Raw genomic sequence first — 56,127 nt, 5'->3', positions numbered from 1 at the left:
TCCAAAAACATCGCAAAAAGCGCCAAAAAGCGGTTAAACATTGACTGCGCGTCGTTAAGCGAGGCTTGAAGCGACGCGAATCACAGCTTGCTGATCGACACCCCGCCATCAACCATCAACGCCGCGCCGGTGACGAAGCTGGACGCGTCCGACGCCAGAAACAAGGCCGCGCGCGCAATCTCCTCCGGCGCCGCCATGCGCTTGAGCGCGTGCAGGCCGGCCACCATCTCGCGCTGTTCCGCCGTCGCCGCCGCGGCGCGGCCCATCTCGGTGTCGGTGCCGCCCGGCAGCAAAGCGTTGACGCGCAATCCTCTGGCGCCGTATTCCGCCGCCAGCGTGCGCGCCAGGCCCACCAGCCCCGCTTTGCTGGCCGCGTATGCGGCCATCCCGGGAAAGCCGATGGCGTGGCCGACGAAGGACGAGGTGAAAATCATCGAGCCGCCGCCTTGCAGCAAGGCCGGCAACTGGTGCTTGGCGCACAAAAAAGCGCTGCTGAGATTGCCGTCCAGCGTCGCGCGCCAGTCGTCCAGGGAAATCTGATCCAGGCTGCCCAAGGCGCCCAGGCTGCCGGCGTTGTTGAAAGCGATGTCCAAGCCGCCGAATCTATCCAGCGCCAGCTCCACCGCCGCACGCGCGCAATCCTCCGAGGTGAGATCCCCGGCCAAGGCCGCCGCCTGACCGCCGTCGGCGACGATTTCCGACACCAGCCTATCCAGCTTGGCCGCGCGCCGCGCCACCAACACCACGCGCGCGCCTTCTCGCGCGAACAGCTTGGCCGCCTCCATGCCGATGCCGGAACTGGCGCCGGTGACAATAGCGGTTTTATTAATCAATGCGCTCATGGGGTTTCCTCCTGAAAAGTGAATGAAGTCCGCGCCAATCTTCGGTGCGGTTACAACTTCAGTTTCAGGCCGATCAACCCGTTTGGCATTCCGATTCTTGCTGACTTGATGCGCGGTTTCTGAGAAAGCGGAATGTGCGAGTGGTACATGAGCATTTTGAAGCAGTACTCACCGTGCCACGTCTCACGACGCGCAGCTGATCGTGAACAGGCTCTAAGCCACCTGCAACAACACCGCCAGCTCATCCACCTCCTCGCTCCAGTCCGCGTCCTCGGCCAGGGCCTGGCGCAGGAAATCCGCCTGCGCCGGCGTCCAGAACGGCGCGTCGGCCAGCACGGCGTTGCGCGGCAAGGGATGGCTGGCGATGAAGGCGCGAATGGCGGTGGGATCGTCGGCCAGGCCCAACTGGCGGAACAGGCCGGACAAAGAGTGCTCGCTGGTGTCCATGACGCTTCTCCTGTGAAGGGATGTCTGATGATAGACCCGAATCGACGACGCCGCCGCCGACCCTTGCGCCATGAAAAACGGCGGCCGCGGCCGCCGTTTGCTCGTAAGCTCAAACTCACACCTTGTCGTAGAGCTTGGAACCGCCCTTCAGAAACTCCACCGACTTGGTCTGCATGCCCCGCGTCAACGCGTCCTGATCGCTGATGCCCTGCTTGGCCGCGTATTCGCGCACGTCCTGAGTGATCTTCATGCTGCAGAAGTGCGGACCGCACATGCTGCAGAAATGCGCGACCTTGGCGCTGTCCTTGGGCAGGGTTTCATCGTGGAAGGCCCGCGCCTTGTCCGGATCCAAGCCCAGATTGAACTGGTCTTCCCAACGGAACTCGAAACGCGCCTTGGACAAGGCGTTGTCGCGAATCTGCGCGCCGGGATGCCCCTTGGCCAAGTCCGCCGCGTGCGCGGCCAGCTTGTAAGTGATGATGCCTTCCTTGACGTCGTTCTTGTCCGGCAGACCCAAGTGCTCTTTCTGGGTGACGTAACACAGCATGGCGGTGCCGTACCAGCCTATCTGCGCCGCGCCTATCGCCGAGGTGATGTGGTCGTAGCCGGGCGCGATGTCGGTGGTCAGCGGCCCCAGGGTGTAGAACGGCGCCTCGCGGCACCACTCCAGCTCCTTGTCCATGTTTTCCTTGATCAACTGCATCGGCACATGGCCGGGGCCTTCTATCATCACCTGCACATCGTGTCGCCAGGCGATCTCGGTCAGTTCGCCCAGGGTCTTCAACTCCGACAACTGCGCCTCGTCGTTGGCGTCCCAGACGCTGCCCGGCCGCAGGCCGTCGCCCAGACTGAAAGCCACGTCGTAAGCCTTCATGATCTCGCAGATGTCCTCAAAATGCGTGTAGAGGAAATTTTCGCGATGGTGGGCCAAACACCATTTGGCCATGATGGAGCCGCCGCGCGACACGATGCCGGTCATGCGGCCGGCGGTCATCGGCACATAGCGCAGCAATACGCCGGCGTGGATGGTGAAGTAATCGACGCCCTGTTCCGCCTGTTCTATCAGGGTGTCTCTGAAGATTTCCCAGTTCAGGTCTTCAGCCTTGCCGCCCACTTTCTCCAGCGCCTGATAGATGGGCACCGTGCCGATGGGCACTGGGGAATTGCGGATGATCCATTCGCGTGTTTCATGGATGTTCTTGCCGGTGGACAGGTCCATGATGGTATCCGCGCCCCAGCGGATGCCCCAGGTCATCTTATCCACTTCTTCGCTGATCGAAGACGTTACCGCGCTATTGCCGATATTGCCGTTGATTTTCACCAGGAAATTGCGCCCTATGATCATGGGCTCGGATTCGGGGTGATTGATGTTGGCCGGCAGAATGGCGCGGCCGGCGGCGATCTCCGCGCGCACGAATTCCGGCGTGATCTCCTCCGGCAGCGCCGCGCCGTAAGCCTGGCCCGGATGCTGACGCGTCATCAGTTCCGCCAACCGGCTATTCTTGCCGCCGGCTTCGCGCAACGAGTCCAGATATTCCCGACGCCGCAGGTTCTCCCGGATGGCGACAAACTCCATTTCCGGCGTGACGACGCCGCGGCGCGCGTAATGCATCTGACTGACATTACGGCCCGGCAACGCCCGGCGCGGCTTACGCGTCAGGTTGAAGCGCAGTTCGGCGAGTTTGGGGTCGGCCTCTCGGACGCGCCCGTATTCGCTGGACAAGCCGGCAAGCTGCTCGCAATCGCCGCGCTCGGCGATCCAGCCGGCGCGCAGCGGCGCCAGCCCGCTCTGGATATCGATGCGCGCGTCCGGGTCGGTATACGGGCCGCTGGTGTCGTAGACGGTGATGGGCGGATTGGCCTCGCCGCCAAACTGGGTGGGCGTGTCGCTCTGGCTGATCTCGCGCATCGGCACGCGAATGTCTGGCCGGCTGCCGGCGACGTGGATCTTGCGGGAATTGGGCAAGGGCTGAATGGCGGCGGTATCCACCACCATGGAAGGCTTCTGTGTTGCGGGCGCGTTCATCGGGCGGTTCTCCTGGTCGATGAATGGCGCAAGGAGCGGGCCGCCACTTGGGCGGGCTGCGAGCCAGTCCGACAAGGCCGGGCCGAAAGCAGCTTACGCTTCCCTACGCCGGTATTATCCGGGTCAGGTTCCAAGGGTGTTTCTCACCCGCGCAACAATCTTTAACGATTATCCTATCCTTTCAAGGATATGGATCATCTTGCCGACCGTCGCGCAGGACCCCTAGCGATGCTGTGAAGGTACGGCAAATGTGGGATAATCGCAAGTTATCGTCATGACACGCCGCCGCGTTTTTCTTGCGGCGACAAGCCCCTCCGGAGTGAGCTGATGGATTTTGAGAATGCCCGTTTCAACATGGTCGAGCAGCAGATTCGTCCGTGGGACGTACTTGACACTAACGTGCTGGACCTGCTGTTTCACGTGAAACGCGAACAGTTCGTCGCCGCGGACAAACGCAGCCTGGCCTTTGTCGATACCGAGTTGCCGCTGCCCAACGGCAGCTTCATGCTGCAGCCGAAAATGGAAGCGCGCCTGGTTCAAGACGCCGCCATCCAAGCCAAGGACAAGATACTGGAAATCGGCACCGGCAGCGGCTATCTGACCGCCTTGCTGGCCAAGCTGGGCCAACACGTATACAGCGTGGAAATCGACTCCGCCCAACGTGAAACCGCAGCGGCCAACCTGAAGCAAGCCGGCATCTCCAATGTGACTCTGGTGGAAGGCGACGGCGTGCTGGGCCTGCCGCAACAAGCGCCGTTCGACGTGATCGTCGTTGGCGGTTCGCTGCCGGTGGTGCCGCAGGAACTGAAAGACCAGCTGGCCGTGGGCGGCCGCCTGATCATGGTCGCGGGTGATCTGCCCGTGATGACCTGCAAGCTGATCAAGCGCGAAACCGAAGCCAGCTTCAGCGAAACCGGCCTGTTCGAAACCTGTATCGCCCGCCTGGCCAAGGCGGAAGCGGTGGAACCGGAACGCTTCGCGTTTTGATGGTCCAGGAAATCCGCGCCCGCGATCTGGCGGCTGCGCTGGCCGACACCGCCGCGGAGCCCCCGGTGCTGCTGGATGTGCGCGAAGCGTGGGAAGTGCAGCTGTGCATGATTCCCGGCTCGCTGCACATTCCGATGAACCTGATCCCGCTGCGCATGAGCGAACTGCCGGACGCGCCCATTGTGGTGATCTGCCACCATGGCGTGCGCAGCGCGCACGTGGCGCGCTTTCTGCTGGACGCCGGTTTCGAACAAGTGCTGAGCCTGGCCGGCGGCGTGGAGGCCTGGGCAGCGGAAGTGGACCCGCAAATGGCGCGCTACTGACGCACCCGCCATCAGCCCACATCGCCAGCCGTTCCCGAGGGAACGGCTTTTTCATGGAACGAAACCGGTTTGCCGGATTCCAATTCCCCTCACGATAGCAAGAGCCGTAATTTTCTATGCAAGCATTGTCTTACCTGTCTCCCGCCCTGGCCCGCGTTCATCCGGCTTGGGAACAAGTGCTGTCAACACCGGACATTCAACAGCAACTGGCCGGCATCGACAGGGAACTACAAGCTCAGCAAGCGCAGGGCAAAGTCCTCTTCCCGCCTGCGCCGTTGACCTTCAACGCGCTGACCTTCACCGCGCCGGCCGATGTCCGCGTGGTGATACTGGGGCAAGATCCCTACCATGGCGACGGCGAGGCGATGGGCTTGTCGTTTTCCGTGCCGCCAGGCGTGCGGGTGCCGCCCAGCTTGCGCAATCTGTACAAGGAACTGGCGGCGGATCTAGGCTGCGGCGTGCCCAATAGCGGCGACCTGACCCACTGGGCGCAGCAAGGCGTGCTGCTACTCAACAGCGTGTTCACCGTAGAGCGGGACAAGGCCGGCAGCCACGCCAAACTGGGCTGGCAAATGGTCAGCGACGCGCTGATAGACGCCGTCAACGCGCAAAGCGCCGGCTGCGTGTTCCTGCTGTGGGGCAATTGGGCTAAAACAAAGGCCGAGCGCATCGACGCCAGCCGCCACCTGGTGCTGGACGCCGCTCATCCATCACCGCTGTCCGCCAGCCGCGGCTTCCACGGTTGCCGCCATTTTTCGCAAGTCAACGCCTGGTTGCTGTCCCGCGGCCGAGGCGCCATCGAATGGGGCGTCCCGACACCGCAGAACAACTTGTTCTGACCCAGGACACGGGCAGACACATCCCCATTCCTGCCCGTTTGACTCTTTTCCGCCGCGCCGCCATGCCCTAAGCTAGGGCTCCCGCCTCTATCCCGTGTTCGCGCCGTGGAAATTCTCATCCTGCTGTGCCTGATTCTGCTCAATGGCCTGTTCGCCATGGCGGAAATCGCCATCGTCTCCTCCCGCAAGGTCCGCCTGCTGCAACGCGCGGATGATGGCCAACGCGGCGCGCAAGCCGCGCTGAAACTGGCCAACGACCCCAGCCGCTTCCTGTCCACGGTGCAGATAGGCATCACTTCGATCAGCATTCTGTCCGGGGTCTACGGCGAGGCGGCGCTGTCCGAACAGCTGCGCCGGACGATGCAGGACTATCCCCTGCTGGAACCCTACAGCAAGCCGTTGTCGGTGGCGCTGATGGTTTTCATCATCACCCTGCTGTCGCTGATCTTCGGCGAACTGGTGCCCAAGCGGCTGGCTTTGCTAAACCCCGAGGCGGTGGCCACCACCCTGGCAAGGCCCATGCTGCTACTGTCGCGGCTCAGCGCGCCGCTGGTCCAGGCCCTGAGCCGCTGCACAGACGGTCTGCTGCGCCTGATGGGCGCCAAAAAGAGCAGTGACCCGTCCATCACCGAGGAAGAAATCCGGGTACTGATGGAACAAGGCGCGGACGAAGGAGTGTTCGACCGCGCCGAACAGGAGCTGGTGACCAATATCTTCCGTCTGGACAACCGCAAGGTGGCGGCGGTCATGACGCCGCGCAAAGACATCGTGGCGCTGGATCTGGACGATGCGCCCGAACTGAACCACCGCCTGCTGCAAAACCACCACTTCAACCATTTCCCGGTGTGTCGCGGCAGCGTAGAGCAAATCGTCGGCGTGCTGCACGCCAAACGCGTGCTGGACCGCATGTTGACCGGGCAGCAGCCCGATGTTGCCGCCGAACTGTCCCAGCCGCTGTACGTGCCGGCCAAGATCACCTTGATGCAGCTGCTGGAGCAGTTCAAGCAAACCCGTCATCACATGGCGCTGGTGGTGGACGAATACGGCGAGCTGGAAGGCCTGGTGACAATGAACGACGTGCTTGAAGCCATCGTCGGCGACATGCCGGCGATCAACGCGGAAAACGACGACATCGCCCAACGCGAGGACGGCAGCTGGCTGATAGACGGCATGCTGTCGCTGGACCGCTTCAAGGAGTTTTTCGACATCGACGAAGCGCTGCCGGGCGAAGCCGGCGGCAATATCCACACCCTGGGCGGCATGATGATGTTCCAGTTGGGCCGGGTGCCCAGCGTCACCGACCGTTTAGACTGGAACGGCTTCGGCTTCGAAGTGGTGGATATGGACAAGACCCGGGTCGACAAAATCCTGGTGACCCGTCTGCCAGCGCCGCCGACGGCGCTGCCGGCCGACGACGGCATTTAGAGCCGCTAAGAGCCTGTTCAAAGTCTCGCGAGCAAGGACGAGACAAGGCGAAAACCAGCGAAAAAGCGGAATGGTCGAGCGGCACATGAGCATTTTGAGCTTGTACTCACCGTGCAACGCTTCACAAAGCGCAGCAGACTTTGAACAGCTTCTTAGCGGGTCGTAAGCGCTCGTCCACACACCGTGCTGCGACGGCTGCCGCCGGCGCGGCGTTCCCAATCGTCGAAACTGGCTAGCTCGGCGAAACCCGCCTTGCGCATCATGCCGCCGGACGCGGCGTTTTCCTCATGCCTGTCCGCCGCCACCCAGCGCGCGCCTCTCTCGGCCAAATCGTCGCAAGCCTGTTGCAGCAACAGGCTGCCCAGACCCTGTCCGGCCTGATCTCGCCGCACCACCGCCTCCATGATGTAGCCGGCGGCTTCCGCCGCGATCCCGTCCGGACGATATTGCGGAAAACGGTCCTGCATCCGATACAAAATGGCCGCGCCCAGCAGGCCGTCGCGCTCGAACAGCGCCGCCCAGGCTTCGCCGGCCGCCACCTGGCGCAAACTTTCCTCCACGCCGTCCGCCGGCAGCCAGTTCCACGGATTGGGCCCATGCTCCATGATCAGTTGCCGCAGCGCGTCCACATCCCCCGCGGCGGCCAAGCGATATTGCCAACTCATGCGCATCCTTTCTCAAAACGCAGCGTGGCCTGGCCCGCGTCTACTTCCAGTTCGGCCCAGGCGCCGTTCATCAACGTCCATTGCGGCGGCACGTGGCCGATATCGGCATCCACGATCACCGGGTATGGCAGTCCATCCAAAGCGGCCTCCAGAGCCCCGCTATAGCTCAAGGCCTTGGCGTCGGCGGCGTCCGGTCCGCTGCTGCGGCCCAACACCAGCCCGCTCAAGCCATCCAGCGCGCCGGACAGCCTCAGGCCCAGCAAGGCGCGCATCAACTCGCAAGGCCTCAACTCGCAGTTTTCCAGGTAAAGCAGCGCGGGTTCCCGTTTAAACGCGCGCAAATCAAAGTAAGGGCTGCCCTGCAGCCGGCTCAGCGTATCCAGACAGCCGCCGATCAGTCTGCCGGCGATGCGGGCCTTTTGCGCGCCCAACACGCGCAGCGTGGACGGATAACGCTCTCCGGGAGCGTCCCAACGCCAAAACGCCTTGTAATGGCCTTGCTGCGGCGGCAAACCGTAGTGCAAGGCATGCAAGAGCGCCGAATTCTCCTCCGCCCGCTGCGGATTGCCTAGATCGAACAGATTCGGCCCATGCAACGTCGCCCACCCGGCCAGCAGGGTCAGCGGCGTCAGCAAGGTGGAAATATCGGAAAACCCGGCCACCCATTTGGGCGGCAGCCGCGCCAAGGCGGCAAAATCGATGCCGGGCAGCAGTTCCGTCGCCCGTTCGCCGCCCCAGGGCGGCAGGATGGCGCGAATGTCCGGATCAAAAAGAAAGCGTTTCAGCTCAGCCAGCCGTTCAACAGCGGGCGCGCTGGCGTCTTGGGACTCGCCGCGCAGGCAAGCGCCCTCCTCCACCTGCCAGCCCTGATCTCGCAGGCACTGCAAAGCTCGATCCAACTGTCCGTGCAAGACAGGGGGCACGCCGGAGGAAAAGGCGGTGACGGCGATGCGATCCCCCGGCTGCAACGGCGCGGGAAAAACCATCATGTAAAGCGTCTCCGGTGGATAAGCATCATGGGCAGTCAATCATTGTCCATCCCTCAGATCCAGGGCGAAGCTGTGGCTGGTTTTCTGTTGCTGATAGCCGAGATGGCGATAGAAGGCGTGGGCTTCAACTCGCTTGATGTTGGAACGCAAGCGGATGACCTGATAGCCGCGCTGTAGCGCCCAGGCTTCACAAGCGCTAAGCAAACTCTGTCCCAGCCCTTGCCTCTGACAAGCCGGACTCACCACGATGCCGACGATCTCGATCGCTGGCGGCGCTTGTAATGAATGCACGCTGCGACAGTGAGCCCAGCCGAACACGGCACCGTCGCGTTCGGCCACCCAAATCTGGTTGTCCGGCAGCGCTGCCAGCCGTACAAAGCGCTCGCTGATCTCTGTCTCCGTCGCCTCATAGCCCAGATCCAGGCATAGCCGCGCCACCGCGAGCGCATCCTCTGCCCGCATTGTTCTGATCTCCGCCATCTATCTTCGTCCAGTTGCTCAAGGAAATGACATTGTCAGCACAAGGCGAGACTGCCGGCAAGCCGGCTATTTGCTTTTCAACCGTCGTAGTTCGATCAATTTGGCGTATTTGATGTAGCTGTTGAAGCAGCCGATGCTGATGTGGACCAAACCGGGCACGCCATCGAGAAAACCACGGCGGAAAAAGTAGAACTTGATGAAGCGCAGCAAGGGGCTGAGGATAAGTTTCGCGATACCCACACGTTTTCCCCGTTGAAAAAGCCGTTCAGCCTGCAAACTGGTGTAGCGGTTCTGCTTGTTCAGATATAGCGCGATGTCTTCGCCGGACTCGTGCATCAGTTCGTGCCGCAGCTTATGCACAGGGCCGTTGGAGATCACGTACTCATGCACCAGATCATCCGACCAGCGCGCATGTCCGCGATGGAACAAGCGTAAAGACCAGTCCGGATAACCTTCGCCGTGTTTCAGAAAACGGCCCATGAAACGGTTGCAACGCGGAAACTGAAAGGCCTTGGCCTGTGGATTGTCCAGCATGGCTTTGATTTCATTGATCAAATCAGGGGAAAGCCACTCGTCCGCATCCAGACACAACACCCAGTCGTGGCTGGCGGCTTCTACCGCCAATTGCTTCTGAGGACCGAATCCCAGCCAGTCTTGGTGGATAACTTTTGCCTTATAGGCGGAAGCTATCGCCAATGTCCTGTCCGTGCTGCCTGAATCCACAAGCACGATTTCATCGGCGAAGCCCACGCTGTCCAAACATTTTTCCAACGAAGTTTCCGCATTCTTGGTGATTAGCACCACGCTTATTCGCGCACGCATCTTGTTATATGTTTTCCCATATGTAATTTGAAGAAACTGGTAGAAGTCGTCTCTTTGCTGTGGATAACTATGTTTTTCACATTGTTTTCATGGTGTTGGATTAGCTGGAATCTTGTTGTTCATCCATCTTTTTGCAGACTGAAGACTTGTGGATAAATCTGACTGTTCCTTGAAGTCACCACTTGTCCACAGGCCCGATCCCATTTGTTCCCACTTGCTTGTGCATGGCGTAAATTTGCCTGCGAACCTTCTTACGCCACCGATAACTCTTTAACGCAATTTTATATTGATGAAACTGATATAGTTGGCCATTGCTGTGGATAAGCGACAAAAACTTCAAAGGGTTCAGTTACTTGTCCTGTTGATGGGCTTTGGATAGTTTGGGTGCGCTGCGGCATCGCAAATTGTGGATAAATCCGAACCTAGTTGTCCACAGCGGTTTATCCACAATTGAACTGCAGGGATTTTACTTGGTTAACCACAGGCATGCTCGGGTACAATGCGCGCCATGATGAATGTGCTGATTGTGCGCACCTCGTCGATGGGCGACCTTATCCACACTTGGCCCGCCATTTCCGAGCTGAAAGCGCATTACCCCAATTTCCGCATCAGTTGGCTGGCCGAAGAGGCTTTCGCCGACATTGCCCGTTTGCATCCGGCGGTGGACAGGGTGATTGCCTTGAATTGGCGGCGCTGGAGCAAGCGCTGGTGGCTGCCGTCCACCTGGCGAGAGATCCGGGCCTTGCGGCGGCAACTGCGCGACACGCCTTGGGAATTGGTGGTGGACAGCCAGGGCTTGTTGAAAAGCGCCTTGCCGGCCAGCTGGGCCAAGGCGCCGCTGACCGGCTACGGATGGGGCAGCGCGAGGGAATCGTTGGCCAGCTGTTTTTACGATAAGCGTCACAAGGTGGACTGGAGCTTGTCGGCGATAGAACGCAACCGTCTGTTGTTCGCGCGGGTGTTTGGTTATCAGCCGCAGGGCGCCCCCCGTTTTGGCGTGCCGGCCGGCGAGCGGCCCAGCTGGGTGCTGTCCGGCCGTTACGCGGTATTGCTGCACGCCACCAGCAAAACGTCCAAAGAGTGGCCGGAAGGCCATTGGGTGGAACTGGGCAAACGCTTGTCCATGCAGCATGATCTGGTGATGGTGCTGCCTTGGGGTAATGATCGCGAGCGCCAGCGCGCCGAAAGGCTGGCCGCGCAGATGCCGGCCGCGGTGGTGGCGCCTAAGATGAATCTGATCGAGGCCGCCGGCCTGCTGGGCCACGCCAACGCGGTGGTGGGCGTGGACACAGGGCTGACTCACCTGGCCAATGCGTTGAACGTGCCCTTGGCGGCGATTTACACTGATACGGACCCGGCCGCCACGGGCGTGGTGGAAACGCCGTGGGCCACCAATTTGGGCGGAATCGGGCTGTGCCCGTCTGTGGACGAGGCGCTGCAAGCCTTGTTCACGCGCAAGGACTGGACATGAATTGGCAACGCAGACTGTATTCCTGGGCCTGGCTGCTGGCCACCCCGCTGGTGCGGCACTACCTGAAAAAGCGGGCGCGCAAGGCGCCGGCCTATCTGGAGCATTGGGACGAGCGTTTCGGCAGTCAATTGCAGCCGCGCGCACAGGGAGCGATCTGGATTCACGCGGTATCGGTGGGCGAAACCCGCGCCGCGCAGCCCTTGGTGGCGGCGTTGCGAGAAGTCTGGCCGGACGCGCCCTTGCTGATGACGCAGATGACCCCCACCGGACGCGCCACCGCCTTGCAGCTGTATCCCGATGCCGAAGTGCGCTATCTGCCCTACGATTATCCCCAAGCCGCACAGGCTTTTCTCGCCGCCTACCGGCCGCGCTTGGGCGTGTTGATGGAGACCGAGCTGTGGCCCAATCTGATTCATGCCGCCGCCGAGCAGAAGGTGCCCTTGTTTCTGGCCAATGCGCGCTTGTCTGAAAAATCCCTGAACGGTTATCTCAAAATCAGTGGGCTGATTTCACCCGCGGTGGCGGCGTTGAGCGCTGTTGCCGCGCAAACGCCGGAAGATGGCGAACGTTTGCGGAAATTGGGCGCAAGCGAAGTCGAAGTCTGCGGCAACACCAAGTACGATATTCAGCCGCCGCCGGCGCAGCTGACGCTGGCCGGCGAGTTCAAATCCAGGATAGGCCGCCGCCGGGTTATGGTCTGCGCCAGCACCCGCGACGGTGAAGAGGCCTTGATTCTTGATGCGTGGCGGGCGGCGGCCCAAGAGTTGGGCGACGCGCTACTGGTGCTGGTGCCGCGTCATCCGGAGCGGTTCGACGATGTGGCCGCGCTGGCCGAGAGCCGCGGCCTGAGAGTGCAGCGCCGCAGCGACGGCGCGGTGGTGGACTCCGCCACCCAAGTATGGCTGGGCGACAGCATGGGCGAAGCGTTCGCTTACTTCGCTTGCGGGGATCTGGCCTTTGTCGGCGGCAGTTTGCTGCCGTTGGGCTGTCATAATCTGATCGAGCCGGCCAGCGTGGGCGTGCCGGTATTGTTTGGCCCATCCATTTTCAATTTCAAACAGGCGGCGGCGCTGGCGTTGGCCGCCGACGCCGCGCGCCAGGTGGCCAACGCCGCGGAGTTGATCGGCGCTGTGATAGAGCTGTTGGGCGATGAAGATCGCCGCCAGTCGATGCGCGAGTCGGCGTTGGCCTTCAGCGGCGCCCATAGCGGGGCCAGCCAGCGCATGAGCGCTCTGTTTCGCCGCAAGCTGGAGGCCTGATCCGCGAGGGCGCGAGCCCCGCGCCGTCGTTTGCGAAAAAATTAATGATTCGCCGGCTGATCTGCGCTGTGCCTTCTTCTACTCTTCAAGCAAGAGCCGCGTCGGCGACGCTGCTCTCCCGAGGCCGCCGGCCCGGGACGGACGTGCAAAACCCAGTCATGCCCCAGGCCGGTCCCCGCCATCGGAAAACTTCCGAGCGGACAGATCGAACATGACTGGCGCAACGCGCCGCCGCATCGACTCCGCTGTCTAACAAGACAAGGAGCTACCATGTTAGCCAATTACAGCGTGTTGCCCACGATGAGCCTGCCGTCCACCACCGACCTGGTGCGTCTGGATCAGCGACCGCACCCGCCCATCACCCTGAACAGCTCGGCCCTGGAGGTCATGACCGATTTGCGATTGATCAACCCGGTGGGTATTCATCAGAGCGCCAGCTTGCGCGAAGCCCACGACCGGATGATCAGCCACGGCATACGGCTGCTGTTCGTCCACGATGGTGACGGGCAATTCACTGGCCTGATCACGGCCACCGATTTGCTGGGCGAGCGGCCTATCCAGTGCATGAAGGAGCATGGCAAACATTACGTCGATATCGGCGTTGGCGACGTGATGACGCCGCGCAAGCAACTAGAAGCCTTGAACCTGCTTGATATCGAGCACGCCAGCGTGGGCCACATGGTGGCGACGATGAAGCAGATGGGGCGGCAGCACGCGCTGGTGGTGGAGCTCAATCCGGGCAACGGCCATTACGAGTTGTGCGGGCTGTTCTCCACTTCCCACATGGCCAGGCTGCTGGGCATGCCGCTTTCCTTCATCCGCGTGCCGCAGGCGCTGTCGGAAATCCAGTACTCGCTGCTGCACGCGATATGAGGGGCGCGGCGCGCAAGTCGGCAAGAATCGGGTCGCCGCGGCGGCCCGATCTGCTTATGCTGGGGCTGTGATCGAAGGGAGAGCAGACCATGCACGGCGAAATTCTGGAAGAAGACCGCGACTACGGCCGCATCCGCGACGCCATCCGCTACCTGGTGGCGAACGCCGAGCGCCAGCCGGAACTGGCCGAACTGGCCGACGCGCTGCATCTGTCGGAATCGCGCTTGCAGCGCTTGTTCACCCGTTGGGCCGGGGTCAGCCCCAAGCGTTTCTTGCAACATCTGACCTGCGAGGCGGCCAAGGCGAGGCTGAGCGGGCAGGCCTTGCTGCCGTTGTCGCATGAACTGGGCCTGTCCGGCGGCGGCCGGCTGCACGATCTGTTCGTGACGCTGGAGGCGATGACGCCGGGCGAATACCGCAACGGCGGCGCCGGCCTGGCGATCGAATGGAGCGTGGAGGCCAGCCGCTTCGGCCCGGTGCTGGTGGCGCGGACCGCGCGCGGGGTGTGCGCGGCGCAATTCGTCGCAGACGAGATGGAGGCCGTGGCCTGGCTGAGCCGGCGCTGGCCCAAAGCCGCGTTGCGGCATGTTCCGGGCGGCGGCGCGGCGGTGGCCGCCGCCATGTTCGAGCCGCTGCGCGCCGACGGCCAGACGCCGTTGGCGCTGCGGGTGCAGGGCAGCAATTTCCAGATTCAGGTCTGGCGCGCGCTGTTGTCGATTCCCTACGGAGGTTTCGCCAGCTACGGCCAGATCGCCGCCGCAGTGGGACGACCGCGGGCGGCGCGGGCGGTGGGCAGCGCGGTGGGCGCCAATCCGGTGGCCTGGTTGATTCCCTGCCACCGGGTGATCCGCGCCGAGGGCGCTTTGGGCGAATACCGCTGGGGGGCGGAGCGTAAAGTGGAACTGATAGGCTGGGAGGGCGCGGTGATGGCTGGCCTGCAACCGGCTTGATGCGGCTTCATCGTTATCCCGTCCGTTGGCTGAGTTGTAGAAAGAACAGCCGCGCCAATTGATCCAGAGCGGGGTCGCCCAGGCTCTCCGGCCGCCGGTACAACGCCATTGGCACTGCGGGCAGCGGCGGCAGCGATTCTCGCGGCAACGGGGCGACGCCGGGCAGTTCGTCGTCCGACAGCAAGGCGCCGATGCCCAGGCCGGCTTGCAAGGCGGCCTGCACCGCCAGCAGGCTGGAGCTTTCCAGGACCACGCGGTAGGGGCGGCCGGCTGTCTCAAGCGCTTGCAGCATGGCGTCGCGCCAACTGCAGGGCGCGGCGAACAGAATCAACGGTATGAGATCTGCGGCCGGCATCGTGCCGTGCTGGGCCAGCCAGGGCAGCGAGCATTCCACCACCCAGCTGGGCGTGGCATCCAGCTGCGTCACCCGCGGGCTGGCGATCAGCAAATCCAGTTCTTCGTGCTGGAAGGCCGCGCTCAACTCCCGCCCCGGCGCCACTCGGATGTCCAGTTGCAGCTGCGGCCGAGCCGCGGCGAAGTCCGCCAATACCCGCGGCAGATTGCGGCTGACCAGATCCTCGATCAAACCGATGCGGCAGCGGCTGGCCGGCGCGACTGGCGTGGATGGACGCATTTGTTCAGTCAGGCTGACGATGCGTTCGGCGTAGGGCAGCAATTGCTGCCCCGCCGCGGTGAGGCTGACGCCGCGCGGCGAACGCTGCAGCAGGGTTTGGCCGCAGTGCTGTTCCAGTTTACGCAATTGCAGGCTCAAAGCCGGTTGAGTGCGTCCCAAGTCCGTTGCCGCGCGATTGATGCTGCCGCGGCGGGCCACGGCGATCAGCGCGCGCAGCAAGCCGGTGTCCAAGTCTCTAGTCATGATTTTTTCTTATAACAATGCCTTGAATTTTCAGTCTACCTATAACTGGCGGGAAGGTTTAGCCTGTAGGCGAATATTTCTGATGAGGCGCGCAAACATGTTTATCGCGGCGTTACTACTGGCGGTCGCCGGCTCCGTCGTCTATCACTTGTCGATCAAGCAGGTGCCGGAAGCGGCGAATCCCTTCTTTTCATTGGCGGTCAGTTATGGCGTGGCCATGCTGGTGTGCGTGTTGGGAATGTGGTGGTTGCCCGGAGGCGGCCAGCGCGGATTGGCCGCGCTGAATTGGAGCAGCCTGGGGGTGGCGGCGGGCATTGTCGGCATCGAGCTGGGTTTTTTGCTGGCTTATCGCGCCGGCTGGCATGTCGGCTACGCGGCGCTCAGTTCCAATGTGCTGACCGCGCTGGTGTTGCTGCCGCTAGGCTATTTGCTGTTTCGTGAACAACCGTCGCTGGGCAAGCTCGGCGGGATGGCCTTGAGCATGGCCGGCTTGTGGATGATGCTGCGTTTCCGTTGAGCGCCGCCCGGCAGGCGGGCGGCGCTCAAAGCGCTTGTCAGCCGGCGTGCAGCGGTAGGTAAACGGCCAGTTTGAAGCCATCGGACTGATCGCAAAACTCCAACCGGCCTCTATGCTGCTTGACCACGCGGCTGACGATGGCCAAACCAAGGCCGCTGCCGCCGTCTGTGCCGCGGTGTTCGGCCAGCCGTTCAAACGGAGCCAGCGCGGTTTCTCGCAGCTCGGCCGGGATGCCCTTACCGTGGTCCAGCACGCTGAGCACGGCAAAGCCGTCGACTTGCTCGACGCAGACTTCCACCGGCGGCGCGCCGTAGCGGCGCGCGTTTTCCAGCAGATTGGACAATAAGCGCTCCAGCGCCAGCCCGTCGCCTTGCAGCTCCGGCTCGGCCCGCCGTTCCAGGCGCGCGTCCATGCCTTCGCGGGCGAAGCGGGATACTACGCTGGCGGCGAGGTCGGCCAATGCCACCGGCTCCAGCCGGGTGGTTTCCTCGGCGCGGGCGAAGTCGATGAATTGGCGCACGATCTGCGACAGCTCGTCGATGTCGGCCAGCATATCGTGCTGGTCCGGGCTGTCCTGCTGTAGCTCCAGCGTCAGCTTGAGCCGGGTCAGCGGCGTGCGCAGATCATGGGACAGGCCGGCCAGCATCAACCTGCGCTCGCGCGCGGCGCTGTCCAGCGCCTGCGCCATCAGGTTGAAGTTATGGGCCAGTACCTTCACCTCGCGTGGGCCGTCCTCCGGCACCGCCGCCGGCATGTTGCCGGCGGCCAGTTCTCGGCTGGCCAGCACCACGCGGCTGATTGGCCGCGTTACCCGCCAGGCGACGACGAAGGCCAGCAGGCTGGCGACGATGGAGGCCAACAACGCCGCCTGCATGATGGTGTTGATCGGGCGGTCGCTATAACGGCCGAAGGGCAGCACCAGCCAGTAGGCTTGGTCCAGCACATGCACATTGACCCAGAGTTCGCTGCGATCCTCAATCTGGGCGTGTCGCACTTCGATGGGTTCGTTGAGGCCATGAGACAGCCGCTGTGCCAGGGTTTCGCCCAAGCGCGGCACGTAGTCGGTGAAGTTGACGCCTTGATCGGCATTGATCGGCAGAAGCCGCGGCAGGCCGGGTCGGTTGTAGCCGGCCAGGAATTCGGCGCGCTCGGTGTTGGTCATCGCCTCCATCGTGCCTTCCAGGAAGGCCAGGGTGTCCACCGTTTGCGAATACAGCTGCTTGTCCAAGAGCTTGTGGCGCTCGCCCGCGGCCATCCACAGAGTGACGAACTGAGTGGTCAGCACCACCAGCACCACCAGCACGGCCAGCCGAAAAAACAGCGAGCCGGTCAGCTTGCGCACGGTTTACTCCCGCGGCGTGCCGTCCGGCACGAACACATAGCCGTAGCCCCATACCGTCTGGATGAAGCGCAACTGGGTGTCGCCGCTTTCCAGTGCCTTGCGCAGCCGGGAGATATGCACGTCTATGCTGCGGTCCAGCGATTCGCCGTTGCCCTTGCCCAGAGCCATTTCCATTAGTTGTTCACGGGTCAGCGGCCGGCGCGGGTGGCTGACCAGCACCGACAACACTGCGAATTCCGCGCTGGTCAGCGTGACCGGTTGGCCGGCCTTGCGCAGTTCGCGCTGGCCTAGGTTGAGCACGAATTCGCCGAAGCTCACTTCCTCGTCGGCGTCGTGGCGCGCGCCCAGCGCCGGCGTGGCGTGATGACGGCGCAGCACTGATTGGATGCGGGCGGTGAGTTCGCGCGGATTGAACGGTTTGGGCAGGTAGTCGTCGGCGCCCATTTCCAGGCCGAGGATGCGGTCGATGTCTTCGCCACGCGCGGTGAGCATGATCACCGGAATGGTTTCGCCCTGGGCGCGCAGCCGGCGCACCACCGCCAGGCCGTCCTCGCCGGGCATCATCACGTCCAGCACCATCAGGTCCGGGCGATTGCGCGCCAGCTTGCGGTCCAGGTCCTTGGAGTCCGGCAGCGCTTCCACCGCGTAGCCCTGTTGGCTTAGATAGCGGGTCAGCAGCTCGCGCAGCTTGGAGTCGTCGTCGACGACCAGTATCTTATTGTGTTCCATGCGTTTTTTCCTCGGAGCGGAGTGTCAGCTTAGCGGCTGGCCCCGGGATGCGGCAGCGCGCCTGATGAAGATATGTTAAGCCGGTTCTCGCGGTCACACACCTTAACAAATCAGCGATTGTCGCTCATGTCTGCCTCATGCCGCGAGTCTAGGCTGCGTAATGGGGCCTTCCTGCGCTTTGGGCGCCTTTTGATGCCTTTGGCATCCACGGCGCATGGTGTATGCTGTCCGCCCTCGCCGGACTTGGGTCCGGAGTTCCTTTTCCAGCCTATTCGACAGGATAAAACAGGTTTCATGACGCGGTTGCCGATTCTTCTCATATTTGCCTTGCTGCAAGCGCTTGCCGGCGCGCCGGCCCTGGCGCGAGGGAAGGAGCGCGGCCCCATGCCGCCGGATATGGAACCGGCGCAGGGCCGCCGCTGCCAGGCGCAGCCCGATCCGGATTGTAAGGAATTGCGTCGTCTGCGCAATTTGCGTCTGCGCGAGGCGGTGCAGGACGGCGATTTGCCGAAGGAACAGATGCACCGTCCGCCGCCGCCGTATTGGCGGATGAGCCCGGACGGCGCCGCGCCGCCGCCGCCGCCGGATCGTATCAAGCCTCATTTCTGGCGGGACCGCCGCAAACATGGTTCGGACTGAGCCTTCTCCGTATCAAGCCTGGCTGGCGAAGCGGGATTTCTATTGATAAGCTTTGAATAGAGTACGCCAGCCTTTTCATTCCAATTCAAACTCACATTGCCGGAACGGTTTGCGAAGCAAGCTGATTTCGCGGGCATGTGCCTGGCTGGCCGTCCGCCGCGCCGATAGCGCGCAGCGTCGTTTTCGCCCAATAGAATTTGTTCATGATCCCGCGAGTCGGGTGTTGCTGCGTGCGGACACGGCGCATCGGCGTCTCAATGCCATATTGCTGAGGCGCAGCAAACATTGAACAGATTCATAGGCGGGCGCGGAGATAACTGGTCATGCGCAAGGGGCATGCCTTGAAAAACGATAGGGGATACGGCGCGTTGCGGCGCGCCTGGGGGCTGGGACTGGCTTTGTGCTGGCTGGCGGAAGCGGCAGCGGCGCAATGGGATTGCAGCCGCGCCACCGCGCCGCAGCGTTGCGAGCTGCACCGTCAGGGCACGATGGCCTGCAATGATTTGCCGGTCAACGGGCGGCACGCCTGCCTGGAGTTTTACACGCCGGCCTTGAGTTGCCTGCGTGAGCGCGATGCCAAGCGTTGCGAAGCTTTGCGGGCGGCGCATAGTTCTTGCGACGGGTTGGAAGGCAAGGCGCGACGCGTCTGCGTCAACGAGCGGCTACCGCCGCCGGATTGCGCACGCTCCGCCAATCCCGCGCGTTGCCGCGCCCGCGCGGAGGCCGAACTCAAATGCGCGGACCGCGAGATCGCCCAGCGGCTTTGCGTGCGCCAGGCTTTGCAGCCGGACTAAGAACCTGTTCAAAGTCTGTTGCGCTTCGTGAAGCGTTGCACGGTGAGTACGGCATTCGAAATGCTCATGTACCACGTGTACATTCCGCTTTCTCAGCCGTTTTCGCCTTGTCTCGTCCTTGCTCGAGAGGTTTTGAACAGGTTCTTAAGCAAACCACTGATCTCCACAGGTACTGCCTGCGTCGGCGCGCCTTGGCTCAGGTTTTCTGCGAGGTTTTGTTAGCGCTGTCATTTGGCCGTGGTGGGATCAAACCACAGGCTGCGGTCGGCGAAAGGCGTGCTGGGCGGCAGGAAGGGATTGTCGATGCGGATCAGCCGCCGGTGCTTCAGGTCCAGCCGCTGGATCAGGCCGGCGTGGTATTTCTGGAACAGCCGCTGGAACTCGCCGTTGCGCAGCATTTGTTTCATGCCCTGATCCACGCGTTGCGCCAGCCGTTGCCCTTCCGCGTCGCGGCCAAACCAAAAATACGTGGGCAGCGGGTAGTACAGCAATAAGGACCGCTCCAGCGCCATGTGCCGGTATTGTGGCTGGTACACGCGGATTTCCTCCTCCACTTCCGCCACGCCGCGCGAGAACGCGTCGCCCAGGCCGCGCTCCAACATGCGGAACAGGCCGTCGTAATTAGGGTCGGTCACCACGGTCAGCCCGGCCTGTTTCAGGATGGCGTTGTCGCCCCAGCCATCGCCTTGGATGATGCTGAAACGGCGCAAGTCCGCCAAGCTGGCCACCGTGTTGAAATCCGTTTGCCGCGTGTCCCGGATCAGCAGTACGCGATAGCCGAGCAAGCCGCGGTCTATCGGAATCCGCACCGGATGATAGCGACGTTCGTAGTCGCGGTTGGTTTCACGGATCACCACGTTGAGCCGGCCGCGCGGATGACTCAGCTCCTGCAATTGACGCGCTTCGTTCATGCGAGGCGCGAAGCGCAGGCTGTAATCACCCCAACGCGGGCGGGTGGCGTCCAACGCGGCGCGCAGAATCGCCCAATGGTAGTCGTAGCGCTCGTCGACGGAAGTTTCCGGCGCGTGGCCGATGTAGATCATGCCGGCAGCCAGGGAGGCTGCCGGCGATCCACAGCCGAAGGCGACGAGGGCGGCGAGCCAACAGCCGGCCAGCCGGCGAAGAAACAGAGATTGCCGCATCGGAAGAGCCTCGAAAAAGCGCGCAGACGCAGCACGCCGCTTCTTCATGATGGATAGCGGCGTCGCGCCGCGCAAGGGCTGCTCGCCGTTGCTGTGTTTGCGCGCGGTCAAGCGGCTATGCAAAACAAAGACTAGCAGTGAATATTCATATCGACATGAATATATCTGCCTCCTATCATCTCCCGGATGCCGGAACCGCCTTGTCGGCAAGCGGCATTCACACTCGGGGGACGATTTATGCAATTCAAGAAAACACTGCTGGCCTTGTCGCTGGGCCTGGCCTTGGCGCCCGCGCTGACCATGGCTGCGCCGCCGCTGATGGCCGCCAACAGCGGTTCCACCGCGGAAGCCGCGCGCGGCAACGCTTGGCTGGAAATCGATAAGGCGGCGCTGGATCACAACCTGGCCGAGCTCAAGCGCTTGGTGGGTGCAGACACCAAGGTGTGCGCCATCTTGAAGGCGGACGCTTATGGCCACGGTATCGCCAACGTGATGCCGTCCATCATCGCCCAGGGTATTCCCTGCGTGGGCATCGCCAGCAATGAAGAGGCCCGCGTGGCCCGCGCCAGCGGCTACAAAGGCGTGGTTGCGCGCGTGCGCAGCGCCACGCAGGAAGAGATAGCCGACGGCCTGCAATACGATATGCAAGAGCTGGTGGGCAATCTGGAGTTGGCGCGTCAGGCGTCCGCGCTGGCCAAGCGCCAGGGCAAGACGCTGCAAATCCATCTGGCCATCAACTCCGCCGGCATCAGCCGCAACGGAGTGGAGCTGGCCAGCAAGCAAGGCCGCCGCGATGCCCTGGCCATGCTCAAGCTGCCTAATCTGCAAGTGGTGGGCATCATGACCCACTTCCCGGTGGAGGATAAGGCCGACGTGCAAAAAGGCCTGGCGGCGTTCAATAAGGAAAGCGCTTGGCTGATCAAGGCCGGCGGGCTGGACCGCAGCAAAATCACCCTGCACTGCGCTAATAGCTTCGCCACGCTGGAAGTGCCGGAAGCCCGACTGGACATGGTGCGCCCGGGCGGCGCCATCTTCGGCGACACCGTGCCCAGCCACACCGAGTATCTGCGCGTGATGGCGTTTAAATCGCGAGTGGCGGCGGTCAACCGTTATCCGGCCGGCAATACCGTGGGCTATGACCGTACTTACACCCTGAAGCGCGAGTCCTTGCTGGCCAACATCCCGGTCGGGTATTCCGACGGTTATCGTCGCGCTTTCACCAATAAGGCGCATGTGTTGGTCAATGGTCAGCGCGCGCCGGTGGTGGGCAAGGTGTCTATGAACACCTTGATGGTGGATGTGACCGAGATTCCGGGAGCCAAGATAGGCGACGAGGTGGTGTTGTTCGGCAAGCAGGGCCAGGCCGAAATCAGCGCCGGCGAGCTGGAGGACATCAACGGCGCCTTGCTGGCGGACCTCTACACCGTGTGGGGCAATTCCAATCCCAAACTGCTGGTGAACCGCTAAATCGGGCCGCGTCGCCGCCGCCGAGAGCGGCGGCGGCAGTGTGAGTCTTCACAGTCTGCTGGCGAATTGCCTCGGTTTGGACTTAGATGAATCATGTCCCCGCATCAGGAGTAAGCCATGCAGTTCGACGAAGTTCGCCCCGAGCATTTCACCACGCTGTCCCGCAACCCGTTTCCGCATATTCTAATTGACCGGGCCTTGCAGCAGATCGCCGGCGGCAGCGCCGACGGCTCGCAGTTCCGCAAGGACGTGCTGGCCGCCGCGGGCTGGAGCCATGGCGGGCTGACGCCGTTCGGCAAGTATCCGGCCGATGCCTGCGAGGCGTTCAATCGCATCCGCAAAGTGTTGGAAGTCACCCAGGAGCCGGACGCGATCCTGGCGGAGCTGGAAAAAGACGCGCCCAAGGTCTGATTCCGTGCACGGCTCATGCAAAAGCCCGCCAGATGGCGGGCTTTGTCATTGCGCGGAGGCGCCGGGCCTAAGAACCTGTTTACGATCTGCTGCGCTGCGGCGATACGGTGTTGGAAAAGATCTCAGAATGCTCCGTATGTACATTCCGCTTTTTCGCTCGTTTCCGCCTTGTTTCGCCTTAGCTCGCGAGATCGTAAACACGTTCTAATCGGCCGCTTTCCTCAGGATGGCGTACAACTCATCCTTGAGCCGTAGTTTTTCCTTCTTCAGATTTTCGATTTCGAAGTCGGCGGAAGGCTCGATGCGCGCTTCCATATTCTTGATCTTCTGGTCCAAATCGTTGTGTTTGTTGAACAGGCGGGTAAAGTGATCGTCTTCGGTTTTCAGCTTGCTGATCAATTCGCGGTATTCGGGAAACATGGGCGACTCCTTGGGCGGGTGGATACATGGAGCGGCTAACGACATGGGCCTGAGCGAAGCGTAAGGGCAAAATCCTGTGGTCGTCAGCGATCGGATACTGCCAAACCATGCTAACACCGCGCGGTGGCGAAGGTTATTGATCCAGAGCAGATACCCACCCTTAGGCCAGCCGGGCGCAGCAACAGGTTCCCAGGGTGTGTTCAAAGTGTCGCGAGCAAGAACGAGACAAGGCGAAAACGAGCGAAAAAGCGGAATGTACATGGGGTACATGAGCATTTCGAAGTCGGTTTCAACGCGGTATTGCCGATGCGTAGCGGACTATGAACAGGTTCTCAGGGCTTGAACCAGGGGCGCCCCTGCTGGGTGGGAAGCTGATAGCGTTTGGCCAGTTTCTCGTAGCCGCCAGCGGCGGCGAAGCGGCGCAGGCCCAGATTGAAACGGTCCCGATCGCGGACATTCCGAAAGGCCAGCCGGTAATGAGTGGGCGTGAACAGTGCGTACGGACAGAGCTTGGCTTTGATGTCGATCTCGCGGCGGAGATCGTGGCTAAACTGCTGGAAGATGTTGACGTCTGAAATCGCCACGTCGGCGCGTTCGCTGTACAACAGGCGGTTGAGAGTGACCTGCGGCGATTCCTCGCGGTAGGACGGAATCTGCGGCGTCAGCGCGGCGAAGGCGGGGCCCAGATATAGGTGGGCGCCCTGAAAGGCCGCCACCCGGAAGCGAACCAGGTCGTCCAGCCGCTGCAGGTGGATGCGGCGTTTGCACAGCGTGATCGCCATGTTCTGGTAAACGATGTAGGGCTCGGACACATGGCCGCCGCTGTTGGCGATGGCGGCGTCCACCTGGCCGTTTGCCAGCCAGGTGTGCGCGCGCAGATTGGGGCCGAAGCGGATTTGCGGCTGATAACCCGCCTGGCTCAGGGCTTGGCTGACGATGTCGTATTCCACGCCCTTGCCGCGCTCGGCGTCGATATAGGGTTGTTTGGTTTCGCCCAGCGCCACCCGTAGCGACGGCAGCGCCGCAATCTGGGCGCTGAGAAGCAGGGCCGGCAAGGCGAGAAGGACGAGATGGAGCGGCGTGAAAGCCATGGGCCGGTAGCGAATATCGATATGGTTGCAATGGCGCGCCCTTGGGCGGGGCCGTCGAATAGATTCTTTATAGCCGCTGGCCTGGGTCCAGCCTTGCCTAATGCGTGGACGCGGGCCGCGGCTGCCGCATTGTAGCGATTGCGCGGGCGTGCTTCCCCGGTTTCCGGCGGGGAACCGGCAAAAAGCGAGAATATGGCTTATCCACAGGGTTTGGCGCAATGCCGTGCTTATCCACAGCGTGCTTAGAGTCTGTTCAAAGTCTCGCGAGAAGGGCGAGACAAGGCGAAAACCGTCGAGAAAGCGGAAAGCACAAGCGGTACATGAGCATTTCGAAACAGTCCTCTCCGCGTCACGTCTCACGAAGCGTAGCAGATCGTAAACAGATTCTTACTTGATGCCCAGTCTTTCCATCCGATAGCGCATCGATCTGAAGGTGACGCCTAGCATCTTGGCGGCCTGGGTGCGATTGAAGCGAGTGCTCTCCAGCGCCTTGAGGATGGCTTCGCGTTCCACGCGGTCTAGAAAGTCCTGCAGCGCTTCGCCGTCGGCGCAGGTCGGCGCCTCGCCATCGCCCTGGCCGGCGTGATCGCTCGGCAGCAGTTGCAGATCCTGCAATTCAATACGGGCGTCGTTGGCCAGGGCCACCGCGCGTTCCAGGATGTTTTCCAGTTCGCGGAAATTACCCGGATAGTTGTATTCCAGCAAGGCTTTGAGCGCCGCGGGCGCCAGCCGCGGCTTTTCGTCGGGGGAAAAGCGTTCCAGCAGGCTGGCGATGTAGCGCGGCAGATCCTCGCGCAGTTCGCGCAGCGGCGGCATGCGCAGCGGCAGCACATTTAGCCGGTAGTACAGGTCCTGGCGAAAGTTGCCGGCGTCTACCCGCGCCGCCAGGTCCTTGTGGGTGGCGCAGATGATGCGCACGTCCACCGCTTCTTCCTGGGCGTTGCCCAGGCGGCGCACTTTCTTTTCCTGAATCGCGCGCAGCAGTTTGACCTGCATCGCCAGCGGCAGGTCGGCCACTTCGTCCAGAAACAGCGTGCCGCCGTTGGCTTGCTGGAAGAAACCGTCGCGGTCGTTGTCGGCGCCGGTGAACGCGCCTTTGCGGTAGCCGAAGAATTCGCTTTCCATCAGCGTTTCCGGGATGGCGCCGCAGTTGACCGGGATGAACGGCCGTTCGGAGCGCGCGCTGTGCTCGTGTATCATCCGCGCCGCCTGTTCCTTGCCGGTGCCGGATTCGCCGCTGACGTAAACCGCGGCCTGACTGCGCGCCAGCTTGCCGATCAAGCGCAGCGCTTCCTGGATCGCCGGCGATTCGCCGTCGAGCCGCACCGCGGCCTCGGTTTTGCCGTTGTCCACACGCAGCACGGATTTCACCAGACTGCGCAATTGCGCCAGACTGACCGGTTTTTGCAGGTAGTCGAAGGCGCCGGCCTTCATCGCCAGCACCGCGTTGTCGGTGTTGCCGTAGGCGGTGATCACCGCGATGGGCACGTCCAGGCCCTGTTCGGCGATATGACGCACCACTTCGATGCCCTCGCCGTCCGGCAGGCGCATATCGGTCAGCGCCAGGTCGAAGGGCTGGCTGTTCAGGCTGAGTTTGGCGGCGCCGACGCTGGCGGCGGTGGCCACGTCCAGACCCATCTTGATCAGGGTCAGTTCCAGCAGTTCGCGGATGTCCGGTTCGTCGTCGATCACCAGCACGCGCAGGGAAGATTTAGCCATAAGCCTTGTGACAGATCAGACGGAACACGCCGCCGGGCGGGCAGTAGTCCAAGCGCGCGTCGTTGGCTTCCGCCAGTTCGCGAGCGATGTACAGGCCCAGTCCGGTGCCGGCGCTTTCCGTGGTGAAAAAGGGTTCGAACAAGCGGGCCTGGGCATCTTCGCTCATGCCTGGGCCATCGTCCATGACCTTGATGGTCAGGTGGTTTTCCACCTCGCCCACTTCGATGCGCACCGCGCCCGGCTGTTTGCTGGAGTAGCGCCAGGCGTTGGCCAGTAGATTGTTGAGAATCTGGCCAAAGTGGCCGCGGTCGAACTGGACCGCGGCGGTCTGCGCCTGGTAGACGCAGCAGATCGCGCCGGCGGCGGCGGCTTCCACTACGCCGAAGTGGTCCAGCAGCTCGTCCAGGAAGGGTTGCAGCCGTATCGGCTCCGGTTTGATCCGGTCGCGGCGGTTCAAGGCCAGCACTTCTTGCACCATGTGATTGATGCGTTTGCTGTTGCCCTGCACGATGCGGATCAGCCGTTGGCGCGCGGGGTCGGTTTCGTCTTCGGCCAGCAGGTCGGCCGCGTGGTTGATCGCCGACAGCGGGTTGCGGATTTCATGGGCGATATTGGCGGTGAGCCGCCCCAGCGCCGCCAGTTTGACGCGTTTGCCCTCCTCCGCCATGTCCGCCATGTCGCGCATGAACAGCAGGAGAGCGTGATCGTCGCCCACCAGCACCGGCACCATGCGGCCCACCAATTGACGGCCGCGGATGTTGCGGTCGATGAAGCTGGGATTGGGCGGGCAGCCGTTGTGCCGCCAGCGTTCCACCAGCGGCAGCAGTTCGGGAACGGGGTGGCCGCGGCGCATGGCGCCGAAGTAGCGCGCCGCTTGATTGTTGAACTGACGCAGAAGGCCGGAGGGGGCCAGCACCACCACCGCGTCGCGCTGGCTTTGCAACACCAGCTCGTTCAGGCGGTTGAGGTTGGCGATCTCGCCGCCGCGGCGGGTGGCCAGCGCTTCGGAGTCGCGCGCCACCCGGCCCAGTCTCCAGGTAACGATGGAGGTGATGAAGCCGGCGGTGGCCAGCAGCGCGGAGTAGTAGAAATCCGAGCCGCGGCCTATGCCCAGGTATTGCTCGACGCCGACGAAGGACAGCAGGATCAGCGTGGCGATGGAGGCGTAGAACAGCGCGTAGCGGCCGGATGACAGCAGGCCGGCCACCGCCAGATAGGGCAAGAGCAGGATGCCGTAGCCGCTGCGCACGCCGTCGTTGATGCCCATCAGCAGCACAATCATCGCGATGTCGGCGGCGATGGCCAGCGTCAGCTGCAGGGTGTGGGCCAGCCGGCCGTTGCGCAGCAGGAACCATGCCCCGATCAGCGCGGCGTAGACGCCGCTCCATAGATAGAAGGCCTTGCCGCCGGCCACCAGCGATTCGCCTTCGCGGTTGGCGAACAGGGACATCGTCAGCAGCACCAGCAGCAGCGCCGCCCGGAAGCTGTTGATGAAGACCAGCCCGCTGCGCGGGGTCAACGGCGTCGGCGGGCGGTCCCGGTTCATGTCGTCGGCAGCTCGCTGATGGCGCTGACGCTCCATTTCTTCGGCATCAGCTTGCCCTTCTTGCCGCGCTTGCCGGCGAACTCCGCCAGCGCCAGTTTTTCATCGGAGGCCTTGCCGCGCACCGACAGCGTGGACAGCAGCGCTTTTTCGCCGTTGACCAGGCCGACGGCGGTGACGGCTTCGCCGTCTTCCACCGCCATCAGCATCAAGCCGCGGCCCTTGGCCAGCTCCTTGAGTTCGGCGGCCGGGAAGGCCAGCAGGCGGCCGTTGTCTGCGGCGGCCACCAGTTGGGTGCCCTCGCCTATGCCGGAGGCCGGCAGCGGCGCCGGGGCCAGCACGGTTTCTTCCGGGTTCAGCGTCAGGAAGGCCTTGCCGGCCTTGACCCGTCCGGCCATGTCGCCCAGCTTGGCAATGAAGCCGTAGCCGCCGGAACCGGCGACGACAAATCGGGCCTCGTCCTTTCCGGATAGCATCTGGGCCGGCTTGGCGCCGTCCTGCAGGTCCACCAGCGAAGCCACCGGCACGCCGTCGCCGCGGCCGGTCGGCACGTCCGCCGGGTCCACGGTGTAGGCGCGGCCCTTGCTGTCCAGCACGATTACCGACCACACGGTGCGGGTTTCCACGACGGTGTGCAGCGCGTCGCCGTCCTTGAAGGCCAGCGCGGCGAGGTCCACGTTGTGGCCGACGCGGGCGCGGATCCAGCCCTTCTGCGACAGGATGATGGTGACCGGTTCGTCGGCTATGGTTTGGGTCAGCACCGCGCGCTCGGCGGTCTTGATCTCGCTGCGGCGCTTGTCGCCGTACTTGGCGGCGTCGGCCTGGATTTCCTCGCGCATCATGCTGCGCAGCGCGTCCGGCGTGTCCAGCACGTGGCGCAGGCCTTCGCGCTCCTCGCGCAGATCGGACAGCTCTTTCTCCAGCTTGAAGCCTTCCAGCCGCGCCAGTTGGCGCAGGCGGATTTCCAGGATGTCCTCCGCCTGTATCTCGGTCAGGCCGAAGGCCTTGATCAGGTCCGGCTTGGGCTCGTCGGATTCGCGTATCACGCGAATCACTTCATCAATGTGGATGAAGGCGATCATCCGGCCTTCCAGGATGTGGATGCGTTTTTCCACCTGGGCCAGCCTGTGCTGCAGGCGGCGGGTGACGGTAACGCGGCGGAAGTCCAGCCACTCGCTGAGAATGGGCTTTAGGCCTTTCTGACCCGGCCGTCCGTCCAGGCCTATCATCACCAGGTTCATCGAGGCATTGCCTTCCAGGCTGGTCTGCGCCAGAAGGATATTGATGAATTCGTCTGGATCCTGGCGGCTGGACTTGGGTTCGAACACCAGGCGCACAGGGCACTCGCTGTCGGATTCGTCACGCACGCGGTCCAGCAGCGACAACATCAGGCTCTTCAGGTTTTGCTGATCCTGAGTCAGCGTCTTCTTGCCGGTTTTGACCTTGGGATTGGTGGCTTCTTCGATTTCCGCCAGCACTTTTTGCGCGCTGGAGCCGGGTGGCAGTTCGGACACGATCACGCGCCACTGGCCGCGCGCCAGTTTTTCCACTTCCCATTTGGCGCGCACGCGCACGCTGCCGCGGCCACTTTCATAGGCGGCGAGGATGTCTTCGGCCGGGGTGATGATCTGGCCGCCGCCGGGGAAGTCCGGCCCGGGCACGTATTGCATCAGCGCCGCGGTGTCCAGCTCCGGGTTGTCCAGCAAGGCGATGCAGGCGCTGGCCACTTCGGTCAGATTGTGCGGCGGGATTTCGGTGGCGAGACCCACGGCGATGCCGGAGGCGCCGTTGAGCAGCACCATGGGCAGGCGCGCCGGCAGCAAGCGCGGCTCCTCGAAGGCGCCGTCGTAATTGGGTACGAAGTCCACCGTGCCCATGTCGATTTCCGACAGCAGCAGATCTGCGATCGGCGTCAGCCGCGCCTCGGTGTAACGCATCGCCGCCGCGCCGTCGCCGTCGCGGCTGCCGAAGTTGCCCTGGCCGTCGATCAGCGGGTAGCGCAGCGTGAAGTCCTGCGCCATGCGCACCAGCGCTTCGTAGGCGGAGCTGTCGCCGTGCGGGTGGTATTTACCCAGGATTTCACCAACCACGCGCGCCGATTTCACCGGCTTGGCGCCGTGGGCCAAGCCCATGTCGCGCATCGCGTACAGGATGCGGCGCTGCACCGGCTTCTGGCCGTCGGCCACTTCCGGCAGCGCGCGGCCCTTGACCACGCTCATGGCGTATTCCAGATAGGCGCGCTCAGCGTAGAGGTCCAGTGGAATCCACTCGCCATTGTCGGCGTCCGCCGCGGGCGGAGTGGGCGGCGGCGGGGTCAGGGCGGCGGCGCCGTCCGGCGTATTCTCGGCAAACAGATCGTTATCGTTCATATGGGCAAGGCAGGAGGTGAATCGGTTAGCGTTCATCGGCCGGCGTTTGCGCCACGGCAAAGCCTGTCCTCACGGTTATAGCTGGCGAGGACGCGTTGTCGTAAGCTTGGCCCGGACGCGCCGCAAGCCGGCCGATGATAATGAATCAGTTCAGGGGAATTCTACTATGGCAAACCGAGTTGCGTGGCACTGCCACCGTTTCGATGGTTTTACGCCGCTGGCGTTGTATCGGGCCTTGCAGCTGCGCGACCAGGTGTTCGTGGTGGAGCAGCAGTCGATTTACGGCGATGTGGACGGCGTGGATGTGCACTGTCTGCACCTGTCCGGACACGACGACGGCGGCCGGCTGCTGGCTTACGCGCGCTTGATTGCGCCGGGGGAGAAATACCCGGACGCGGCGGCGATAGGCCGGGTCGTGGTGGCGCCGGAGGCGCGTGGCCAGGGCTTGGGCAAGGCGCTGCTGGCGCAGGCGGTGGCGCAGTGCCGCGCGCATTTTCCCCAGGCGGCCATCATGTTGTCGGCGCAGACCGACGCGCAGGCCTTGTACGAGAGCTTTGGTTTCCGCGCGGTGTCCGAGCCTTACGACGACGGGGGGATTCCGCATGTGGATATGCGGCGCGAGGCCAGCGCTTAAAACAATGATATTGTACTGCTCGCAATGAAAAACCCACCCCGCGAAGGGGTGGGCGCATTAAGCGGGAGGACGGGCTCAGCGTTTGACCGCCGGGCCGTCGCTGCCCAATTCCACCGCGTAAGCCAGCGCCAGTTGAGAGAACTTCAGCGCGTGGCGAGCCTGGTTGCCGGCGCTGGGGAGGGTGTCGCGCACGGTGTGGATGTTGGGGTTGGATTGGTTGAAGGCGGATTCGAACGGGAAGGACGCCGGATAGCCGTTCTTGTGCCAAGAGGCGTGGTCGGAGCACGCGTAGCCGCACGAGCTGTAGCCCACTTTCAGACTAGGCAGGTAGACCTTGGCCAGGTTGGCTAGGAAGGTGTTCTGCGACGCGTTGGTGTAGTCGGTGAACAGGAAGATGTCCTCCGCGCTGCCCTGGTAGTTGGTCATGTCCAGCTGCAAGGCCCCCACTACGTTGACCTTCTGCTGCTTGTAGCGGTTGGCGATGTCGGAGGAGCCGCGCAGGCCGACTTCTTCCGCCGCGTAGGCCATGAACTTGATAGTGCGGCGCGGCTGGTAGTTGTTGGCCATCAGCACGCGAATCACCTCGGTCAGGCTGGCGATGCCGGAGGCGTCGTCGTCGGCGCCCGGCGCGCGGCTGGTTTCGCCGGTGCCGTTGCCCACGGTGGAGTCCAGATGCCCGCCCAGCACCAGGGTTTCGGCTGCATTGTCCTTGCCCTTGATGGTGAGGATTACCGATTTTTGCGGCCAGGCGCTGTGGGCGAACTGTTCCACGCTCACGTCGCCGCGGCCGGCGGCCAGCTGCCGCCATTGGCTGGCGATCCAGTTGGAGGCGTTGACGCCGTGGCTGGTGGTGTAGAAGCGGTTCTGGTAGTTGGACAGGGACTGGATGGTGCCGAGGATGTTGCTGTCCTGCAGCTGCGGCAACAGCTTGTTGACGACGGCCTGGTCGTTGATCTGGTAGCTGGGCAGCAGCGTGCTGGCCACAGGGGCCTTTAGCGCTGTGCGCGCGTCCTGCAGATCCTTGTGCACGATGAAGCCACCGCAATGGCGCAGGCTGTGGTGGATGGCATCCGACAATTGCGGCAGCACGCTGTCGTCCACTTGCACCAGGTGGACTTTCTCGGTGGTCACGCCCTTGGCGGACACGCCGGCCGGCAGCGCGCTCACCGCCAGTTGGCGGCTTTCCTGACTGCGGCTTTTCGGGCTGACCTGTTGCAATAGCTGGTAGGCGTCGTCGCCGATGGAAATCCACACCGGGGCGGCCTGGGCGGCGCCGGCCAGGCTGGTGGCGGCCAAGAGCGCGACGAGACTCGGTTTGAGAGTGAGCATTCCGGAATTCCTGAGCGATGCCGGCCATGAACGAGCCATGGCCGGCGGATGGGAGAAACGGCGCGGACCGTCACGGCCGCGCCGTTAGGCGGTCATCAGCTGCCGCAAGCCACGCCCACGGCGGAGAAGGCCTTGGTCACGTCGGCCTTGCTGTAGCCGCGCGCTTCGGCCGCTTTTTCAACCCCGCAAGCGGCGCTGTTGTAAGTGGCGTTGGCGGTCCAGTACAGGCGGTTGGCGTCCACGAACACTTCAAAGGCCTTGCGGGTGTTCCAGCCGGCGCTGGTGGCGATCAGGTAGAAGGCCTTGTTGTACACGCCGCTGGAGTAGTGCACGTCCAGGCCGCTGGTGTAGTCCTTGGCGTGGCCGATGGAGCGGCCGTCCTTGGTCGGGTCGGCGAAGTAGCGCAGCGCGCCGGTCTGCTTGAAGATCTCCGCGCCCACCAGGAAGTCGTTCTTGCCCTTCATGTAGTACTCGGCGGCTTCGCCTGCCATGTCGGAGAACGCTTCGTTGATGCCGCCGGACTGGCCGCTGTAGACCAGGCCGGAGTTCTGCTCGGTGAAGCCGTGGCTGACTTCGTGAGCGGACACATCCAGCGACACCAGCGGATAGAAGCGGGTGGCGCCGTCGCCGAAGGTCATCGCGCTGCCGTCCCAGAACGCGTTTTCATAGTTGCGGCTGTAGTGCACCTTCATCAGCAGCTTCTGGTTGATCGGACGCAGGTTGAACCAGTCCTTGTACAGATTGAACACTACGTTGCCGAAGTAGTGGGCGTCGTTCAGCGGCGAGTAGGCTCCGTTGATCTGCTTGTAGGTGTTGGTGGGGCAAGCGAACTTGTACGGGGTGGTGCCGCTGGTGCCGCCGTTCAGGTTGATGGTGGCCACGTTGCCGCTATCCATCTTGCAATCGCTGGTGACGATCAGCGGACCGTAGTTGGTGCCGTACAGGTATTTGCCGGTCTTGGCGTTGCCGCCGGGGCCGTTGGCTTCGGCGTGGTTCAGGCCTTCCCACTGCTTCAGCACCTGGCCGCTGTTGGCGTCGATGATGAAGTGCGGGCGGCTGGGTTCCTTGCCGCCTTCCACCAGGAAGGACACCAGATAGACCAGTTGGGCGGTGTTGTTGTCCAGACGCACCACCAGTTCGGTCTTCTCGTTGCGGGTTTCATAGCCGTTGGCCTTCAGCGCCTTGGCGCTGGAGAGCGCCTGGGAGGCGCTGAGGGCCGGCTTGACCGTGGCCAGGTCGGAGGCGATGCCGCGCACATAGTAACCGGACAGCTTGCTCGCCGACGCCGTGGACGAGCCTTTGGCGAACTGTTTTTCCTCCACCACGGCCTCGCCCCACACTGGCACGCCCTGATAGTACTGCTGGTAGCGGGTGACGACTTTGCCGTTGGGGAACTGGGCGCTGCGTTGCGCTTTCAGTTCGCTCCGGTTGATGCCGGCTGCGCTGAACACGCTGGCGCCGTCGACGAGTTTGCTGGATTTGGCCAGCGCTTCCAGGTTGACGCGCTCGGCGGCGTGGGCGGAGCCGTAAGCCAGGGCGAGAGCGGACAGCACCAGTACGCGAACCATCGCAGTTTGGGTTTTCATCACGACTTTTTCTCCAATGTAGATCAGCAGGACACGGTAATGCCCCGCGTCAAGCCGGCTGGTCTTGCATAAAGGCCGCCGGCGCCAGACAGGCTTGCGCCTGCCCTTTCGGACGCTTGGAAATCGCTCCCTCTAGATGGCTGCCGCCATCTGGCGAAGAGGTTTTCGCCGCGTCCCTCATGCGTTCCCGACATGGGACGCCGCTCTGAGCATGGGAAAGAAATTGCTGAAACCAGAGGACGTTGGCTTGGTTTGTTCTGACGACCACTTGCCAAATGCATAAATTATGTATTGGTTTTTCCGTCTTGATATGCATCTGTTCTAAGTGCCAGTTGCCTAGCGATTGCCGGCGACGGGCATGACCAAAATCAAAGCGGGGCGTCGAATCCTTGGTGGACAAGGAGAAGAGAGGGAAACATCAAGAAAATGAAAAGCCGCACCATCCCGATGCGGCTTGTTGTGATGCGGCAACATCCAAATCGCTATAAAAGCGGACAAACTGTCTAATTTGAGATGGTTGCGGTTTTTTGAATATGCGTAAAGCGCATGATATCAATGAGTTGTTCTCACCCGGGCGGGTTCAGGGCGCCAGCCGAGCGATCTTCCAGCCGCCGTCTTCCTGCAGGGAATACTGTACCCGGTCATGCAGCCGGCTGGGGCGGCCCTGCCAAAATTCCAGCCGGTCCGGCGTCACCGCGTAGCCGCCCCAGTGCGGCGGCCGCGGCACGTTCAGAGGGTGCTTGACCCCGAACATCGCCGCTCGCGACACCAGCACGCTCTTGGAGCCGATCTCGCTGCTCTGTTCGCTGGCCCAGGCACCGACGCGGCTGGTGTAGGGGCGGCTGGCGAAATAAGCGTCCGACACTTCCGGCGCCACCTGGGCCGCGCGGCCCTCGATGCGGATCTGCCGCTCCAGCTCCGGCCAGAAGAAGGTCAGCGCCACATAGGGGTTGTCGTTCAGCTGGCGGCCCTTGCGGCTCAGATAATTGGTGTAGAACAGCAGTTGGCCGTTCTCCACGCCCTTGAGCAGCACGATGCGCGAAGTGGGGCGGCCGTCCGCCCCGGCCGTGGCCAGGTTCATCGCCGTGGGCTCGGGCACTTGCGCGGAGATGGCCTGGTTCAGCCAGCTCTCCAACTGGGCCAGCGGGTCCGGCAGGCACTCCTCCGGCGACAGTTCTTTCTTGGAAAAATCCTTGCGGATGTCTGCGAGGTTCAGCGACATTTCGTCCTCCTTGATGGGGCTTATCTTATGCCAGCTCCGCTTGGGCCATATAGGAGTTTGCGCAAGAGGAGCGCTATTTTGGACGGCGCGCGGCGCCGGATTCTGCTATGTCATATAAGGCGCTGACGACGGACCGGCGCGGCTTGCCGCCGCGGCGCAGGACTTGCGGTTCAAGTTAGGCTAAAATACCCCATTTCTTTCCGCGGCTTATCCGCCCATGCATCTGTTCGCCCTTGGTTTGAACCACCATACCGCACCGCTCTCCATCCGGGAAAAGCTGGCTTTTCCTGCGGAGGTGTTGCCCAAGGCGCTGGACAGCCTGGTCAGCTCGCACGCGGCGCGCGAGGCGGCCATCGTCTCCACCTGTAATCGCACCGAGATCTATTGCACCGGCAGCGATCCGCAGGCGGCGCTCAGCTGGCTGGCCAAATTCCACGGCCTGGCGCTGGCGGAGATGCAACCCTATCTTTATCAACTGGACGAGGCCAACGCCGCGCGCCACGCTTTCCGCGTCGCTTCCGGCCTGGACTCCATGGTGCTGGGCGAGACCCAGATTCTGGGCCAGTTGAAGGACGCGGTACGTAGCGCCGAACACGCCGGCACCATGGGCACCCTGCTCAACGGTCTGTTTCAACGTACCTTCGCCGTGGCAAAGGAAGTGCGTTCCAATACCGCGGTGGGCGCCAGTTCGGTGTCGATGTCGGCGGCGGCGGTCAAGCTGGCCGAGCAGATCTTCCCCACCATAGGCGAACTGAACATCCTGTTCGTCGGCGCCGGGGAAATGATAGAGCTGGTGGCCACCCACTTCGCCGCGCGCAATCCTTCCTGTATCACCGTGGCCAACCGCACGCTGGAGCGCGGCCAGCGGTTGGCGGAGCAGTTTGGCGGCAACGCCGTCACCCTCGCCGAGCTGCCTGACATCCTGCCGCGCTACGATGTGCTGGTCACCTCCACCGCCAGCCAGTTGCCCATCATCGGCAAGGGCATGGTGGAGCGCGCGATCAAGGCCCGTCGCCACCGGCCCATTTTCATGCTGGACCTGGCTGTGCCGCGCGACATTGAAGTGGAAGTGGGCAAGCTGGCCGACGTGTTCCTGTACAGCGTCGACGATATCGCCAGCGTGGTGGAAGTGGGCAAGGAAGCGCGCCAGAGCGCGGCCGCGGAAGCCGAAACCATCATCCAGGCGCGGGTCTGCGAATTTAGCGACTGGCTGAAAAAGCGCGAGACCGTGCCGCTGATCCGCGCGCTGCGCGACGACGCCGACCGGCTGCGCCGCGCCGCGCTCGACGCCGCGCTCAAGCAGCTGGCGCGCGGCGAAGCGCCGGAGCGGGTGCTGGAAACCCTGTCGGTGCAACTGACCAATAAATTGATGCATCCCCCCACCCGGGCCTTGTCGTCCGGGCGCGGCGCGGAGCACGACGCGCAAGTGGAAGCCGTGGCGCGTCTTTATCGTTTACACCCGGAGTCGTAATGAAAGCGTCAATTGCGGCCAAACTGGCGCAACTGGCCGACCGTCTGGAAGAGGTGACCCACCTCCTGGCCAGCGAAGCGGCCACTCAAGATATGGATGCGTTCCGCAAGCTCACCCGCGAGCACGCCGAACTCAGCCCGGTGGTGGAAACCTACCAGAGCTATCGCCAGTGCGAGAGCGACATCGCCGCGGCGGAAGACATGTTGTCGGACCCGGAGATGAAGGAGTTCGCCCAGGCGGAAATCGCCGAGGGCAAGGACAAGCTGGCGGCGCTGGAGCTGGAGTTGCAGAAGCTGCTCTTGCCCAAGGACCCCAACGACGAGAAAAACATCTTTCTGGAAATCCGCGCGGGCACCGGCGGCGACGAGGCCGCGCTGTTCGCCGGCGACCTGTTGCGCATGTATACCCGCTACGCGGAACGCAACCGCTGGCAAGCGGAGATCGTATCCGCCAGTGAGTCCGACCTGGGGGGTTATAAGGAAGTGATCGTGCGCCTGATAGGTTTCGGCGCTTTTTCCCGGCTCAAGTTCGAGTCCGGCGGCCACCGCGTGCAGCGGGTGCCGGTGACCGAGACCCAGGGCCGCATTCATACGTCCGCCTGCACCGTGGCGGTGATGGCCGAAGCCGATGAGCTGGCCGACGTGGTGCTGAACCCGTCGGACCTGCGGATCGACACCTTCAGGGCCAGCGGCGCCGGCGGCCAGCACATCAACAAGACCGACTCCGCGGTGCGCATCACCCATATTCCGACGGGGATTGTGGCGGAGTGTCAGGACGGCCGTTCCCAGCACGCCAACAAGGCCAGCGCGATGCAAGTGCTGGCGGCGCGCATCATGGACATCCAGCGCCGCGAGCAGCAGCAGAAGGAGGCGGCCGAGCGCAAGAGCCTGATTGGCTCCGGAGACCGCTCCGAGCGCATCCGCACCTATAATTTTCCGCAGGGCCGCATCACCGACCATCGAATCAACCTGACCTTGTACAAGTTGGATTACGTGATGGACGGCGACCTGAGCGAACTGACCGACGCTTTGATCGCCGAACAGCAGGCGGAATTGTTGGCGGAATTGGGAGAATGACAGCGGGGCGGTACTAGCAAGGATTATTGCGTTGCCGCTGTCGGCGCAACGCGCTACACTCGCAAACTCAAGAACGGGCGGTTTGCCGCCCGCGCCCGCAGGCAGGATTGCCGCGCGGGCTTATTCTCCGAACTTTGGGCCACTTGCGTGGCCTTTTTTCTTGCCCGTTCGCCGGATAGCGGGCAAAAAAAAAGCCGGGCCCTGTCTGAACCCGGCAATGCCCAACGTGGATTGGCAGTCAATCTGGCGACGCCGCCGCATCTTGCGGCGACTCGCGGTAAGCAGTGGAAAATTCTCCGTTGCAAGCGGATGTCATCCTGTAATATTTATAATCCGTTACTATTTCAGTACGGATAAAGCCTTAGGCTCGGGAATGACGGTTCCATTTCCGGGCAAGCCAAGGCCAGGCTTGACTCCGGCTACAGGCGCCGCGCTGGAAATCGGGGAGCGCGGCATAGACGGCTCGCTCGGCGGGGAGAGCGGATCTCCATGCCATTGTTGCATGGCGGCGGCCTGCATGCCGCGGAGCGCCATTCAAAGCCCAGCCGTGCCCAGGATGCCTAGCATACGATGTTGCGCCTGGCATGACAAAGCAGTTAATTTCATGATAACCATGATAAAAAGGCATGTAAGATGAAGCTGCCACCGCTGAATGCATTACGCGTATTTGTCGTTGCCGCCGAGCATTTGTCCTTTACCCGCGCCGCCGCCGCGCTCAGCCTGACTCAGGGGGCGGTCAGCCGCCATGTGCAAACGCTGGAGGAATACTACGGCGCCACGCTGTTCACCCGGCAGGCGCGCGGGCTGTCCCTGACCGCCGAAGGCGAGGCGCTGATCAAGCCCGCGCGCGAAGCCTTCCAATTACTGAACGAAGCCAGCGAAGCGCTGCGGCTGCGGCAAAGTGATCTGCGCGTGCGCATGCCCCCCACCCCGGCAATGCGCTGGGTGCTGCCTAATCTGCCGGATTTCCAGACCCGCTATCCGGAATACACGCTGCATCTGGTGACCCAGCTGATTCACGACAAGCCGTTCAACCGGGCGGAATACGATCTGGCGGTGGTGGGCATGGCGCGCGCCGAAGTGGCGCCGGATCTGCGCACCGAGTGCATCTGCCGCGAGAAGCTGATTCCGGTCTGCTCGCCGGCCCTGCTTAACGGCAAGCATCCGCTGAACACCCCGGACGATTTGCGCCACCACACCCTGCTGCACCCGTGGCGTGATCAGGACACCTGGAAGCGCTGGCTGAAACTGGCCGGCGTCAATGGAGTGAATCCGGAAAGCGGCGTCACCTTCGACGCTTCCGAATACGCGCTGCACGCCGCCGTCGCCGGCATGGGCGTGACCCTGGCCCAGGTGTCCATGGTGACCCAGGACCTGGATTCCGGCCGGCTGGTGATGCCTTTCGACACCGTGCTGGAAACCGAGTGGAGCTATTACTTGGTCTATCCGCACGAGCTGGCGGAACTGCCCAAGGTCAAGGTGTTCCGCGACTGGCTGGTGGCCATCCTGGCCAAGAGCGAGGCCAGCAGCTGGCTGGCGCGGCGCGGCTATTGAAGCGCGTGCGGCGGCGCGTCCGCGCCGCCGCCTAAGAACCTGTTTTAAGCCTGCTTTGTAAATCTTTGTGTCCGGCACTGGATTCCGGCGGCTTATCGGCGCAAAATAATTGACTAGTCAATTATTGTCAGGTCAACAAAAATGAACACCTTAGCCGCAACCGCTGGAGCGGCCGGCGCGCTGGACTTCCGCCAGAAAGTGCTGGCCATGCTTGGCCTCTGCTTTGTGCTGCTGATGGTGGCGCTCGACCAGACCGTGGTCGGCACCGCCATGCCCACCGTGGTGGCGGAGCTGCATGGCTTCGATCTCTACGCCTGGGTAGGAACCGCCTATCTGCTGACCTCGGTCATCACCGTGCCCATCTTCGGCAAGCTGGGCGACGACCACGGCCGTAAGCCCTTCGTCTTGACCGCCATCATCCTGTTCACCGTCGCCTCCATGTTGTGCGGCCTGGCTCAGAACATGTTGGAACTGGTGCTGGCGCGCGCGCTACAAGGCGTGGGCGGCGGCATGCTGGTGGCCACCACCTTCGCCTGTGTGCCGGACATGTTTCCAGAAACCGCGCAGCGCCTGCGTTGGCAAGTGATGTTGACCGCCGCTTTCGGCCTGGCCAACGCGGTGGGCCCGACCCTAGGCGGTTTTCTCACCGAATATTTGGGATGGCGTTGGGTCTTCTTCGTCAATCTGCCGGTGGGCCTGGCCAGCCTGTGGTTTGTGTGGAGCTATTTGCCGGCGATGCGCCGAGCCGGAACCGCGTCCAAGCTGGATTGGCAGGGCGGGTTGCTGATCGCGACGCTGCTGGGCTCGATGCAATTGCTGGTGGAATGGCTGCCGCTGCACAAGCCGCTGTGGTTGATGGCCTGCCTGGGGCTGAGCAGCCTCGCCGCCTTGGCCGGCCTGTTGTGGTGGGAGCGGCGTTGTTCCAATCCGCTGCTGCCGCTGGACATGTTGAGCCACCGCAGCCTGGCGCCCTTGTTCGGCCTGTCTTTACTACTGGGCGGCGGCATGTTCGCGGTGATGTATTACGCGCCGTTGATGTTTCAGGGCGGTTTTGGCTTGTCCCCGAACCAGGCAGGCCTGCTGGTGACGCCGCTGGTGGTGTGCATCACTCTGGGCAGCATCCTGAACGGCCGCATCGTCACCCGGGTGCGCCGCCCCACCCTGTTGCTGGGTTTGGGCTTGCTGCTGTTCGCTTTCACCGCCGGCTCGCTGGGCTGGGTGAACGACGCCACCGGGCACGGGCTGGTGGCTATGCTGATGGCGGTGGGCGGCCTGGGTTTGGGCCTGCTGCTGCCTAATCTGACCATCTTCGTTCAACAGAGCGCGCCGCGAGAACAGCTGGGCGTGGCCACCGCCATGATCCAGTCCACGCGGATGATAGGCGGCATGCTAGGCACAGCGCTGGTGGGCGTGTTCGTCACCCACCGTTACGTCGCCGGCGTCAACGCTCTGTCGACCGAACCGCAATGGCTGGCCTGGCTACGCGATCCGCAAATCCTGCTCAGCCCGGACACCGCCGCCCGCTTCGAACAACTGACGACGGCGGCCGGGATCAACGGCGGTGCGCTGCTTGGCGCCTCCCGGTTGGCGCTGGTGGACGCCATTCATCTCAGCCAGTGGCTGGTGGCGGCGCTGGCGGTGTTCGGCTTATTGCTCGTGCGCCGAGTCCCGCATGTAGAATTGCGCGATGTCAAAACCAAGACGGCGGTAATCCATGACTGAACGCGCACCCAATCTGCTGCAGCAAATTGGCCGTACCGGCCGCGCCATGTACGCGGCGTTTGAGCAACAGGTGGGCTACCCCTTGCCGCGCTGGCGCATCCTCGCCGCGCTGACCGATCTGGAGCAGGCGACGCAGAAACAGCTGGCCACCCGGCTGATGATGGATCCGGGCGCGCTGACGCGGCAGTTGAAGGCGATGGAGGAGGAGGAATTGGTGCGGCGCATCACCGACCCGGCCGACAACCGCCAGACCTTGGTGACGTTGGCGCCGGCGGGCCAGGCGCTGATAGAGGCGGTGCAACCCAAGCGCGAAGCTTTTTTCCGGCACGCGCTGGCGGACGTACCCGTCAGCCAGATGGAAACCACGCTGGAAGTGCTGCACCGGCTGGAACAGCGCTTCCGCGGCCAGGATTAGAGCGGCGGCGCCGGCCGCCGGCTTTTATTCCTGCGGCTGCCACTGATAGGTTTTCAACACCGCCTTGATGCGGCCGCTTTTCTGCAGGCGGTCTATGACCTGATTCAGCTGCGCCACCTTGATATCGGAATGCGGCGCCACCGCGCACATGGTGGGCATGAAGGTTACTACCAGAGGGTGCAGCTTGAATTGCGCCGCATCTCGCGGCCAGGCGCGCGCCCAGGCGGCGAACTCCAGTTCAGACACGATGGCGACATCGCTCAGCCGTTTTTGCACCGATTTGATCAGCAGCTCCATCCGCGCCTCCTCGTTGTGCAAAGCCGGGTTGCCGCGCCAGAAGCGTTCCAGCGTGGGATAGTTGTAACCGCGGATGGTGACGATGCGCTTGCCGGCGAGGTCGCCCACCTGGCGCAGCTCCGTCGGCAGCTTCAATGTCAACGGCCGCTCCAATTGCGGGTAGATTTCATGGGTCCAGCCCAGACGCGCCGCGTTGCCGAACCAGTCCGGATTGGCGTTGCAGATAATGTCTACCCGGCCGGATTCGATGGAGGGTTCTACTCGTTTGCGGGCGATCAGGATGAACTCCGGACGTAGGCCCAATTCCGCCGCCAGCATCTCGCCGAGATCCTTGGACAAGCCGCCGCGCAGATGCTCGCCGTCCGGGGACAGCATCACGACCGGCGCCGCGTCGGTATCCGCCACGCCTATACGCAAACTACCCGCCGCCCAAGCCTCCCCGCACCAAGCCGCCGCCAGCCCCGCGAGCAGCCACAGCTTATTCGTAATGGCCATATGGATGTTCTCTCTTTATTCTTAAGCAAGCGCCCGGACAGTTGATTGCGAGTGTTAAGATGACCTTTTGAGTCCGTTGCGCTTGTTATCGTTGTAGACAAAAAAAGTTCAGCCGCCATGACAAAAACATTCTCGCATCCCCTCCGGCAACACCTGTCCCAACGCATTCTGATTCTGGATGGTGGCATGGGCACCATGATCCAACGCCATCAGTTGGAGGAAGCCGATTATCGGGGCGAGCGCTTTGCCGACTGGCCTTGCGACGTCAAGGGCAACAATGACTTGCTGGCGCTAACGCGCCCGGACGTGATCGGCGGCATTCACCAGGCTTATCTGGACGCCGGCGCCGACATCATCGAAACCAACACCTTCAACGCCACTTCCATCGCCATGGCGGATTACGCCATGGAAAGCCTAGTCTGGGAAATCAATCATGCCGCGGCCAGGCTGGTCAAGGAACTGTGCGAGAAGGCCAGCGCCGCCAATCCGGCCAAGCCGCGCTACTGCGCCGGCGTGCTTGGTCCCACCAACCGCACCTGTAGCATCAGCCCGGATGTCAACGACCCGGGCTACCGCAATGTCAGCTTCGATGAACTGGTGACGTCCTATACCGAGGCGATAGACGGCCTGGTGCGGGGCGGCGCGGACCTGCTGTTGGTGGAAACCATTTTCGACACCCTGAACGCCAAGGCGGCGGTGTTCGCCATTCACCGATACTTTGATGAGCGTCCGGGCACGCCGCGTTTGCCTATCATGATTTCGGGCACCATCACAGACCAATCCGGCCGTACCCTGACCGGGCAGACCACCGAGGCCTTCTACAACTCGCTGTCCCACGCCGACGCGGTTAGCTACGGCCTCAACTGCGCGTTGGGTCCGGACCTGCTGCGGCCCTATGTCGAGGAAATGGCGAGAGTGTCCGCCGGCTATGTATCGGTGCACGCCAACGCCGGCCTGCCCAATGCCTTTGGCGGCTACGACCTGGAGCCGGAAGCGATGGGCGTCTACGTCCGTGAGTGGGCGGAGTCCGGCCTGATCAACATCGTAGGCGGCTGTTGCGGCACCACGCCGGAACACATCGCCGCCATCGCCCGCGCGGTGGACGGCGTCGCGCCGCGGCCGTTGCCGCAGATCGAGGCCAAGTGCCGCTTGTCCGGCCTGGAGCCGTTCAACATCGGCGACGGCGATTTGTTCGTCAACGTCGGCGAGCGCACCAACGTCACCGGCAGCCGCGCCTTCGCCAAGCTCATTCTCAACGGCGACTACGCCACCGCGCTGGACGTGGCGCGTCAGCAAGTGGAAAACGGCGCCCAGGTCATCGACATCAATATGGACGAGGGCATGCTGGACGCCCATGCCGCCATGGTGCGCTTCCTCAACCTGATCGCCTCCGAGCCGGACATCGCCCGCGTGCCCATCATGATCGACAGCTCCAAATGGGACGTGATCGAGGCCGGCCTCAAATGCATACAGGGCAAGGGCATCGTCAACTCGATCTCGATGAAGGAAGGCAAGGACAAATTCGTTGAGCAGGCGCGGCTGATTCGCCGCTACGGCGCCGCGGTGATCGTGATGGCTTTCGACGAAGCCGGCCAGGCCGACACCTACGCCCGCAAGATAGAAATCTGTGAGAACAGTTACCGCATTCTGGTGGACGAAGTGGGCTTCCCGCCGGAAGACATTATCTTCGATCCCAATATCTTCGCCGTGGCCACCGGCATTGAGGAACACGCGCGTTACGGCCTGGACTTCATCGAAGCCACCGGCTGGATCAAGCAGCAGCTGCCGCACGCCAAGATTTCCGGCGGCGTGTCCAACGTCTCCTTCTCCTTCCGCGGCAACAACAAGGTGCGGGAGGCCATCCACGCCGTCTTCCTCTACCACGCCATCCAGCGCGGCATGACCATGGGCATCGTCAATGCCGGCGCGCTGGAAGTCTACGACGAGGTAGATCCGGAACTGCGCGAACGCATTGAAGACGTGGTGCTGATGCGCGCGCCCAAGGACGGCGGCGACGCCACCGAACACCTGATCGCGCTGGCGGAAAAATACAAAGGGGAAGCCGCTGGCGAGAAAAAGGGCGAAGACCTGGCCTGGCGCGCGCTGCCGGTGGAAAAGCGGCTGGAGCACGCGCTGGTCAAGGGCATTACCACCTTCATCGTCGAAGACACCGAGGAAGTGCGGCAGAAATCCGCGCGGCCCATCCACGTGATCGAAGGTCCGCTGATGGACGGCATGAACGTGGTGGGAGACTTGTTTGGCGCCGGCAAGATGTTCCTGCCGCAGGTGGTCAAATCCGCGCGGGTGATGAAGGCCGCCGTCGCTCATCTCGAGCCCTTCATCGAGGAGGAAAAAATCCGGCTTGGCTTGGCCGACGCGCCGGCCAAGGGCGTGATCATCATGGCCACGGTTAAGGGCGACGTCCACGATATCGGCAAGAACATCGTCGGCGTGGTGCTGCGCTGCAATAACTATCAGGTGATCGACCTGGGCGTGATGGTGCCCTGCCAGAAAATCCTGGACGCCGCCATTGAGCACAAGGCCGACATCATCGGCCTGTCCGGCCTCATCACGCCCAGCCTGGAAGAAATGAGCCATGTGGCAAAGGAAATGCAGCGCCAGGGCTTCACCATCCCATTGTTGATCGGCGGCGCCACCACATCCAAGGTCCACACCGCTGTCAAGATCGCTCCGCACTATCAACATCCGGTGATCTACGTGCCGGACGCCAGCCGAGCCGTCGGCGTCTGCTCAAACCTGTTGTCAGATACGCTGCGCGACGCCTTCGTTTTGGAAAACCAGGCCGAGCAAGACCGCGCCCGCGAAGGCCACGCCAACAAGGCGAGCCGCAAGGTGGTCGGCCTGGAGCAGGCGCGCGCCAACAAGGAAGCGATAGACTGGACGGCCTACCAGCCGCCCAAGCCGAAATGGCTGGGCGTGCGCCGCTTCGAGCGCTATCCGCTGGCCGAGATCGCCGCCTACATCGACTGGACCCCGTTCTTCCAGAGCTGGGAACTGGCCGGCCGCTTCCCGCGCATCCTGAACGACGAGATCGTCGGCGAATCCGCGCGCGCCTTGTACGAGGACGCGCAAGTGATGCTCAAGCAGATCATCGCCGAGAACTGGCTGGGGGCTAACGCGGTGATCGGTCTGTTCCCGGCTTCCAGCGTCAACCACGACGACATCGAAATCCGCGATCCGGACAACCGCGCCAGCCTGATGAGCTGGGTGGGGCTGCGTCAGCAACTGCCCAAGATGGACGGCAAGGCCAACTGGGCGCTGGCCGACTACATCGCGCCGCGGGACAGCGGCGTGCAGGATTACATCGGCGCCTTCGCCGTTACCGCCGGCATTGGCATCGAGCCGCACGTCAAACGCTTCGAAGACGCCGGCGACGACTATTCCTCCATCCTGCTCAAGGCGCTGGCGGACCGGCTGGCCGAAGCCTTCGCGGAACTGATGCACGCCCGAGTGCGCCGGGAGTTCTGGGGCTACGCCGCCGCCGAGCAACTGGACAACGAAGCGCTGATCGACGAAAAGTACCAGGGCATCCGCCCAGCGCCCGGCTACCCGGCCTGCCCGGACCACACCGTCAAGACCGCGCTGTTCGAACTTCTGGACGCGCCGGCCATCGGCATGACGCTGACCGAAGGCTACGCGATGCTGCCCACCGCCGCCGTGTCCGGTTTTTATCTCAGTCACCCTGCCGCGCGCTACTTTGGCGTGGGCAAGATAGAGCGCGACCAGGTGGCCAGCTACGCCGAACGCCGCGGCGTCAGCGTGGAACAAGCCGAACGCGATCTGGCCCCCAATCTGGGCTATGACGCCTGAGGCGGGCAAGCGCTGGCCCAGGCTGCTGCTGGGCGGCCTGCTGTTCTGCGCCGGGGCCTGGCTGTTGCTCAGTTTCCGCGACCGCTACGTGGTGCTGTTGCTGGCCGGCGCGCTGTTGGCCTGGCAAGGATTGCCGGCCGGGCTCAAAGCCCGCGCGCTGCTGTTGACCGCGACGGGCTGCCTGCTGGACTTCGCCATCGCCGGCCTGGGGCTGTACCGCTTCGTCGGCGTCGGCACCCTGCCCTTGTGGAGAGTCACCTTGTGGCTGAGCTTCAGCTGTTGGTGGCTGCGCCTGCTGGACGCCTGGCGGCCGTCGCCGCGCTTGCTGGCGCTCATCGGCGCGCTGGCGGGGCCGTTGGCTTATTGGGGCGGCGCGCAACTGCGCGGTCTGCAAGCCGGCGCGCCGTTGTGGCTGACGCTGCTGGTCTTGGGCCTGCTATGGGCGGCCTTGCTGGCCTGGACGCCGCGCCTGTTGCCGGCGGACGAACGGGCGGCGACGCAGGCGTGATTGTGGATAAGATGAAAATTTTTGCCGGTCTGTGGATAAGTTGAAACCGCGCGCCCCAAAACAAGAAAGCAGCCGATGGGCTGCTTTTTTTACGTCGGAGCCGTAGCCGCTCAGAGCACTTCGATATCGGACAAATGGTAGCTGCCGGTGCGATTTTCCTGGCAGAACACCTTGGCGCGCACCTGGATGCGCTTGCCCTGGTAGCGCGCCATATCGCCCTGGTTCAGCGCCAGGCTGCGCAGTTCCTGTTCACCGCAAGAGCCGCCGTCGTCAAAGCGCAGCGCTTGTGCCAGTTTCAAATGGAAGGCCTTGAAAAAAAGTGCCGTCGGCCTTGCTGCCGGACTGCACCGGCCCCACCACCGTGCCGCTCAGCACGATGCGGGTTTCGCCGTCTTCGCCAACCTCTATCGGTTTGGCGGCCCAGGCGGCGTGGCAGAACGCGAACATCGCGATGGCCAGCAGGCTGGCCTGCTTCAAGTGTTTCATGGGATGCCTCATTCATCACAAAAAATTGTCCCGACGACATCGGCCGGGCTCGGGCATTTTATGCGATTGCACCAATAGAAGCCGATTCTGCTAATCGATATCGATCAAACGACGCGAGGCATCGTCGCTGCTTGAGTACAGCGGCTGAACGGCCAAGTCGCGACTCCGGCTTCCCTATCCCCGACATGCTTCTTGTACGAACAACTCTACAAACGCATAATCTGCCGTTTTGAAAATGATTCTTAATAACAGTGATGCACTCGCGCTTAGCATTCCCCTTCATCCTGGCGGGCAGCCTGGCAGTGGCCGCCTGCTCCGGCGGCCCCGCTGCCCAGCCGGTTCGCACCGGCGTCTTTGTCGATAGCCCGGTAGCGGGCCTGGACTACGACAGCGGCAGCCATGCCGGCAAAACCACCGCCAACGGCGAATTCCACTACCTGGACGGCGAAATCGTCGTCTTCCGCATCGGTCAGCTGGAACTGGGCCGTAGCCTGGGTGCGGCCCAGCTTACCCCGCTGCAACTGGTTGGCAGCCAGAACCCGGCGGATCCCAAAGTGCTGCGTCAGGTACAGCTGCTGCTGACGCTGGACGAAGATGACAACCCCAACAACGGCATCCAGATCAGCGCTGACACCGCCGCCCGTTTCCGGCGCAGCATGCGCTTGGAACAGGCCGGCGATTTGCAAACCCTGCTGGACAGCGCCGGTATTGCCCGCAGCGTAGTGGCCGCCGACTACGCGGCCAGCCACTTTCGCCTGAGCCTGGCCGCGCTGCGCGAACAGCCGCCCGGTCCGCGCTTTACCCCGCTGGCCGAAACCGACGGCGCGCCCCTGACCGACGCCGGCGAACGCGCCGGTTGCGTGAAAGACAAGCAGACCGGCTTGATCTGGGAAGTGAAGTCCGTGCAGGGCCTGCGCAGCCAGTTCCACAGCTATTACGCCAGCGCCAGCCGCAATCCGGAACGCCCGGCCCAATGCGAACCCGGCCAGGAAGACTGCCTGGCCGTCACCTACACCGAAGCCGTGAACAAGCAAAAACTCTGCGGCTTCGAAGACAGCGAAGAAGACATCGCCGCGGAACGCGGCTGGCGGCTGCCCACCGAGCGCGAACTGAAAACCCTGCTGGACTGGAGCCAGTACGACCGCTCGCGCGGCCTGCCGGCGATGGACCGCCATGTCTTCCCGGACGCCGAAGCCGCCTTTTACTGGACCGCCACCAGCCGCCGCGGCGAAGGCGCGGTGGCGGTGGCTTTCGACGACACCCACCGCACTCTGCCCAGCGTCAGCCTCAGCCTGGGCCAGCCGGCGCGGCTGCGCCTGGTGCGCGGCCCCAAGCTGGCGGACGATCCCAACCCGGAACAGAATCCGCCGAAGCCGCCGGCCTACATCCCGGTCAGCGCCGACGGCCAACTGACCACGCCGGCCCAGGCCGCCTGCGTCGACGACAACCAGCACCCGGACAGCTGGCGCGACGTCATCCTGTGGCAGGCCCGGCCGCGGCCGGCCGGCGCGGCCAGCCTTAATCCGGCGTTGGCCGCGTTGCAACAGCAGCGGCTGTGCCAGCAGGACAATTGGCGGTTGCCCAGCGTGGCCGAGGCCATCCGCTGGCTGCAATTGCAACAGGATCAGGACTATCCCGCCGCCAACGCCGCCGCCGCCGCCCGAGTATGGGCGCGCGACGCGAGCGGCGAGCTCTACGGCTTGGACCGAAACGGCGGAAAACAGAGCGCGGCCCATCTCGCCGGCCAGGCCGAGCAACCGCTGCTGGTCGCCCTCTCCATCCGGCCGGCCAAGCCGCCGCTGCCGGACAGCGACGGCGAGGAGCCGGACGCCGCCCAGCTGGCGCAATGGCGGACCCGCTACAGCCAATACCAGCCCGGCGCGGACCGCCAAGCGGCCTGGCCCGCTCCCTCGCTGGACGCGGCGGCGCAAGCCGGTTTCCGCGACCTGGGCCTGCTGCCGGCGGTGCCGTTTCCGGCCGACAACCCCTATAGCGCCGCCAAGGCGGCGCTGGGCGACAAACTGTTCCGCGACCCCCGGCTGTCCCGCAACAACCGCATCGCCTGTATCAGCTGCCACGCGCCGGAACACGGCTGGAGCGATCCGCGCCCGGTGTCCCAAGGCCACATTGGCCAATTGGGCGGCCGCAACGCCATGACCCTGCTCAACACCGCCTATGTCGGCGCGCTGTTCTGGGACGGCCGCGCCGCCAGCCTGGAAGAGCAAGCCAAGGGCCCGGTGGTCAACCCGCTGGAAATGCACCAGCCGCTGGGCCAGGCCGTGGCCAAGATCGCCGCCGCACCGGAATACGCGCCGCTGTTCACCGCCGCCTATGGCGACAGCCGCGTGGATCTGGAGCGCATGGCCAAGGCCATCGCCACCTTCGAGCGCACCCTGATCAGCCAGGACAGCGCCTTCGACCGCTTCCTCAAGGGCGAGCGCGCCGCGCTGAACGACCAAGCGCTGTGGGGCCTGCATCTGTTCCGAACCAAGGCGCGCTGCATCAACTGCCACAACAGCCCGCTGCTGTCCGACAACCAGTTCCACAACACCGGCCTCAACTACATCGGCCGCGACAAGGAAGACCTGGGCCGCGGCGGCGTCACCGGCCTGCGCGCCGATCTGGGCAAATTCCGCACCCCCACCCTGCGCGATCTGCTCTACACCGGCGACTACATGCACACCGGCGACCTCCCGCTGGATGAGAACGGCGCCGGCGTGATCGAGTTCTACAACAGCGGCGGCAATCTGGTGGAAGCGGTGGGCGTGGAAAAATACACGCTGCCCAAGCCCTCGCCGCTGCTCAAGCCGTTGGGCCTCAGCGCCGCGGAAAAACAGGCGTTGCACGCCTTCCTGCAAGCCTTGTCCGGCCCGCCGCGGCTGCAGCCGGCCAGCGAGGCCGAGCTGTTCCGGCGCTGAGAAACACTCATGATCAGCCACGGCCCGGCATCGCCGCCGGGCCGTGGTCACGCTTGAATCCACTGGCGCAAACACCGTTTACGGTTTATTTCGAAATATCGCGCCATGACAGGCGCGTGTCTTGAAAATCTGAAACCAGTAAGCAACAAGGGGGGACGCGATGGCGTGGTCGTTGCAAAGGGCTTTCAATAATGCCGGGAACGGTGCCAACGCCGCCGGGGTGTGCGAGGCCGCGGTCTGCCTGTGGCTCAAGCACATCCAGGACCGCGTGGGCAAATTCAATATGGGCAGCAGCGCCGGCGACTACCTGCCCACCACCGCGCAGGCGGACGCGCTCTACCAGCAATTCGACAACGGGACTTACCTGTTCCGCTTCGCCTCCTATCTGGAACAGCAGGTCTACCCCTCGGTGGCCGCCCACAACCGGGTGGGCGACGCCAATCATGCGGAAACCTTCGGCCTCGTCTTCTGCCACTACAGCAACAACGCCCACGGCGCCAGCGCTCAAGCCTGGCAAGACATCATCGAAAATCGGATGGTGCTCGGCGACGCGCTATTCCTCAACCTGATGCATAACGGCGGCGCTTCCGGCCACGCCGTCGGCGTCTACAAGGGCAGCGACTATATCTGGGTGTTCGATCCCAATAGCGGGCTCTACCGTGGCAATGTCAGCGCCGGTTGCTGCAGCGCGGCGGATTTGTTCCGCGCGGCGCAATATCTGGCTGGCCTCACCGGTGGCTACTGGGACCAGACCATGTACTACGGGCTGCATATGCGGGAGTGATGTTGGTCGTTTACGCTTTTCCAGAGTCTGAATCCGCTGCGCGGATGATGATTTTCATTGCCGGGACTGCCCGGCGAGCAGGGAAAGGATATTTGCTTGGCCAAATATCCTCTCCACTTTCTTAGCGGTTTCTGCCTTGTCTCGCTCTTGCTCGCAAGATCGTAAACACGTTCTTAACGTCACATTCGCTTGTGCAAGCTTGAACCAGTCGCCGCTCCCTTGACCCCACCCGCCACAGCGGCAACAATCCGCCTTGTGCCGCGCAATGGTGGCACCGGGAGTGCAAACCTGAATAGTAAGGAACACGTGTTGCTAACCGCGCGCGTGCCAACCATCGCGCCGCGTTGCGCGGCCACGATGGTGACGGCTGTACGCCAATCCCTTACGTTCTGGTTTGTTCCCATCACGATGGGTTCAGAGAACTACATGGGTAAATGAAATCAGATTCGCATTTTTCATTTTCATGTGGTCTTGGCGCTGAACTGCGCAAGTTCAGCGACAGGCTTTGCTCAGGAGCTTGTGTATGAATCCATTTTTCCCCCCGCGCCGCCGCTACAAAGGCGTATCAAGAGAAGCTGTCGAAACCCTGTTGCCCTTCGTCAGTTTCATCCCCGGTCGCACTTATCCCCATTACTGGCAAATCGAGCCCAGCTACGATTCTTATCCACAGGCCTGCGCCGACGGCCGCGAATACGCCGCCCATCTGCTGCAATGGCTGAAGGACAATCCGCTGCTGGTCGGTTCCGGCCTGCTCGGCCGCATCGCCCGAGACATCGACTTCGCCAACGAGCAACAGCGTGGCGTTTGGGTGGCCTTCTTCAACCATCTGGAACGCGTGCTGGCGCTGGGCTTGCGTCGCCTGGACGTGTTCGCCCATGTCGATGGCCAGCACGACTATCACCGGGCGGTGGAGGCGAGTTTTGACCTGGAGGGCAAGGTGAGGAAGGCTTAAGTCAGTCTGAGAAGTGAAAGCCCGGCGTTGCCGGGCTTCTTTAGTTTTTACGCTCAATTTCCTGACTTATTGGTGAGAGAACTTTTTAGCGTTCCACAGAGTGATAACGACATCCATCTGTTGGTTATGACTTTTTTCTACTCCATTCATGACAAGTTTCCATAGAAGCTTCGCATCGGAAGCTAGTAATGGATTATTTGTTATGATTTCTAATGCGGTTAATGCGTAATTTTTATTATCTTCTGATTTTGTATAGTTCCCTTTGGGAATCCCCTTAATTTTTCCGGCAGAAGCAAGTCCCAAGAATGCCGATTTAGGACACCCCTTTTCAATGCTTGCCTGCTGCTTCTGGCTAAATATTTTGATAGCGGCTAGATGCCAAGCCTCTGGCAATGGAGTACCAGTCTTATAAAGCTCAATGGCTTCTAAACTTACTTGGCCATATTTGTTTTGGGTGGTATGTAAAATATCCGCAGCCATTTTTTACGCCACTCCGATACTGCCATGCGTCACAAACCCCGGCCGTTGAATCAGGCGCTGATAATAGGCGTTCGCATGCGGCAGTTCCGGCTTGTCGAAAGGCGTTAGCTGCCAGCGGTGGATGGACAGACCGAGCACGATGTCGGCCAGGGTGAAATCGTCGCCGCAGATGTAGGGCGTATCCTGCGAAGCCAGTTGCCGGTCCAGGATGGACATATAGTGGCCCCACTGTTGAATGCTGGCCTGGATCAGCGCCGGGTCCTGATGTTCCGGGCTGTGCCGGCTGAGGCCGTGGAAGGCGTAGCCCCAGGAGCCGTTCAGCTCGGTGGCCTGCCAGTCCATCCATTTTTCCACCTGGGCGCGGCTGCGCGGATCGGTGGGCAGCAGGTGGCTGGCCCGGCGCGAGTCGGCCAGGTAGCGGCAGATGGTGTTGGATTCCCACAGCACCAGGCCGTCGTCCACCACTGTCGGAATCAGCGCATTGGGGTTGAGCGCCAGGAATTCCGGGCTGCTGGCGGACTGGAAGCCGCGGCCCCAGTCTTCGCGTTGGTAGTCGATGCCGATTTCATGACAGGTCCACAGCACTTTGCGGACGTTGATGGAACTGGTGCGGCCCAGGATGCGCAGCATGGAAATCTCCGGCGATGATGTTGAGATGAGCCGGAGCAGTGTAGTCTCGCCGGGGGCGGGCATGCCATTGAAATGGCGAGTTGTGGCGGGGATGCGCCAGCTTGGCCGGATGCTGTGGGGCCGGGCTTGGCAAGCGCAAGGCCCTTGTCATATCATGGCTGTCGATTTGGGCCGATAGCTCAGCTGGGAGAGCGCTGCGTTCGCAATGCAGAGGTCGGGAGTTCGATCCTCCTTCGGTCCACCATCTTCCCCTCCCTTGTTTCCCCATGTGACCGTAAGCCTGTCTTGGCCAAACTGCCTGCTTATCCTCCGCTTTCATCTTGCTCGCCGTATCCGTTCCGCCGTCGTCACGCTTTGAACCGCTTCAGCTGCGCTAAAGTCTCTTGAGCGGGAGTTATTTATCGGCCCATCGCCTCGCCCGCTCTGCGGGCGTCTTGCTGTTGAGCGACTGGATCAGGTGGTCGATGAAGGAGGCGATCCGCGACGACACCGCGGTGTTGCGGTAATAGACGGCCTGGACCGGCTGGCGCATGTCCAGGGTGTCCGGTATGAGGATTTGGACCAGACGGCCGGATTCGCGGTCTTGCTCGGTCATGAAATCCGACAGGCAGACGATGCCGGCGCCGTTCAGCGCAAGCTGACGCAGCGTCTCTCCGCTGGAGGTCCGCACCGCCGGTTCAATCCGGTAGGCCTCGCCGTCGGCGCCGAGCAGCGGCCAGCTGTTCAGCGTTTCGGGTTGATTGAAGCCCAGCAGCGCGTGCCGGCTCAGCGCTTGGACATCGTGCGGCTGACCGTGGGCTTCCAGATAAGCCGGGCTGGCGAGAATGCGCAGCCGGCTATGGCCGATCAGGCGGCTGTGCAGCGTCGAGTCCTTCAGCCGGCCGATGCGGATCGCCACGTCGGTGCGTCGCTCCAGCAGGTCGATGATGCCTTCATTGCTGTTCAATTCCAGCTCCACCTGCGGGTAGCGCTCGCGGTAGGCGCGGACCAGCGGCACGATCACGTGCAGCATGAAGGGGGTGGCGGCGTCGACCCGCAGCCGCCCGGACGGCTGTTCGCGCCGCGCCAGCATTTGCTCCTCGGCGTTGTCCACCGATTCGATGATGGCGCGGGCATTGTGCAGGAAGGCGCGGCCTTCCTCGGTCAGTTCCAGGCGGCGCGTGGTCCGGCGCAGCAGCGTGGTCTTCAGCTTATCTTCCAGCCGCGCCAGCGAGCGGCTGGTGGCCGATACGGTGAGCTCCAGTTGCTGGGCCGCGGCGGTGATGGAGCCGGTGTCGACCACGGTGACGAAGACCTGAAGTTCGTCTAGCGTGATTTTCATTGTTGAATTTAATTCAAGATAATTTCGTTTATAAGCGGGTTTTTGCGCAAAAGTAAAGCGGGCACACTGCATCCATTCCTTAAGGACCATGGATTCAAACATGCCACTTGCTCTACTCGCGCTGACCATTAGCGCCTTCGCTATCGGGACGACCGAATTCGTCATTGTCGGGCTGATCCCGACCATCGCGTCCGATCTCCAGGTGACCCTGCCCTCCGCCGGCTTGCTGGTCAGTCTCTACGCGCTCAGCGTCGCCATCGGCGCGCCGCTGTTGACCGCGCTGACCGGCCGCATGCCGCGCAAGACGCTGTTGGCCGCGCTGATGGCGTTGTTTACCGTTGGCAATCTGGTCGCCTGGCGCTCGCCCGGCTATGAGTCGCTGATCGTCGCGCGCATTCTCACCGGCCTCGCCCACGGCGTGTTCTTTTCGGTCGGCTCCGTCATCGCCACCACGCTGGTGCCCAAGGACAAGGCCGCCAGTGCGATTGCAACCATGTTCAGCGGCATGACCGTGGCCTTTGTCGCCGGCATCCCGCTCGGCACCTTCATCGGCCAACACTTTGGCTGGCGCGCCACTTTCCTGGTTGTCGCGCTGTTCGGCCTCGTCGCCTTGGTTGGCTCTCTGATCTTCATGCCGCGCCGTATCGCGCAGATGGAGCCGGCGCCGCTGGCGCGGCAGTTGCGCGTGCTGACCCAGCCGCGGCTGCTGTTGGTCTACGCAATGACGGCGGTGGGCTACGGCGGCTCGCTGATCGCCTTCACCTATATGGCGCCGCTGCTGGAGCAGATTGCCGGCTTCACCCCGGCTCAGATCAGCTTGGTGTTGGTTGGCTACGGCGTATCGGTCGCCTTCGGCAATGTCTGGGGCGGCAAGCTGGCGGACCGCGCCGGTCCGGTCAAGGCGTTGAAGCGGATCTTCCTGCTGCTGGCGCTGGTGTTGCTGGCCTTGACCTTCACCGTTCACTTCGCCGGGTTGGCGGTGCTGACGATGCTGGCCTGGGGCGCCGTCGCCTTCGGCAATGTGCCCGGCCTGCAAGTCTACGTCGTCAAGCAGGCGCGGCATTTCGCGCCGGAGGCCGCGGACATCGCGTCGGGCTTCAATATCGCCGCCTTTAATCTCGGCGTTGCCGGCGGTTCCTCGCTGGGCGGGCTGATTGTGGAACGCATCGGCCTGGCTCATACGCCGTGGATTGCGGCGGCAGTGACGCTGGGCGCTTTCGCGTTGACCGCTTGGAGCGGCGCGCTGGACCAGCGCGACGGCCTGCCAGCGCGCACCGCCGAAGCCGCTGAACCGGCGTATTGAGCGTTGCCCGTCGCCCGCATGACGACACCTGCTCCGCTGCTTTGCCGGCAAGCGCTTATTGCTGTTTTTCGCATGGGTCGGGATGGGCACAACCCTGTTATCGACTTAGCCGCCCACTACTTTTTTATGGAGAACGCATCATGAACACCATTCCCGCTTTTGGCCTCGGCACGTTCCGCTTGCAAGATCAGCTTGTCATCGACTCGGTCCTCAACGGGCTGGAACTAGGCTACCGCGCCATAGACACCGCGCAGATTTACGGTAACGAGGCGGAAGTCGGCGCCGCGATCGCCGCTTCCGGTGTGCGCCGCGACGAGCTGTTTTTGACCACCAAGATCTGGGTCGACCACTACGCCAAGGACAAGCTGTTGCCCAGCCTTGAGGAGAGCCTGGCCAAACTGCGCACCGATTATGTCGACCTGACGCTGATCCACTGGCCGGCGCCGGGCAACGGCGTGTCGGTCGAGGAGTTCATGACCGCGCTGGCCGAGGCCAAGGCCAGGGGCCTGACCCGCCGGATCGGCGTGTCCAACTTCAATATCGAGCTGACCCGTCAGGCGATCGCCGTGGTGGGCAAGGAGGAGGTCGCGACCAACCAGATCGAGTTGAGCCCCTATCTGCAAAACCGCAAGCTGGTGGATTTCCTGCAGGGCCAAGGCATTCACGTCACGTCCTACATGACGCTCGCCTACGGCAAGGTGCTGGCCGATCCGGTCATCGCCGCCATCGCGCAGCGCCGCCAGGCCACGCCGGCCCAAGTGGCGCTGGCATGGGCGCTGCAACGGGGTTATTCGGTGATTCCGTCGTCCACCAAGCGAGAGAACCTGGCCAGCAACCTGCTGGCGCAGACCCTGCGCCTGAGCGACGAGGACATGGCGCGGATCGCGGCGCTGGAACGCAATGGCCGCGAAGTGAACCCTGACGGCCTGGCGCCGCAGTGGGACTGAGCGCGCCGCGTCGCATTTGAATCAATGCCGCCGCGGCCGGCAGGCAGCGACGGAAACCGGAGATACCGCATGAACCATGATCCTTTGTTTCAAACACTGCGGCTTGGCGCGCTGACTCTGCCCAACCGCATCGTGATGCCGCCGATGACGCGTTCGCGCGCCAGCCAGCCAGGCGACGAGGCCAATGAGCTGATGGCCGCATATTACGCCCAGCGCGCCGGCGCCGGCCTGATCGTGGGCGAGGGCACCCATATCGCGCCGCTGGCCAAGGGCTATGCGTGGACACCCGGCATCCATACGCCGGCGCAAGTGGCTGGATGGCGCAAGACGACCGAGGCGGTGCACGCCGCCGGCGGCCGCATTTTCGCTCAGCTTTGGCATGTTGGCCGGCTCAGCCACAGCAGCTTGCTTGGCGGCGAGCAGCCGGTGTCGTCGTCGGCGATCCAGGCCGTCGGGGTCAAGGTGTTCATCGCCGGCGAAGACGGCCGCACGCCGGGCTTCGTCCAGGCCTCGGCGCCGCGCGCCTTGAGCGTGGCCGAGATTGGCGAGGTGGTGGAGCAATATCGCGCCGCCGCCCGCAACGCGATGGCGGCGGGTTTTGACGGCGTGGAACTGCACGGCGCCAACGGCTATCTGGTGAATCAGTTCATCGATTCGAACGCCAATACCCGCTCCGACGAATACGGCGGCTCGTTGCCGAAGCGCCTG

The 56,127-nt window shown here is 63.0% G+C and carries 52 protein-coding genes, 1 tRNA gene and 1 riboswitch (1 of these 54 cut by a window edge); of the genes, 28 read left to right on the top strand and 25 right to left on the bottom strand.

Features of this window, described 5'->3' with window-relative positions; genetic code table 11:
* Positions 1-80: 80 nt before the first annotated feature.
* From MOV80_RS18205 to thiC, 3 genes are all read right to left on the bottom strand, one after another.
* Positions 81-842 carry an SDR family oxidoreductase gene (locus MOV80_RS18205; RefSeq protein ID WP_249605352.1) on the bottom strand — a complete coding sequence of 254 codons (762 nt, stop codon included), beginning with the start codon at positions 840-842 and terminating at the stop codon, positions 81-83.
* Positions 843-1,055: 213 nt separating this feature from the next.
* Entirely contained in the window at positions 1,056-1,289 is a 234-nt protein-coding gene (locus tag MOV80_RS18200; protein WP_043593490.1) for a DUF2789 domain-containing protein, read from the bottom strand.
* A 115-nt stretch (positions 1,290-1,404) separates the two neighbouring features.
* Positions 1,405-3,315, bottom strand: coding sequence for a phosphomethylpyrimidine synthase ThiC (thiC, locus tag MOV80_RS18195; protein WP_081575051.1), 1,911 nt, complete (start codon positions 3,313-3,315; stop codon positions 1,405-1,407).
* Positions 3,316-3,398: 83 nt separating this feature from the next.
* A riboswitch (TPP riboswitch) is annotated at positions 3,399-3,549 on the bottom strand.
* Positions 3,550-3,642: 93 nt separating this feature from the next.
* Here thiC and MOV80_RS18190 point away from each other — a divergent pair.
* From MOV80_RS18190 to MOV80_RS18175, 4 genes are all read left to right on the top strand, one after another.
* Entirely contained in the window at positions 3,643-4,302 is a 660-nt protein-coding gene (locus tag MOV80_RS18190) for a protein-L-isoaspartate O-methyltransferase (RefSeq protein ID WP_118268507.1), read from the top strand.
* A complete protein-coding gene (locus MOV80_RS18185) occupies positions 4,302-4,625 on the top strand; it encodes a rhodanese-like domain-containing protein (RefSeq protein WP_019103398.1) in 324 nt (107 codons plus the stop codon). The genes MOV80_RS18190 and MOV80_RS18185 overlap by 1 nt, the downstream gene beginning before the upstream one ends.
* A 116-nt stretch (positions 4,626-4,741) precedes the next feature.
* Complete coding sequence (locus MOV80_RS18180; RefSeq protein WP_019103397.1) at positions 4,742-5,464, top strand: uracil-DNA glycosylase; 723 nt, start codon at positions 4,742-4,744, stop codon at positions 5,462-5,464.
* Between the two features lie 105 nt (positions 5,465-5,569).
* A complete protein-coding gene (locus MOV80_RS18175) occupies positions 5,570-6,889 on the top strand; it encodes a hemolysin family protein (protein ID WP_118268510.1) in 1,320 nt (439 codons plus the stop codon).
* 152 nt (positions 6,890-7,041) lie between these two features.
* On the opposite strand, the gene MOV80_RS18170 is transcribed toward MOV80_RS18175, so the two are convergent.
* The 4 genes from MOV80_RS18170 to MOV80_RS18155 form a co-directional block, all read right to left on the bottom strand.
* Positions 7,042-7,554 (bottom strand): GNAT family N-acetyltransferase, encoded by a 513-nt coding sequence (locus MOV80_RS18170; protein WP_043593514.1) that lies wholly within the window; start codon positions 7,552-7,554, stop codon positions 7,042-7,044.
* Positions 7,551-8,543 (bottom strand): S66 peptidase family protein, encoded by a 993-nt coding sequence (locus MOV80_RS18165; protein ID WP_081575048.1) that lies wholly within the window; start codon positions 8,541-8,543, stop codon positions 7,551-7,553. Before MOV80_RS18165 ends, MOV80_RS18170 begins: the two co-directional genes overlap by 4 nt.
* 39 nt (positions 8,544-8,582) lie before the next feature.
* On the bottom strand, positions 8,583-9,005 hold the full coding sequence (locus tag MOV80_RS18160; RefSeq protein WP_052052225.1) for a GNAT family N-acetyltransferase: 423 nt from the start codon (positions 9,003-9,005) through the stop codon (positions 8,583-8,585).
* A gap of 84 nt (positions 9,006-9,089) precedes the next feature.
* Positions 9,090-9,845 (bottom strand): glycosyltransferase family 2 protein, encoded by a 756-nt coding sequence (locus MOV80_RS18155; RefSeq protein WP_081556401.1) that lies wholly within the window; start codon positions 9,843-9,845, stop codon positions 9,090-9,092.
* A 499-nt stretch (positions 9,846-10,344) separates the two neighbouring features.
* Here MOV80_RS18155 and waaC point away from each other — a divergent pair, with 499 nt between their 5' ends.
* The 4 genes from waaC to MOV80_RS23485 all read left to right on the top strand — a co-directional run bounded on the left by waaC (position 10,345) and on the right by MOV80_RS23485 (position 14,398).
* Entirely contained in the window at positions 10,345-11,316 is a 972-nt protein-coding gene (waaC, locus tag MOV80_RS18150; protein WP_232060459.1) for a lipopolysaccharide heptosyltransferase I, read from the top strand.
* The gene (gene waaA / locus MOV80_RS18145) at positions 11,313-12,575 is read left to right on the top strand and encodes a lipid IV(A) 3-deoxy-D-manno-octulosonic acid transferase (RefSeq protein ID WP_043593474.1); all 1,263 of its coding nucleotides are present in this window, start codon (positions 11,313-11,315) and stop codon (positions 12,573-12,575) included. Before waaC ends, waaA begins: the two co-directional genes overlap by 4 nt.
* Before the next feature lie 270 nt (positions 12,576-12,845).
* Entirely contained in the window at positions 12,846-13,448 is a 603-nt protein-coding gene (locus tag MOV80_RS18140) for a CBS domain-containing protein (protein ID WP_118268511.1), read from the top strand.
* Between the two features lie 89 nt (positions 13,449-13,537).
* Positions 13,538-14,398 (top strand): methylated-DNA--[protein]-cysteine S-methyltransferase, encoded by an 861-nt coding sequence (locus MOV80_RS23485; RefSeq protein WP_118268512.1) that lies wholly within the window; start codon positions 13,538-13,540, stop codon positions 14,396-14,398.
* Positions 14,399-14,411: 13 nt separating this feature from the next.
* On the opposite strand, the gene MOV80_RS18125 is transcribed toward MOV80_RS23485, so the two are convergent.
* Positions 14,412-15,275 carry a LysR family transcriptional regulator gene (locus MOV80_RS18125; protein WP_043593472.1) on the bottom strand — a complete coding sequence of 288 codons (864 nt, stop codon included), beginning with the start codon at positions 15,273-15,275 and terminating at the stop codon, positions 14,412-14,414.
* A 97-nt stretch (positions 15,276-15,372) separates the two neighbouring features.
* Between MOV80_RS18125 and MOV80_RS18120 the strand changes: the two genes are divergently transcribed.
* A complete protein-coding gene (locus MOV80_RS18120; RefSeq protein ID WP_019103774.1) occupies positions 15,373-15,792 on the top strand; it encodes a hypothetical protein in 420 nt (139 codons plus the stop codon).
* Positions 15,793-15,829: 37 nt separating this feature from the next.
* Here MOV80_RS18120 and MOV80_RS18115 read toward each other — a convergent pair whose 3' ends face one another.
* Both MOV80_RS18115 and ompR read right to left on the bottom strand, forming a co-directional pair.
* Positions 15,830-17,134 (bottom strand): ATP-binding protein, encoded by a 1,305-nt coding sequence (locus MOV80_RS18115; protein WP_081575044.1) that lies wholly within the window; start codon positions 17,132-17,134, stop codon positions 15,830-15,832.
* 3 nt (positions 17,135-17,137) lie between these two features.
* Positions 17,138-17,863: a two-component system response regulator OmpR gene (ompR, locus tag MOV80_RS18110; RefSeq protein ID WP_043593470.1), complete on the bottom strand. Its 726-nt coding sequence runs from the start codon at positions 17,861-17,863 to the stop codon at positions 17,138-17,140.
* Between the two features lie 294 nt (positions 17,864-18,157).
* Between ompR and MOV80_RS18105 the strand changes: the two genes are divergently transcribed.
* A complete protein-coding gene (locus tag MOV80_RS18105; RefSeq protein ID WP_019103777.1) occupies positions 18,158-18,502 on the top strand; it encodes a hypothetical protein in 345 nt (114 codons plus the stop codon).
* Between the two features lie 323 nt (positions 18,503-18,825).
* The gene (locus tag MOV80_RS18100; RefSeq protein ID WP_019103779.1) at positions 18,826-19,296 is read left to right on the top strand and encodes a hypothetical protein; all 471 of its coding nucleotides are present in this window, start codon (positions 18,826-18,828) and stop codon (positions 19,294-19,296) included.
* Positions 19,297-19,523: 227 nt separating this feature from the next.
* Here the strand turns inward: MOV80_RS18100 and MOV80_RS18095 are convergent, their stop codons facing one another.
* The gene (locus tag MOV80_RS18095; RefSeq protein WP_162897155.1) at positions 19,524-20,549 is read right to left on the bottom strand and encodes an ABC transporter substrate-binding protein; all 1,026 of its coding nucleotides are present in this window, start codon (positions 20,547-20,549) and stop codon (positions 19,524-19,526) included.
* A gap of 126 nt (positions 20,550-20,675) precedes the next feature.
* Here MOV80_RS18095 and alr point away from each other — a divergent pair, with 126 nt between their 5' ends.
* Positions 20,676-21,905: an alanine racemase gene (alr, locus tag MOV80_RS18090; RefSeq protein ID WP_043593469.1), complete on the top strand. Its 1,230-nt coding sequence runs from the start codon at positions 20,676-20,678 to the stop codon at positions 21,903-21,905.
* A 117-nt stretch (positions 21,906-22,022) separates the two neighbouring features.
* On the top strand, positions 22,023-22,316 hold the full coding sequence (locus tag MOV80_RS18085) for a hypothetical protein (RefSeq protein WP_019102311.1): 294 nt from the start codon (positions 22,023-22,025) through the stop codon (positions 22,314-22,316).
* 204 nt (positions 22,317-22,520) lie between these two features.
* Here the strand turns inward: MOV80_RS18085 and MOV80_RS18080 are convergent, their stop codons facing one another.
* The 5 genes from MOV80_RS18080 to parC form a co-directional block, all read right to left on the bottom strand.
* Positions 22,521-22,736 (bottom strand): YdcH family protein, encoded by a 216-nt coding sequence (locus MOV80_RS18080; RefSeq protein WP_043593468.1) that lies wholly within the window; start codon positions 22,734-22,736, stop codon positions 22,521-22,523.
* Between the two features lie 332 nt (positions 22,737-23,068).
* Complete coding sequence (locus MOV80_RS18075; RefSeq protein ID WP_019103406.1) at positions 23,069-23,827, bottom strand: ABC transporter substrate-binding protein; 759 nt, start codon at positions 23,825-23,827, stop codon at positions 23,069-23,071.
* Positions 23,828-24,214: 387 nt separating this feature from the next.
* The gene (locus MOV80_RS18070) at positions 24,215-25,546 is read right to left on the bottom strand and encodes a sigma-54 dependent transcriptional regulator (RefSeq protein ID WP_019103405.1); all 1,332 of its coding nucleotides are present in this window, start codon (positions 25,544-25,546) and stop codon (positions 24,215-24,217) included.
* The gene (locus tag MOV80_RS18065; RefSeq protein ID WP_052052223.1) at positions 25,539-27,092 is read right to left on the bottom strand and encodes an ATP-binding protein; all 1,554 of its coding nucleotides are present in this window, start codon (positions 27,090-27,092) and stop codon (positions 25,539-25,541) included. The genes MOV80_RS18070 and MOV80_RS18065 overlap by 8 nt, the downstream gene beginning before the upstream one ends.
* On the bottom strand, positions 27,089-29,458 hold the full coding sequence (parC, locus tag MOV80_RS18060) for a DNA topoisomerase IV subunit A (RefSeq protein ID WP_118268514.1): 2,370 nt from the start codon (positions 29,456-29,458) through the stop codon (positions 27,089-27,091). The genes MOV80_RS18065 and parC overlap by 4 nt, the downstream gene beginning before the upstream one ends.
* A gap of 166 nt (positions 29,459-29,624) precedes the next feature.
* Here parC and MOV80_RS18055 point away from each other — a divergent pair, with 166 nt between their 5' ends.
* Positions 29,625-30,092, top strand: coding sequence for a GNAT family N-acetyltransferase (locus MOV80_RS18055; protein ID WP_019101209.1), 468 nt, complete (start codon positions 29,625-29,627; stop codon positions 30,090-30,092).
* A 75-nt stretch (positions 30,093-30,167) separates the two neighbouring features.
* Here the strand turns inward: MOV80_RS18055 and MOV80_RS18050 are convergent, their stop codons facing one another.
* From MOV80_RS18050 to pdxH, 3 genes are all read right to left on the bottom strand, one after another.
* Positions 30,168-31,421, bottom strand: a complete 1,254-nt coding sequence (locus tag MOV80_RS18050; RefSeq protein WP_107732204.1) for a M28 family metallopeptidase — start codon at positions 31,419-31,421, stop codon at positions 30,168-30,170.
* A gap of 95 nt (positions 31,422-31,516) precedes the next feature.
* The gene (locus MOV80_RS18045) at positions 31,517-33,007 is read right to left on the bottom strand and encodes a M4 family metallopeptidase (RefSeq protein ID WP_118268515.1); all 1,491 of its coding nucleotides are present in this window, start codon (positions 33,005-33,007) and stop codon (positions 31,517-31,519) included.
* Positions 33,008-33,587: 580 nt separating this feature from the next.
* A complete protein-coding gene (pdxH, locus tag MOV80_RS18040) occupies positions 33,588-34,229 on the bottom strand; it encodes a pyridoxamine 5'-phosphate oxidase (protein WP_043593460.1) in 642 nt (213 codons plus the stop codon).
* Between the two features lie 217 nt (positions 34,230-34,446).
* On the opposite strand from pdxH, the gene hemA reads away from it, so the two are divergent.
* The 5 genes from hemA to MOV80_RS18015 all read left to right on the top strand — a co-directional run bounded on the left by hemA (position 34,447) and on the right by MOV80_RS18015 (position 40,467).
* Positions 34,447-35,700 (top strand): glutamyl-tRNA reductase, encoded by a 1,254-nt coding sequence (gene hemA, locus MOV80_RS18035; RefSeq protein ID WP_019102442.1) that lies wholly within the window; start codon positions 34,447-34,449, stop codon positions 35,698-35,700.
* Positions 35,700-36,776: a peptide chain release factor 1 gene (prfA, locus tag MOV80_RS18030; RefSeq protein ID WP_107732206.1), complete on the top strand. Its 1,077-nt coding sequence runs from the start codon at positions 35,700-35,702 to the stop codon at positions 36,774-36,776. The genes hemA and prfA overlap by 1 nt, the downstream gene beginning before the upstream one ends.
* Before the next feature lie 633 nt (positions 36,777-37,409).
* Complete coding sequence (gene gcvA, locus MOV80_RS18025; RefSeq protein WP_019102440.1) at positions 37,410-38,330, top strand: transcriptional regulator GcvA; 921 nt, start codon at positions 37,410-37,412, stop codon at positions 38,328-38,330.
* Between the two features lie 141 nt (positions 38,331-38,471).
* Complete coding sequence (locus MOV80_RS18020; protein ID WP_019102439.1) at positions 38,472-40,052, top strand: MFS transporter; 1,581 nt, start codon at positions 38,472-38,474, stop codon at positions 40,050-40,052.
* Positions 40,045-40,467 (top strand): MarR family transcriptional regulator, encoded by a 423-nt coding sequence (locus MOV80_RS18015; protein ID WP_019102438.1) that lies wholly within the window; start codon positions 40,045-40,047, stop codon positions 40,465-40,467. The genes MOV80_RS18020 and MOV80_RS18015 overlap by 8 nt, the downstream gene beginning before the upstream one ends.
* 24 nt (positions 40,468-40,491) lie before the next feature.
* Here the strand turns inward: MOV80_RS18015 and MOV80_RS18010 are convergent, their stop codons facing one another.
* Positions 40,492-41,259 (bottom strand): transporter substrate-binding domain-containing protein, encoded by a 768-nt coding sequence (locus MOV80_RS18010; protein ID WP_118268516.1) that lies wholly within the window; start codon positions 41,257-41,259, stop codon positions 40,492-40,494.
* A 117-nt stretch (positions 41,260-41,376) separates the two neighbouring features.
* On the opposite strand from MOV80_RS18010, the gene metH reads away from it, so the two are divergent.
* Positions 41,377-45,090, top strand: a complete 3,714-nt coding sequence (gene metH / locus MOV80_RS18005; protein ID WP_019102436.1) for a methionine synthase — start codon at positions 41,377-41,379, stop codon at positions 45,088-45,090.
* The gene (locus MOV80_RS18000) at positions 45,080-45,598 is read left to right on the top strand and encodes a DUF2878 family protein (protein ID WP_118268517.1); all 519 of its coding nucleotides are present in this window, start codon (positions 45,080-45,082) and stop codon (positions 45,596-45,598) included. The genes metH and MOV80_RS18000 overlap by 11 nt, the downstream gene beginning before the upstream one ends.
* Positions 45,599-45,708: 110 nt before the next feature.
* On the opposite strand, the gene MOV80_RS17995 is transcribed toward MOV80_RS18000, so the two are convergent.
* Entirely contained in the window at positions 45,709-45,897 is a 189-nt protein-coding gene (locus tag MOV80_RS17995) for a hypothetical protein (RefSeq protein WP_107732207.1), read from the bottom strand.
* The gene (locus MOV80_RS17990) at positions 45,869-46,084 is read right to left on the bottom strand and encodes a hypothetical protein (protein WP_107732208.1); all 216 of its coding nucleotides are present in this window, start codon (positions 46,082-46,084) and stop codon (positions 45,869-45,871) included. The genes MOV80_RS17995 and MOV80_RS17990 overlap by 29 nt, the downstream gene beginning before the upstream one ends.
* A gap of 254 nt (positions 46,085-46,338) precedes the next feature.
* Here MOV80_RS17990 and MOV80_RS17985 point away from each other — a divergent pair, with 254 nt between their 5' ends.
* The 3 genes from MOV80_RS17985 (at position 46,339) to MOV80_RS17975 (ending at position 50,738) form a co-directional block, all read left to right on the top strand.
* Positions 46,339-49,002, top strand: a complete 2,664-nt coding sequence (locus MOV80_RS17985; protein ID WP_107732209.1) for a cytochrome c peroxidase — start codon at positions 46,339-46,341, stop codon at positions 49,000-49,002.
* Between the two features lie 160 nt (positions 49,003-49,162).
* A complete protein-coding gene (locus MOV80_RS17980; RefSeq protein WP_118268518.1) occupies positions 49,163-49,786 on the top strand; it encodes a hypothetical protein in 624 nt (207 codons plus the stop codon).
* A 523-nt stretch (positions 49,787-50,309) separates the two neighbouring features.
* Positions 50,310-50,738 (top strand): hypothetical protein, encoded by a 429-nt coding sequence (locus MOV80_RS17975; protein WP_118268519.1) that lies wholly within the window; start codon positions 50,310-50,312, stop codon positions 50,736-50,738.
* Between the two features lie 66 nt (positions 50,739-50,804).
* On the opposite strand, the gene MOV80_RS17970 is transcribed toward MOV80_RS17975, so the two are convergent.
* Both MOV80_RS17970 and MOV80_RS17965 read right to left on the bottom strand, forming a co-directional pair.
* Complete coding sequence (locus MOV80_RS17970; protein WP_152596966.1) at positions 50,805-51,218, bottom strand: hypothetical protein; 414 nt, start codon at positions 51,216-51,218, stop codon at positions 50,805-50,807.
* A 3-nt stretch (positions 51,219-51,221) separates the two neighbouring features.
* Complete coding sequence (locus MOV80_RS17965; protein ID WP_118268520.1) at positions 51,222-51,848, bottom strand: glutathione S-transferase; 627 nt, start codon at positions 51,846-51,848, stop codon at positions 51,222-51,224.
* 168 nt (positions 51,849-52,016) lie between these two features.
* Here MOV80_RS17965 and MOV80_RS17960 point away from each other — a divergent pair.
* Positions 52,017-52,092, top strand: a tRNA-Ala gene (locus MOV80_RS17960).
* A gap of 150 nt (positions 52,093-52,242) precedes the next feature.
* Here the strand turns inward: MOV80_RS17960 and MOV80_RS17955 are convergent.
* On the bottom strand, positions 52,243-53,169 hold the full coding sequence (locus MOV80_RS17955; protein ID WP_118268536.1) for a LysR family transcriptional regulator: 927 nt from the start codon (positions 53,167-53,169) through the stop codon (positions 52,243-52,245).
* A gap of 100 nt (positions 53,170-53,269) precedes the next feature.
* Between MOV80_RS17955 and MOV80_RS17950 the strand changes: the two genes are divergently transcribed.
* From MOV80_RS17950 to MOV80_RS17940, 3 genes are all read left to right on the top strand, one after another.
* Positions 53,270-54,472, top strand: coding sequence for an MFS transporter (locus MOV80_RS17950; protein ID WP_118268537.1), 1,203 nt, complete (start codon positions 53,270-53,272; stop codon positions 54,470-54,472).
* A 140-nt stretch (positions 54,473-54,612) separates the two neighbouring features.
* Positions 54,613-55,419, top strand: coding sequence for a 2,5-didehydrogluconate reductase DkgB (dkgB, locus tag MOV80_RS17945; RefSeq protein ID WP_118268538.1), 807 nt, complete (start codon positions 54,613-54,615; stop codon positions 55,417-55,419).
* 69 nt (positions 55,420-55,488) lie between these two features.
* Positions 55,489-56,127 carry the 5' portion of an alkene reductase gene (locus MOV80_RS17940; RefSeq protein WP_118268539.1) on the top strand. It continues 477 nt past the right edge of the window, so only the first 639 of its 1,116 coding nucleotides appear in the window; the start codon lies at positions 55,489-55,491; its stop codon lies off the right edge, out of view.

It is taken from the genome of Chromobacterium sp. IRSSSOUMB001 (genome assembly GCF_023507765.1).
GTDB lineage: Bacteria > Pseudomonadota > Gammaproteobacteria > Burkholderiales > Chromobacteriaceae > Chromobacterium > Chromobacterium haemolyticum.
This window is presented reverse-complemented; position numbering and strand designations above follow the sequence as displayed.

Excerpts from the sequence above, each read along its gene's own strand:
- MOV80_RS18205 (WP_249605352.1), bottom strand. The coding sequence starts at position 842 with ATGAGCGCATTGATTAATAAAACCGCTATTGTCACCGGCGCCAGTTCC.
- MOV80_RS18200 (WP_043593490.1), bottom strand. The coding sequence starts at position 1,289 with ATGGACACCAGCGAGCACTCTTTGTCCGGCCTGTTCCGCCAGTTGGGC.
- thiC (WP_081575051.1), bottom strand. The coding sequence starts at position 3,315 with ATGAACGCGCCCGCAACACAGAAGCCTTCCATGGTGGTGGATACCGCC.
- MOV80_RS18190 (WP_118268507.1), top strand. The coding sequence starts at position 3,643 with ATGGATTTTGAGAATGCCCGTTTCAACATGGTCGAGCAGCAGATTCGT.
- MOV80_RS18185 (WP_019103398.1), top strand. The coding sequence starts at position 4,302 with ATGGTCCAGGAAATCCGCGCCCGCGATCTGGCGGCTGCGCTGGCCGAC.
- MOV80_RS18180 (WP_019103397.1), top strand. The coding sequence starts at position 4,742 with ATGCAAGCATTGTCTTACCTGTCTCCCGCCCTGGCCCGCGTTCATCCG.
- MOV80_RS18170 (WP_043593514.1), bottom strand. The coding sequence starts at position 7,554 with ATGAGTTGGCAATATCGCTTGGCCGCCGCGGGGGATGTGGACGCGCTG.
- MOV80_RS18165 (WP_081575048.1), bottom strand. The coding sequence starts at position 8,543 with ATGATGGTTTTTCCCGCGCCGTTGCAGCCGGGGGATCGCATCGCCGTC.
- MOV80_RS18160 (WP_052052225.1), bottom strand. The coding sequence starts at position 9,005 with ATGCGGGCAGAGGATGCGCTCGCGGTGGCGCGGCTATGCCTGGATCTG.
- MOV80_RS18155 (WP_081556401.1), bottom strand. The coding sequence starts at position 9,845 with ATGCGTGCGCGAATAAGCGTGGTGCTAATCACCAAGAATGCGGAAACT.
- waaC (WP_232060459.1), top strand. The coding sequence starts at position 10,345 with ATGCGCGCCATGATGAATGTGCTGATTGTGCGCACCTCGTCGATGGGC.
- waaA (WP_043593474.1), top strand. The coding sequence starts at position 11,313 with ATGAATTGGCAACGCAGACTGTATTCCTGGGCCTGGCTGCTGGCCACC.
- MOV80_RS18140 (WP_118268511.1), top strand. The coding sequence starts at position 12,846 with ATGTTAGCCAATTACAGCGTGTTGCCCACGATGAGCCTGCCGTCCACC.
- MOV80_RS23485 (WP_118268512.1), top strand. The coding sequence starts at position 13,538 with ATGCACGGCGAAATTCTGGAAGAAGACCGCGACTACGGCCGCATCCGC.
- MOV80_RS18125 (WP_043593472.1), bottom strand. The coding sequence starts at position 15,275 with ATGACTAGAGACTTGGACACCGGCTTGCTGCGCGCGCTGATCGCCGTG.
- MOV80_RS18120 (WP_019103774.1), top strand. The coding sequence starts at position 15,373 with ATGTTTATCGCGGCGTTACTACTGGCGGTCGCCGGCTCCGTCGTCTAT.
- ompR (WP_043593470.1), bottom strand. The coding sequence starts at position 17,863 with ATGGAACACAATAAGATACTGGTCGTCGACGACGACTCCAAGCTGCGC.
- MOV80_RS18105 (WP_019103777.1), top strand. The coding sequence starts at position 18,158 with ATGACGCGGTTGCCGATTCTTCTCATATTTGCCTTGCTGCAAGCGCTT.
- MOV80_RS18100 (WP_019103779.1), top strand. The coding sequence starts at position 18,826 with ATGCGCAAGGGGCATGCCTTGAAAAACGATAGGGGATACGGCGCGTTG.
- alr (WP_043593469.1), top strand. The coding sequence starts at position 20,676 with ATGCAATTCAAGAAAACACTGCTGGCCTTGTCGCTGGGCCTGGCCTTG.
- MOV80_RS18085 (WP_019102311.1), top strand. The coding sequence starts at position 22,023 with ATGCAGTTCGACGAAGTTCGCCCCGAGCATTTCACCACGCTGTCCCGC.
- MOV80_RS18080 (WP_043593468.1), bottom strand. The coding sequence starts at position 22,736 with ATGTTTCCCGAATACCGCGAATTGATCAGCAAGCTGAAAACCGAAGAC.
- MOV80_RS18075 (WP_019103406.1), bottom strand. The coding sequence starts at position 23,827 with ATGGCTTTCACGCCGCTCCATCTCGTCCTTCTCGCCTTGCCGGCCCTG.
- MOV80_RS18070 (WP_019103405.1), bottom strand. The coding sequence starts at position 25,546 with ATGGCTAAATCTTCCCTGCGCGTGCTGGTGATCGACGACGAACCGGAC.
- MOV80_RS18065 (WP_052052223.1), bottom strand. The coding sequence starts at position 27,092 with ATGAACCGGGACCGCCCGCCGACGCCGTTGACCCCGCGCAGCGGGCTG.
- parC (WP_118268514.1), bottom strand. The coding sequence starts at position 29,458 with ATGAACGATAACGATCTGTTTGCCGAGAATACGCCGGACGGCGCCGCC.
- MOV80_RS18055 (WP_019101209.1), top strand. The coding sequence starts at position 29,625 with ATGGCAAACCGAGTTGCGTGGCACTGCCACCGTTTCGATGGTTTTACG.
- MOV80_RS18050 (WP_107732204.1), bottom strand. The coding sequence starts at position 31,421 with ATGCTCACTCTCAAACCGAGTCTCGTCGCGCTCTTGGCCGCCACCAGC.
- MOV80_RS18045 (WP_118268515.1), bottom strand. The coding sequence starts at position 33,007 with ATGAAAACCCAAACTGCGATGGTTCGCGTACTGGTGCTGTCCGCTCTC.
- pdxH (WP_043593460.1), bottom strand. The coding sequence starts at position 34,229 with ATGTCGCTGAACCTCGCAGACATCCGCAAGGATTTTTCCAAGAAAGAA.
- hemA (WP_019102442.1), top strand. The coding sequence starts at position 34,447 with ATGCATCTGTTCGCCCTTGGTTTGAACCACCATACCGCACCGCTCTCC.
- prfA (WP_107732206.1), top strand. The coding sequence starts at position 35,700 with ATGAAAGCGTCAATTGCGGCCAAACTGGCGCAACTGGCCGACCGTCTG.
- gcvA (WP_019102440.1), top strand. The coding sequence starts at position 37,410 with ATGAAGCTGCCACCGCTGAATGCATTACGCGTATTTGTCGTTGCCGCC.
- MOV80_RS18020 (WP_019102439.1), top strand. The coding sequence starts at position 38,472 with ATGAACACCTTAGCCGCAACCGCTGGAGCGGCCGGCGCGCTGGACTTC.
- MOV80_RS18015 (WP_019102438.1), top strand. The coding sequence starts at position 40,045 with ATGACTGAACGCGCACCCAATCTGCTGCAGCAAATTGGCCGTACCGGC.
- MOV80_RS18010 (WP_118268516.1), bottom strand. The coding sequence starts at position 41,259 with ATGGCCATTACGAATAAGCTGTGGCTGCTCGCGGGGCTGGCGGCGGCT.
- metH (WP_019102436.1), top strand. The coding sequence starts at position 41,377 with ATGACAAAAACATTCTCGCATCCCCTCCGGCAACACCTGTCCCAACGC.
- MOV80_RS18000 (WP_118268517.1), top strand. The coding sequence starts at position 45,080 with ATGACGCCTGAGGCGGGCAAGCGCTGGCCCAGGCTGCTGCTGGGCGGC.
- MOV80_RS17990 (WP_107732208.1), bottom strand. The coding sequence starts at position 46,084 with ATGAAACACTTGAAGCAGGCCAGCCTGCTGGCCATCGCGATGTTCGCG.
- MOV80_RS17985 (WP_107732209.1), top strand. The coding sequence starts at position 46,339 with ATGCACTCGCGCTTAGCATTCCCCTTCATCCTGGCGGGCAGCCTGGCA.
- MOV80_RS17980 (WP_118268518.1), top strand. The coding sequence starts at position 49,163 with ATGGCGTGGTCGTTGCAAAGGGCTTTCAATAATGCCGGGAACGGTGCC.
- MOV80_RS17975 (WP_118268519.1), top strand. The coding sequence starts at position 50,310 with ATGAATCCATTTTTCCCCCCGCGCCGCCGCTACAAAGGCGTATCAAGA.
- MOV80_RS17970 (WP_152596966.1), bottom strand. The coding sequence starts at position 51,218 with ATGGCTGCGGATATTTTACATACCACCCAAAACAAATATGGCCAAGTA.
- MOV80_RS17965 (WP_118268520.1), bottom strand. The coding sequence starts at position 51,848 with ATGCTGCGCATCCTGGGCCGCACCAGTTCCATCAACGTCCGCAAAGTG.
- MOV80_RS17955 (WP_118268536.1), bottom strand. The coding sequence starts at position 53,169 with ATGAAAATCACGCTAGACGAACTTCAGGTCTTCGTCACCGTGGTCGAC.
- MOV80_RS17950 (WP_118268537.1), top strand. The coding sequence starts at position 53,270 with ATGCCACTTGCTCTACTCGCGCTGACCATTAGCGCCTTCGCTATCGGG.
- dkgB (WP_118268538.1), top strand. The coding sequence starts at position 54,613 with ATGAACACCATTCCCGCTTTTGGCCTCGGCACGTTCCGCTTGCAAGAT.